Below are 57,671 nucleotides of genomic sequence, written 5' to 3'. Positions count from 1 at the left end.
ACATTGCGTATTTACAGAGGATTAAGATATTCCCTTCTTTTAATCTGCATTCAAATATTATTTTTCCAGACATCTATCCTTGCCCAAAAAGTGAAAACAGGCATAGATGTACTACAAAAAACCAATTACTCTTTTCTTACCGGAAAAAAGATTGGAATCATCACCAACCCTACTGGGGTAAATCAAAATTTAGAATCGACTATCGATCTGCTTCATGCTTGCAATGATGTAGATGTTAAAGTTCTATTCAGCCCTGAACATGGAATACGGGGAGATCATGCTGCCGGTGAGAAAGTAGCAACCTACACCGACAAAAAAACAGGTATTCAAGTCTATTCGCTGTATGGCAGACAACAAAAACCAAATGCTAAAATGCTAAAAGGTTTGGATGCTATTGTATACGACATTCAGGATATTGGCGTCCGTTCCTATACATACATCAGCAGTATGGGATTATTAATGGAGGCTTGTGCCGAAAACAATGTTGAATTTATCGTATTGGATCGCCCAAATCCTTTTGGAGGAAATAAGATAGAAGGTTGCTTGGTTGAACCTAAACAAATATCTTTTGTGAGTCAGTTCCCCATACCCTATGTGTACGGACTAACTTGCGGCGAACTGGCTAGTTATTTGAATGAAGAAGGCTTGCTGAAGGATGGTAAAAAATGTAAACTACATGTTGTGAAAATGGAAGGATGGAAACGAAACATGACTTTTCAGGAAACCGGCTTGCCTTGGGTTCCAACATCTCCTCATATCCCGAACTCAGCAAGTGCAGTTTACTATGCAGCTTCGGGCATACTTGGAGAATTGTATACCATTTCGATTGGTGTCGGTTATACTCAGCCATTTGAATTATTTGCTGCCGAATGGATCAATGCTGACGATTTAGCTGAAAGTTTAAATAATCTGCAAATCTCAGGTGTTCTTTTTCGCCCAGTACACTATAAACCATACTATTCAGTCGGAAAAGGCCTTATGCTTCATGGGGTTCAATTGCATTTTACAGACACTCAGAAAGCACCAATCTCCCTCATTCAATTTTATGTGATGCAGGAATGTCACAAATTGTATCCCAATAAAAATCCTTTTGAAATGTGCGAAGCATCACGCTTAAGTATGTTCGACAAAGTATGCGGAAGTAAGGAAATAAGAATGAGATTTACCGAAAACTTTCTGGTAAGTGACATCAAAGAACTTTGGTTTGCGCCCAGAGAATCATTTTTGGAAAAATCAAAAAAATACTGGCTCTATAATTGATCGCAATAAAATGAAAATTAGAATCATAATTTATCATTGTATCAGAATGTGAAATTGTAAAAATGATTACTTTTGCCTGATATATTCTTTATTTTAGAGAAAATAAAATCTACTTTGAAACAAAACCTTTCAGCTAAACAACTTTGTACTACCACAACAAATTAAGACACAAGTTTTTGTTGCTAAACATACAACCACAGAGTAACGGATAGATCGGTTTACAAAAAACTCATTTGAAGTATTCAACAATCAGGTTAATATCATTTCAAAACAATAAAAAAATATGGTTTTATCCGAAAAAGAGAAGATTAACGAGCTGTGTAAAATTCTGCTTGAAGTAGGAGCCTTACTTATGGAAACCGGAGCAAATACATTTAGAATTCGGGTTACCGTAATGCGTATTGCTTCAGCCTTTGGATACCATGCAGAATTATTAATTACCCATCGCGCATTAATGTTAACCATAAACAACGAAGAGTCTGATCTGTTCTTTAGCCGGCTGATGCAAACATCGGCTCATCGTGTCAATTTCAAAATTGTTAGCGGACTCAGCAGAATGAGCTGGCACATTATAGAGGAAAAATGGGATTTGGAAATGGTTCGTCATGAAATAGACCGATTAAAGTCTGTACCTCATTATCCTAGGATCGTAACATTGCTGATGGTAGCTTTGGCAGGTGCCTCATTCTGCCGTATTTTTGGTGGTGAAGCCATCGAAATGCTAATTGCTTTTGTGGCAACTTTTGTTGGCTTATTTGTAAGACAGGAAGTCACAAAAAGAGAATTTAATCCTTATTTATGTATTTTCCTGGCCGCTTTTGTATCAGCTATGATTTCGGGAGCTGCAGTTAATCTGCACATTAGCAGCAATCCGGAATATGCTTTTGCAACCTCTGTTTTATATCTGATTCCTGGAATTCCATTAATTAATTCCCTGCTGGATCTTTTGGATGGAAATATTATAAACGGAGTGGTAAGAGGACTTAATGGATTAATTATCGCTTTTTCGATTGCTTTGGGTTTACTTGGAGCGATTCTTATTTATAACATTTAGAATATGGAGTGGATTGTATTTTTTGAGACATGGATTTGGCTGGGCTTTGCAGCTACAGGTTTTGCAATACTCTTTAATGTTCCTCCCCGTACATTATGGGTAATATTCATCATGGGTGCTTTGGGCGGAACAGTAAAACTGATCTGCCTAAAGCTGGGAATGAATATCATTCTCAGCTCGCTTATGGGCGCTTTACTAATTGGTTTTTTAAGCATCCGTGCTGCTCACTTAAGACATTCGCCACCCTTTGTGTTTGCTATTCCTGCAGTTATCCCAATGGTTCCGGGTGCATTTACTTACCGAATGATGCTGGGAATTATCCATTTAACAGGAGAAAATGATCATGCTGTTTTTCTGCAGTTGTTACAAGAAACTGTTGACAATGGATTGAAAGCCTTTTTTGTATTATCGGCACTTTCGCTGGGCGTTTCGGCCCCCATGTTACTCAGTCGAAACAAATCGATAAAAGAAACTAAACCAAACAAATTTCTAAATAAATTATTTGACTCAAAAAAAGCTTCGGATTAAATCCGAAGCTTTTCTTTTATATTTTAATAAATATCTTCCGTTTATAGAGAAACAGCACGATGAGCCAATAGACAACGATATGTGCCAGCGCAAAAAACAAAGATCCATTCATATCTCCTGCCCAGGATGCAAATACATTTTTACACAACCAGACATATCCGGTTGTTGAATTTCCTGCCTGATCTGAAAAATGAACCAAATAAATAATCACTCTTACCCAAACTCCTGAAAGAACATAAATAAATAATGGATTCATTCCGAAAACAAGAAAAGGATGAGCCCATTTCTTGTATTCCAAAATATCGATCAGGTAAATCATTACAGCTAAAACCAAAAGTGCTAAACCTGCGGTATAAACCACATAAGAACTAGACCATATTGGTTTATTAATAGGAAATCCTAAACTCCAAATTAAACCAGCAATCACGCCTAAAGAACCAAACATCAATAGCTTTGCAACCAACTTCTTTCGCTCGGTGGATTCAATTAAATATCCGGCAAGATATCCAAGAATCACTGTGGCAATTGCAGGAAGAGTGCTAAACAATCCTTCGGGATCGAAAGCAATACCAAAACCTTTGTACAGATGATCCGCTCCCAAAATCTTGCTATCGAAAGCCATTGTTGGATTTCCCTCTAAACTATATGGATGATTGCCACCAAGGAAAAAAACCAATCCCCAATATGCCAGTAGAATAGCCAATGAGACAATTACCAAACGAGCTTTACTCAGCCACAAACAAAGCAAACTTCCTATTCCATAAGCCAAGGCGATTCGCTGCAAAACTCCCATTATCCGAAAATTCTCCAACTCAACCTGAATAAATGGAAAGGCATTCAATAACAAACCTATGCCAAAAATGATTACAGTCCGCTTCAGAATCTTCCTGCCTGCTTCGGGACTTAATTTATGATCGAATTTCCCGAAAGCAAACCACATGGCAACACCAACAGCAAATAGAAAGAAAGGAAACACCAAATCGGTTGGCGTACAGCCATTCCACTTTGAATGAAGCAATGGAGCATAAACATGTCCCCAACTTCCTGGAGTATTCACCGTAATCATGGCAGCAATGGTTAATCCCCGAAAGGCATCCAAAGCCATTAAACGTTCTGTTTTTTTCATTATCTAGATTTTAGATGAGATTTTGAGATTGCAAACAATTCCGCCATACCCTATAACCGGCTTCATTCAAATGCAAACCATCATTGGTATAATCTTTAATCATTTGGGATTTATAGGTTGAAAAAGCGGTATACAAATCCACGAAAGTAATCTTCTCTTTCTCACACAAATCTCTCAAGTGAAAATTGACTTCCAGAATTTTCAACCCATCAAAATTATCACTCTTAAAAAGAGTCTCATTAGTAGGTAAAAGACTTTGAACGATCAATTCAATGTCCTTATGCTCCTTCATTATTGAAAATATTTTTTTATAATTCGTAAGAATCTTTTCAGAACTTAAACCTTCACCCAAATCGTTAATTCCCATCATCAAAAAAATCTTTTTAGGTTCCCAAAACAGAACCTCATCCAATCGAAAAAGGATTTCATCAGACCGCTCTCCGGATATTCCAAAATTAGAAATCTCATAAGCAGGAAAGTATTCTTCCCAGCATCCTCCCTCGGTTAAGCTATCCCCCAAAAAAGCAATTCTATTTTTCATCTTTTCCCGTTTTAATACCAAATTTCGGATCTATATCAATCAATTTTATCATTATAAAACTTGGGATGGTACAAATCATCACCCAAATAAAGAAGTGCTGATAGCCCAACAACTCCTGCAGCCAACCGGAAATCATTCCTGGCAACATCATGCCCAAAGCCATTAAGCCTGTACAAAATGCAAAGTGAGCCGTTTTGTGTTTTCCTTCGGATACATATATCTGATAAAGCATATATGCTGTAAAGCCAAAACCGTATCCAAATTGCTCTACGGCCACCGAGGCACAAATCAAAAAGAAAGATTCGGGCAATGCGTAAGAAAGGTAAACATACACAAGGTTTGGCAGGTTAATGGCAATTACCATTGGCCAAAACCAATATTTCAATCCATTTTTTGAAGCCAGATATCCTCCAAGCAAACCTCCCAGAGTTAAGAAAATGATTCCTATGGTTCCATAAACCAATCCAACATCGCCCGTAGATAAACCTAATCCGCCAACTTCTTTCGGATCGAGAAGAAAAGGAGATGCCATTTTCACCAATTGAGATTCGCCCAAACGATACACCAAGAGCAACCCTACGATTTTCAAAATATCCTTTTTCATGAAAAAAGAAACAAAGGTCTCAGCAAAATCCTCGAATACACTGGAAAAGCTTTTTACCTCCCGGTCTTCATCCTCCTTTGGATACGGAAGTGCAAACTTGTGATAAACGCAAAACAATAAAAATCCGGCAGCTAAAATATAAAAGGTTAGCGACCATGCCAATGGAATATTATTTTCGGTATTCCCAAACAGTTTTGTGGTTTCAAAATATCCTGCCAGAATAATTAAAAGTCCTTGACCGGTAATCATGGCTAAGCGATAAAAGGTGCTTCGTATTCCAATAAAGTAGGCCTGCTTATTGGAGTCCATTCCATACATGTAAAAACCATCAGCAGCAATATCGTGAGTTGCCGAACTAAAAGCCAACAGCCAGAAAAAGGCCAATGTTGACTGAAAAAAGAATGTGGTAGGAACCGTAAAAGCAACACCCGCCAAACCAGCACCAATCAACAACTGCATACTAACAATCCACCAACGCTTGCTTTTTACGATATCTACAATCGGACTCCAAAAAGGCTTAATCACCCAAGGCAAATACAACCAAGAGGTATACAAGGCAATATCGGTATTTGAAATACCCAGCTTTTTGTACATGATCACGGCAACAGTCATCACCACAACGTAAGGTATGCCTTCTGCAAAATAAAGAGATGGAATCCATGCCCATGGTGAGCGAGTTTTTGTTTTTGACATTCTTTTTTGTTTAGATTTGAGAACTGAGATATGAGAAGTGAGATTTGAGATAAGAGATTTGAGACTATTTACAGCTTCAAAAATCCTGATTCACGTATCTTATTTCAATACTTATATTTTTTTGATTAAGATTATAAATTTGAGTCGTGAGATTTGAGATTATTTACAGCTTTAGAAAAAAGCATACTCCATTTTTCTCATGCCTCATTTCTAACATCTCATCTCTATAATTAATACCTTTTTTCCAATTCCGCTCCACGGAAATAATGCAGCAAAATTTCATCGTATTTGTATCCCTTGGCACCCATTACTGCGGCTCCAATCTGGCAAAGACCAACCCCATGTCCCCAGCCGGCACCAATCAAAATAAATTTAGCTGGCACTCCGTTCTCTTCACCTACTCTATCAACAACAAATTCGGAACTGTACAAATGCGATTCGGAAAGCACTTTACGGATTTCCAATTCTTTTCCAATCACCAAACTTCGTTTCGAACCTACAATTTTCAATTTGATTAAGCGCCCAGACTCTCCTCTTTCAACAGGAATTAAATCCAGAATCTGTCCAAAATCTTTACCCGTTTTACGTGCTATTAATTCTGAAATTACATCTTGTTCGTATTCTACCTTCCAACGATAAAAATCCATGGTTTCCTGATCGTAATCATTCAAAACCTGCGACAAAATTTCTTTATCGGTGGTATTGCAAAATGCTTCAGGCGAAGTACTAATCCATTTCACTGCTGCTGTTTCATTTTTCAAATTCATATCGTATCCAGCAGGAACTTTCGGATTATCGATAACCGCCTGCAGGTATTTATGATTTTTAGGTTCCCATACATTTTCAAATGTCTCGGCAACGCCACCACAACATTTCGAGAAACGGGCATCGCAAACTTCACCCTCACTGGTAAGCACCAGTCCACGAGTTGCATCTATTGCATCGACTACCAGTTTGGTCGATTGTTTGGTAATGCCTTGATAACGCTGACAATGATCATCGGCACAAACATCAAAATTCACATGATCTTCGCGATCGTACCAACGAATATATTGCTCATCGGTTTCAACAATACTCTGATAATTGGTTTCTGATTTTTGCAATTCAGCCCCTTTTATTACCTGCGCGATTAACCATGAACGGGAAATAATTGCATGAGCTTTCAACAGTTCCATGCTGCTTGTTGCACTCATTTCAGATGAAATAACACTTACCAAATAATCCTCTAAAGAAAGAACATTGATGGCAGTTAATTTTTCATCTTCGCAAATAAAGTGCAAAGCACCTTTGAAGCGCTGATCTTCCTTTCGCTCCCAATGGAATTTTATTCCAATTGTCACATCAAAAAGATCGAAAGATGCTTCTTCGTAATATTTTGGATAGAAAACCAATTCTTCATCTACCAGGCCATCAAAGGCTATATTATCATCGACATAGCAGGCATCTTGCTTTCCTGTATATTCTTTTCCATTTTGCTGAAGTATGTAAATTCCATTTAATGTGAATGAAATTTTAGGCTCATACATGATGCCTACACGTAGTTGTGGTTCGTTCATTTTTTAATAGATTTTAGATATTAGATCCTAGACAATAGATTATTTACAGCTCCAAACTATCCGGAACTCAACTTTTATTATCTCATCTTTCCCATCTTAGTTCTTATCAATTTATTCAGTCAGTTTTTTCTCATATCGCCAAAATACTCTTTCGACCACAGCTCCTGCATGATGAGAATAAAAATCGATTGGTCCTACCCATGGAATTATTGCTGTTTTGAAGCCTGTATTTTTCAAATCTTCCAAGCAGCGATACAGCAACACTTTTCCCATGCCTTTCCCACGCAAATCGGGATGTGTTCCCATTGGACCAAACCATGACAAGCCTTTATTATTAGCGCTGTGTGCCGAGAATGCTTTTATTTTCCCATTCAACTTTGCAACATGAATGGCAATCGGATTCGATTTGCAGGCCATCTCCAATTCATACTGCCATAGCTTCCATTCTTCAGCAACAAAATCCATCAATTCATCCTTGTCTTCTGCTGTTGCACGACAAACTTCAATATCATCAGATTTTAAAGCCATTATTTTCTTTTCATCAGACCATTCCCGATCAGACAAATCGACTACAAGATTGGAAGTATCCATAAATCGATTGAATCCCATTCGCATGGCAAAACAAAGTGCCGGGGTGTATCTGGGATCAATTCCCGGCATGAAATAATTCATTGGCACATCACCCAAACGCATCACATCGACCTTTCGCGAACGCAACTCCTTTTCGAGCAATTCATACATGCTCCTGGCAATTCCCTTTCGCTGATGAGTTTCGCTTACCGCCATTAATTTTACGTAGCCATAATTCACTCCCCGAATATCCATTCGGCAGGTTCCCATTAAAAATCCTACAATAGTAGTTCCTTCCTCTGCAAGCCAAATTATTTCAGGATTGAAAAAAGGATCGTCGTAGATTTTTTCGTGAAGCAATTCTTTGGTAAAAGAATCGAACTTGTATGCGTTTTGACAAAGAGTGAAAACTTCATCAAAATCCTTATCCAGATATTGTCGTATCGTATGGGTCATGTTTCTTTTAATTACTTAGAGTTTAATTTGATGTAAGACTCTATACAATTGTATTGTTTCTACTTACTTTCTCATTCCCTTCAATTACATTTGCAGTTCCGCAACTTACATTTGCAGTCCCACAACTTACATTTTGATTCCCTTTTGTTACATTCACAGTCCCTCGACCTGCATTCATGCTCCCTTTTGTTACATTTTAAGTCCCAAGACCTACATTTGCATTACTTTCTCTTACAATCGCATTCCCTCAACGTACAATTCATTTCCCTTGTCTTAGAGTACAGTTCGTTTCCTTATGTAAATTTGGTATTCCGACTTAAAGTCGGATTCCCAATAGTTCCTAATTATTGGGAATCTCACTTAAAGTGAGAGCCCCAAATTAACTCTTAACTTCTTACAAAGTGATTGAAAAAACTCATCGTCAACACTTACTTGTTTGAAAATATCTACAATATCATCCGATGTGATTTTCTCAAAATCTTCTCTGCGTGGCGTTATAAATACACCGCCAAAATCGACTGATGCAGGGCTTATGAGCAATTGCTGATCGCCTTCGGCAAAATATTGCGATGGACGATGTAATTTTCGAGGAAACAAATGCATACTATATTTGCCATCGACAAAAGAGCAGATTGCATTGAGCATTGGCTCTTTTTCTTCTGGCTGCATGACAGAAAAAGTCTGATAAAAAACAGAAACAGCCTTCATCATTTCAATTTCACTTTCCGACTCGATGGAAATCATTTTCCTTAAATAATTCGAAAAAGCACGCATCTCAAATTGATTTGAATTACTCAAAAGTTCCGACTGCAAATTTTTTAAAACTGCATACTCTGTTTCCACTGGCATAAAATCTTTATTGCCTGCCTGAAAATGCATATGATCGGGAGCTGACGCTCCACACTTTGGTCCGTTATAAAACAAAGTATATCCTTGCATATTTTTAGCCAAAGACAACATTCCTGAAACATTCTCTTCAAAACTCTGATCGACATGATCGACTTTTGGAATGGTAAAATGCTGAGGAATAATTGGAAACGGATTCACCAGAATCACAAAATCATCGCCTTGAGCAATACCAGCTTGTTCTTTAGGAAGTTTATCGAGACACAAAAAACACGCACGATTCTCGATGCTCTTTTGATCTACTTTCGCAGCTGACGATCTGATTCTTTCCGGATTGAACTGAACTTTTATTGTATAGCCATCAAATTGAAATTCTTTTTCTTCCACTTTTTCCAATCCCTTGTAATTTCCTGTTGCCAAAGGCCAATTTATAAGCTGATCGTTCAAAAAATCACCTAATATTTGAGTGGAAGATTTCTCCTCCAATAAATTCTCTAATTTATTTATGCTGTTTACATTCATTGTTTTCCAATATCTTGACAAAGTATATTCTTTATAACACTATTTAAACGCTGACAGGTCTTCGACTCTGTCAGGTTATTTTAACCTAGCAACTATTATTCCCGATTGATATTTACTTTGCATGAGCATCTCTGCTAAAGGAATATCCGAAATCACTACTTTTTTAGCTTTGCTCGAGGCATGCATCAAGTGCAGTCGGTTATTCACATGAATCGCAATCCCAACATGAGATATGTCCAGACCTTCTATTTTAGTAGTAATGGCAATTAAATCGCCATTTTGAATTTTATTTTCCAAGTTTTTAATATTGTTTTCGGGAATAAAAAACAATTCTCTTTTATTGATTTCATTTTCGGTCTTCCGTATCTCTTCTACCAATGAAACATCCACTTTTAATGCAGGATAAGAATCGACATGCGTACTCATAAAATTGATTGTTTTATTGTACTTTTCACCACCAATTTCACACGTAATATTTTTTACGATTCCCTTTTTTTCATTTTCATATATCCAATCGGAAAAATAATGCAAGCGAGAGGCATAATCAGTTAATTTACCATTTCGGTAACGCAAATTTTCAAGCTCTTTCAAAAAATCATCAGTTGTAAGCGAATCGTTGGATAATACTTTTGACAAGGCCACAACATTCTCCAAATAAGTTGTGCAATCCAACTCCCGGAAATTAACGACCATCTGTTCTTTCTCATTCCCATCCAAAGTACCACCAACATAGTCTGTTTGCATAAACATTTTTGCCACTTCAATTACCCGATCATTCAATGGCAAGGAATCGATAGACATCGATCCTGCTATTTCCCGAATGGAATTAAAGATTTCCTGATCCGTAGAATCTGAAAGTTGAATTTCTTTCCTTACTTCTTGTTGGGATTGCTTTCCCTGGCAAGAGCTTAGAGAAATAAGCAACACCACTAAAATTTGAAAAAATTGCTTCATACTTCTTATGTTTTATCAGGTTTCTCACTAAAATAACACCTGTATTCCTTTTTTTCTCTGTGAACCTCTGTGCTCTCTGTGGTTAAACTTTTTTTTTACCACGGAGATCACTGTTTACACAGAGTCTTAACCGCAGGTATTTACAAAGGTTTAACAAACTATTGGCACGATCAAATTATACCAAATTAACATTTTACAAATCACACCTGCATTCCCTTTTTTTCTCTGTGAACCTCTGTGCTCTCTGTGGTTAAACTTTTTTTTACCACGGAGATCACTGTTTACACAGAGTAGCAATCGCAGGTATTTACAAACTATTGGCACGATTAAATTACACCGAATTAACATTTTACAAATCATACCTGCATTCCCTTTTTTTCTCTGTGAACCTCTGTGCTCTCTGTGATTAAACTTTTTTTTACCACGGAGATCACTGAGTTACACAGAGTCTTAACCGCAGGTATTTACAAACTGCTGGCACGATTAAATTACACCAAATTAACATTTTACAAATCACACCTGCATTCCTTTTTTTTCTCTGTGAACCTCTGTGCTCTCTGTGGTTAAACTTTTTTTACCCCTGAGATTACTGAGATTCACAGAGTAGCAATCGCAGGGATTTACAAACTATTGGCACGATTAAATTACACCGAATTAACATTTTACAAATCACACCTGCATTCCTTTTTTTTCTCTGTGAACCTCTGTGCTCTCTGTGGTTAAACTTTTTTTACCCCTGAGATTACTGAGATTCACAGAGTAGCAATCGCAGGGATTTACAAACTATTGGCACGATTAAATTACACCGAATTAACATTTTACAAATCATACCTGCATTCCCTTTTTTTCTCTGTGATTCTCAGTACTCCCTGTGGTTAAACTTTTTTTTACCACGGAGATTACTGAGATTCACAGAGTCTTAACCGCAGGTATTTACAAAGGTTTAACAAACTATTGGCACGATCAAATTACACCAAATTAACATTTTACGAATCACCCCTCTATTCCCTTTTTTTTCTCTGTGCAACTCTGTGCTCTCTGTGGTTAAACTTTTTTTTACCACGGAGATCACTGTTTACACAGAGTCTTAACCGCAGATATTTAGAAAGGTTTAACAAACTATTGGCACGATTAAATTACACCGAATTAACATTTTACAAATCACACCTGCATTCCTATTTATTTTCTCTGTGATTCTCAGTACTCCCTGTAGTTAAACTTTTTTTTTACCACGGAGAACACTGTTTACACAGAGTCTTAACCGCAGGTATTTACAAACTATTGGCACGATTAAATTACACCGAATTAACATTTTACAAATCACACCTGCATTCCCTTTTTTTCTCTGTGTAACTCTGTGCTCTCTGTGGTTAAACTTTTTTTTACCACGGAGAACACTGTTTACACAGAGTCTTAACCGCAGGTATTTACAAACTATTGGCACGATTAAATTACACCGAATTAACATTTTACAAATCACACCTGCATTCCCTTTTTTTCTCTGTGTAACTCTGTGCTCTCTGTGGTTAAACTTTTTTTTACCACGGAGAACACTGTTTACACAGAGTCTTAACCGCAGGTATTTACAAACTATTGGCACGATTAAATTACACCGAATTAACATTTTACAAATCACACCTGCATTCCCTTTTTTTCTCTGTGTAACTCTGTGCTCTCTGTGGTTAAACTTTTTTTTTACCACGGAGATCACTGTTTACACAGAGTCTTAACCGCAGATATTTAGAAAGGTTTAACAAATTATTGGCACGATTAAATTACACCAAATTAACATTTTACGAATCACCCCTGTATTCCCTTTTTTTTCTCTGTGCAACTCTGTGCTCTCTGTGGTTAAACTTTTTTTTTTACCACGGAGCACTGAGTTACACAGAGACTAAATCAAGTATTTTAATCTACATCTATTTTTGGCCCAACAGTTTTCTAGCTTTCAATTCGATGGTACGAATGCGATCTTTGTAAGTATTGTGAGCATTCATTTTTTCGATATCCAAAGAAGCATCAGAATTATCATCCCAGCGACGACACAAATAAATTGAATCGTAAATTCTACCAATCTGGTAATTACGCGAAATTGCCAATCCCAAAGCATAATCCTCACCATAATTTACATTTGGAATCGGATTCTTGCGCAATACAGGAGTATAGAATGCACGAGGCGCACCCAATCCGTTAATGCGAAGCGCATTGTTCCGTCCATTTTCAGGTGTCCACTCTTTGTGATCGATTATTCCAGGAGGAATTTCTTCCAAAGCAAAGTTCACCATCTGATAAGTTCCAACAACCATAGCACAATTTTGACTGTAAAATGCATCTACAACTTTCTGCACAGTGGTTTCATCGGCATATAAATCATCACTATCCAACTGAATTGCGAATTTACCACAAGACTCATGTGCTACAGCTTCATTCCAACAACCACCAATACCCAAATCTTTTCGTTCCGGAATAATGTGAATGATACGTTTGTCCAAGGCAGCATATTTCTGAATAATTTCAGTCGTTCCATCCGTAGAGTAGTTATCCACAATAATTAAATTGAAATCAACATTTGCTTTCTGAGCCAATACCGATTTAATCGCATCCTCGATGGTTTTTACACGATCCCGAACCGGAATCACAACAGAAGCTTCTATCTTAAAATCACCTTCATCAAAAGCAACATGATCAAATTTTGGTGCTAAAAAAGCTCCAATTCTTTTCAAATGCTCAGTGCAGGCAATCTCCATTTCAATTTGCACGGCACGATTCTTAGGATCAACGTAATCGAAAATTTTCTCTCCCGATTTTCTTGTATCCATTTCTTCTTCGGTGTACAACACTTCCGGAATTCTCATAAATTCAGAACGCGCCGCTACTGCCAAGCGCAATTCATACAATCCTGCATGACGAAAGGTAGTATCTACATCCTTTACTGCCTCTTTTAACACTTTCGCATCATAAAAAAGCACCGATCCAAAATTAAAATCATCTCTCAAACTTCCTTCCTGATAATCAATTACCGGGCAATTTTCAACCACTCCCTCTTTAATTGCACGATAATTTGAATACACCAAGCCACTATTTGTATCCTTGGCTACCTTCATAAACCGATCCAAAGCCAATTGTCCCAAAGTTAAGGCACTTGTTTTTGTGTAGATAAAAACATATTCAGAATCTGATTTTTCAGCAATTGCATGAATCGTTTTCCCGTGCGATAAGCTTTCCGATGTTAATACATTAACACCTTCAGCCTCCAGTTGAGCATCGCCACCAACAACATAAATCGCAGCTACTAAATCTGATTTTATCAGCTCATTGATTGTTATTTCGGTCTCTTCCTTTGTTCCAAAAGGAATAAAACATGTCACCTTTTCGTTCATAGTAATTATTGTGTTTTTATTATTTTCTTACTGATTAAAAAATTGAAGCATCTGTTTCATCAATTTATTTCGATGCTCTTTCGTTTCCAGTGTTTCAAATGGAAATCCTAAAATTACAGATTGATAGTTTCCATCATACACTACACCGGCACTTTTATTATTTCCTGAATAACGAAGAAGAACTTTTGCGCCATCCCCTTTAGGTTCAATTGCATCGGGTGCTTCTACCTTATATATATCGGCTGAATATTCCGTTTCAAATTGATATTCTCCCGTGAAATTATTTCTCACTTCGTTTGTATGCGATACTTTCCCCAATTTGCTCGCATGATTGGTTCTGAACTGATAATGCAAATCATTCTCAGCAAAAGATTTTGCCAGACTATCGCCGCACAACTCCAAATCAGTTCCCACATAAGCTCCCGTCAATATCAAATTTGCATTTTCGCAGCTTATGTATTTTCGAATCGCCTCTCTCATTTCGGGCGTGTAAATTGTAAAATCTTTATTTTCTTTTCCGTAGATTCTCTTTGTGGTTTTTTCCTCTCCAAAAATCAAATCCAACACAGAATAATCCTTCGCCTCCCAATTCAATTCTTCAAAGGCCTCATCACTCATCGATACAAATCCAAAGCCATTATCCCGAATCGCTTGTCCGTGCACAAAAGGATAATCGAAACTATTACCCGGAATTATTCGTTCTTCCTGATCGGCATATGAGCTTCCATGTCCAGAAGCATCATCGTCCAACCATTTCGATTTTCGATCGAAATCGTACTGATCACCCACACAGGCAATATTTCTTTTGTATGCGACACCCTCATCTTCCGAACTTATAAAACCGGCGAACTTCCCATCATCAAATCCCTGAGGAGCCGAAACACGATCAAATCCATTTACAATTAAAACAGGCTTTTTACCATTTTCTGATTTGCAACAGGCTAAAATTTCCGAATCAAAACTTTCACCGCCTTTGTTTAGTGCTGTCACCTTAAAACTATAAATCACACCAGGTTGGCAATTCGTAATTCTATATTCTGAATTGGGGACAACTATCCCGTTATCAAACCCACCATCTTCAATTCTTGTGTAAACCTTGTATGATTCAGAAACTGCCGTAGGCTCCAATTGATCTATTACTGGTTTCCATGAAAGAACAATTCCGTTTTCAGTTTCCCTGATTTGAAAATGATCAACCGGCAAAGGCTGCACCACATAATCCCGTCCATCCTGCGATGACAAAAACTTTAAAATGCCTTTGTAATAAGCTCTGCTGATATCGAATTTAAATTTAGGATCCATCCCCTGATACATATCTGCAAAATTATGGTGCGATAACAATTCAGACAACATAGTAGGAACTTTTGGACGGTACGCTTCTGAGTATTGCTTGTTCCACATCCCTCTGCGCGTCCATTTTGGTTCATACTTTTTTCGAATATCTTCCACTACCTGCGTTTGAACAATATCCGTTAAATCGCGGCTTGCCCATTTCGATTGTCCGTTTGGAAAATAATCCTCATCCCGGGTGGTCGAATAAATAGCCAAACTTCCAATAATGGAATCATTTGGTGTAAAACCGGCATCGGTATGAAAAGCCAGGGCCATATCAATAGGAATACCCAAACCTTTTGCGTCAACATTTTTAGTTGGTCCTGCAGGTGCTCCTAGTAAATAGTCCACCCACTCTCCACGACTCATATAATCATCCTTGTAGTCGGTTTTGCCAATTTCTCTTTTCTGAAACTTAGCTGCATCTTTTCCGCGATTGCTGTAATCTGCTTTGTAATCTTTATTGATGCTGTACACCAACGAATCGGGCATGCCTGCATACTGAAGATAGTAACGTGCTGCCTCCTGATATCTTGGCCGATTACTCGTATATTTTTGCCAAACACAGGAGTCCAATTTAAAACCAAGCTCTGCTCTTTGTTTCTTCAGCTCATCCAATTCTTCAGGATTTCCACGGGCAATGTTTCCCATTCCTCCGCCAAATCGTATTGCATCAGCCGAAATCCACTTTCCAGGCTCCTTACTTTCGTTAGTCAGTTCAACCATTCCCTTTTCGGGATTCTTCCCTTTATCAAAAAGAAAAGTCCCCAAATAAATCCAGGTTTTACCACCCATGCTCTGATTCACCAAAAATTCAGTTTTACCTCCTGCATGATTCACGGTATAGTGCGCATCATTCACATTATCCTCGTCATCAGAATAAGAAACAGATACTGCATATTCTCCTTTTTCAGGAAAACAAGGAATGTATTGTACTTTAGCAGATACGTCAGTACCTGCCTCAGTCTGATAGCTGCTTCCCAGTTCAAACGGATTTTCTCCTTCAATATAAAAGGGATATTTGTTTGCAAAACCCGCTTGAGAATTCAGTTCCCAAACAGAATCTGATACAAGATATTCCGATCCTTCCGATGACCAATCAGCATCTACTATCACCTCATTTCTCTGAACATCTCTTTCACGGGGAAACAACACATTAGCTCCAGCCTTTTCGAGCATGGGAGCAATATATGGAACAACAAATTCCATGGTCCACAAATCTTCCACCGTAGTGTAAACTCTTGCCCGCTGCCACTCCCATCTGTCCAGTGTATTTTCATAATACCAGCCATGAGAGTGCCAAAGAGCAATGTGTTTATTTTCCAATCCAAGTTTTGTATCGTTCCCTGTGTTTACTCTTCGCACCAACGGATGTGCGACTTCCGAGTTCTTGTTCAAACGATTTGAATCCAAAACAACACTTCCATTTCGATAGAAATTAGGAATTAAATCACTTATTTCCTGTCCCATACTTTCCATTCGGATGGAATAATTCCGAAATCTACGCCCCAATTCTTCCTTGAAATCTTTCTTATATCTCTGTACAGATTCCAGGCGAAACGGGATGTACGAAAACACCGGATTCATATACAATGTAATTTCTTTTTGCCCTGAATCTATTTGCAAACTATCGTACTTAAATGTGTAAACAAATTCCTTTGAAGCTTGCTCAACAAAACTCTGTGCTGCTTTGTCGGCTTTTCGAGTTAATCGGTCCGATTTCTTAGCTGCTATCAAATTAAAATTTGAGAACAACAATACAGAGATTACACAAAGCATTCTAAAAAAACGGATATTTAGAAAAAATCCAGACATGGAAAACATTGTTTTTACGTTAAAATGAAACAGTTAAAGAGAAGCCCGAATTCAAGCTGTCGAATTCGGAAATTCTCAGATAAATCTAAACAATAAACCTGACAAAAGCTTCAATTGCCTCGTATTCTGCCAAGCCCAATTTGTTAAATAAATCGGCTGTAGCCCTATTTCGTTCTTCTGATCTTTGCCAAAACAATCTCGAATCATTCCCCAAAAACGGAGCACTCTCCATTTGTGATTGATGACGCAGTATTGCATTTCGTTTGTGCTGCAATTCCTCAGGACTAACTGGTACTGCCATTTGGATTTCATCCAGATCCCACTCTTGCCATGCTCCACGATACAGCCACACATAACAATCCTTCATCCATTCCTCATCCTTCACAATTTTCAGTGCCTGGTAAATTCCTTCCCAACATACGCGATGCGTTCCATGAGGATCAGACCAATCACCCGCGGCAAAAATTTGATGAGGTTTTATCCTTCGAAGCAGGTTCACCAAAATACGAACATCCTCTTCTCCCAACGGATTTTTCTTAACCGTACCCGTCTCATAAAAAGGAAGATCCAAAAAATGAAGGTTCTTAGATCGAATACCTACAAAACGACAGGCAGCTTTTGCCTCTCCTCTCCTGATTAAGGCTTTCATATTGCGCACTTCAGCTGTATCCATTCCTCCCGGCTTTTTATTTTCCAAAAGAAATTTTTGAATGTCTTCAATTACACACTGAAGATTGCCCTCGTTTGTATCATGAGTTCTCGAAAAACTTTTTACAAAAGAAAGATATCTCACCGCCTCATCATCGGCAACAGCAATATTTCCTGAAGTTTGGTATGCAACATGAACTTCATGGTTTTGATCCACCAATCGCTTCAAAGTTCCTCCCATCGAAATTACATCATCATCAGGGTGCGGACTAAAAACCAAAACTCTTTTACTTGCCGGTTCTGCTCTCTCCGGACGATGAGAATCATCAGCATTTGGCTTTCCTCCAGGCCAACCGGTTATGGTGTGCTGCAAATCATTAAATACCTTAATATTTACCTCGTAAGCCGAACCATATAAAGCAAGTAACTCACTCAATCCATTATCATTATAATCACGATTAGTCAGTTTCAAAATTGGTTTTTGCAATTTATTACACAACCAAACAGCCGCTTTCCGAATCCAATAACGGTCCCACTCAATACTTCCAACCAGCCAAGGATTTTTTACTCTTGTCAATTCACTTGCTGCCGGCACATCCAAAACGAACTTCACATCGGTATGTCGTTGCAAATAACTGGCAGGAACAGCATCACACTGACTTTCTTCCAATGCTTTTTTTACAATCGCCGCTTTTCCTTCGCCCCAAGCCATTAAAATAACCCTTTTGGCTTTAAATATGGTACCAACACCCATTGTTACAGCTGCCTTAGGCACATTATTTAAGCCATTAAAATCTTTGGCAGCATCTCGTCTGGTCAAAGAATCGAGCATAATCAAACGGGTTATCGAATCCAATTGTGAACCTGGTTCATTAAACCCAATATGCCCTGTACGACCAATTCCAAGTATTTGCAAATCCAATCCCCCAAAAGAATCAATCAGTCTTTCATACTCATTGCAGTATCCGGTAATTGTGACCTTGCTTACCTCACCATTTGGTACATGAATTTGATTTTGAGGAATATCGATATGATTAAACAGAACATCATTCATGTAATGATTATAGCTTTGTGCGCTCAATTTCAACATCGGATAATACTCATCCAAATTAAAAGTAACCACATTCAGAAATGACAAGCCTTCTTCTTTGTGCAGACGAATCAGTTCGGAATACACTCCCAATGGCGTTGCTCCGGTAGCTAATCCTACAACACACATTTCGCCAAGCTTTTGTTTTTGCTTAATTTCATTTGCAATTTCACCTGCAACCCACTTGGCTGCCTTTTCAGCAGTTGAAAAAATATCTGCCGGCATTTTCTCATACCGGGTTTTCACTGTTCTGTCGAACTCATCTGAAGGTTGGTAATACAACTTGGCTTCATCAAGCTCTTCCCTAAATTGCAGTATCTGATTCTCCATTTTGCTATCTCCTGATTTAAATTACTTTCGGATCAAAAATAGAACAGAAAATCATATTTTCCAAAATTGGTCATACATGTTATATAATACTTTTTACAAATGTTTAATTTTTATATATTTGTAACGTGAAAATAAATTCACCCGTACAATAAGGATATTAAGCAATGTAGAAGGAATGAAAATGGAAAAATACAAATTCAATATTAATTTATTTATTTGTAAATTCATTTTAAATTAACATTCATCATACATGTTATAAAAATAAAATCATGATATTAATTGCAGAGAGCGGATCAACCAAAACCGACTGGGTTCTTCTCGGAAGTAAAGGCGTAACTAAACGCCAACAGACTTTGGGAATTAACCCATACCATCAAAATACGAGTTCGATAATTAAAATAATTAGCTCACTTGATGATTTTGGTTCAGTTACCCAGATCTTTTTTTACGGTGCCGGTTGTGCTGTTGATGATAAGAAGAAAATCATTAAAGACTCCTTACTACAAATTTTTCCAGATGCAAATTGCGAAATTAACAGCGACGTTTTAGCTGCAGCCCGATCGGTTTGCGGAAAAGAAAAAGGCATAGCGTGTATCATTGGAACAGGATCTAATTCCTGCTTATACGATGGGGAAAACATTGAACACAACGTTCCTCCCTTGGGCTACATATTGGGTGACGAAGGCAGCGGAGCTGTTATGGGTAAAAAATTGCTGGCTGATATTCTTAAAAATATTGCTCCTGCTGAAATAAAAAGTGCATTCTATCAGAAATACAATCTGGAATATGCAGATATTATAAACAAAGTATACAAAGAGGAAGCTCCCAGCCGTTTTCTTGCTCAATTTACAGTCTTTCTTTCTGAGAACATTCAATCACCATATATATCAGAGCTTGTAAAAAATAGCTTCGGTGAATTTTTCGAAAGAAATATTAAACAATACAATAATCACATCAACCTGCCCATTCACTTTATTGGAAGTATTGCATACTACTTTAAAAATGAGTTGGAAATGGTCGCAGCCAAGACCGGTTTACGTCTTGGAAAAATTGAGCAAAGCCCATTGGAAGGATTGATTCAGTACCATCTTGGTAAATAAAAACAAAATAATGAATAAAGCAGGTAACCAGAAAACTTCAAACAAAATAACAGAATCACCTTCTAACTTTTCCAATTTGGAAAAGATGTCGGTTAATGAACTACTTATTGGAATTAATCAGGAAGACGGACAAGTTCATTTAGCAGTAAATCGCGCGATTCCAGAAATCGGGAAATTTGTTTCCCTACTTGTTGACCGCGTTAAAGCCGGAGGCCGATTATTTTATATTGGAGCTGGAACAAGTGGCAGACTTGGCGTATTGGATGCTTCGGAATTACCGCCAACTTTTGGAGTTCCGGGAAATATTGTAATTGGATTGATTGCAGGAGGAGAAAAGGCCTTACGAAATGCCGTTGAATCGGCCGAAGATGATTGGAACAAAGCTTGGGAAGAGATACAGGAACATGGTTTTAATCAGAATGATACGGTATTGGGAATTGCTGCTTCGGGCACAACTCCTTATGTTATTGGCGGTGTAAAAAAAGCCCGCGAAAATGGTTTGCTTACTGCTTGTATTACATGCAATCCTGAAGCTCCCGTTTCGCAAGAATCAGAAATTGTAATTGAGGCAATTGTTGGTCCCGAATTTGTTACCGGAAGTACCAGACTAAAAGCCGGAACTGCTCAAAAAATGATTCTAAACATGATCACCACCAGCTTGATGATTAAGTTGGGAAGAGTTCAGGGCAACAGAATGGTTAACATGCAGCTAACCAACAAAAAGTTGATTGAACGAGGAACCAAAATGATTATGGAAGAATTAAAACTTGAAAAAGAAGTTGCTAAAAGCTTACTGTTAAAACATGGCTCAGTAAAAAAGGCCATTGAGGCTTACAAATAAATATTATTTTAAAACAATAAAAAAAAACGGAGATTGAATCATCAATCTCCGTTTTTTATTGAAAATACAGTTCTTATTTTTTCAAATACTGTGTGTAAATCTCAAGAGTTCTGTTTATCTGTCCAACCATTGCTTCAAAAGCTTTATCTGCATCCTTATCCCGAATAGCTTCATAAATGGTACGATGAGCTTTAATTGTAAAATCTTTCTCTCCATCCACATTGGCATAAATCAAATTTCGCATGCGCGGCAAAAGAGAATAGATTGGCTCCATAGTAATAATCACAATCGGATTGCATGAGGCCTTAGCAACATTCAAATGAAATTTATTGATGATATCTGCTTCCATTTGGGTATTATCCGGATCACAATCTTCCAAATCCGAAATATTCTTAAGCAATAAGTCCAAATCCTTATCCCTTCGGTTATTTGCTGCCATCCGGGCAATTTCCGGTTCAAAAACGCGCCTCACTTCAATAATTTGAGGAATCAGGTTACTATCAAAACTTAAATCATAATACAAATTCAAAGAATCAATGGCATCTTTGATCTTCAATTCACTAACATACATGCCACTACCCTTTTTGATCTCAATTAAGCCCCGGGCACTAAGTCTACGCAAAGCTTCGCGTAATGCAGTCCGACTAACTGCAAACATCTCGCATAATTCCCGCTCCGAAGGAAGTTTAGCTCCCACCAGCAATTTCTTCTGGCGAATAGCCTCTTCTATTCGGCGCTCAATCTTCTGACTAAGAGTTTGAGCTGATCCTATTTTTCCAAAAATTTCATCCATGAACTGCAAATTTACTTCAACTTGTATGATCTGTTACGAAATATACAGCAATTAGTCTGTATTCCGTCAAAAAACCATGCAATTAAACCCAAATACAAACATAACCAGAAAAATACCGATTTTCAAGGTTTAAGCTTTATTTTAAACGATTCCGAAGTGTCAATGAAATAAAATAATAATTATCCTCCCGAAAAATCAGGAAGTAAGACAAATCCCAATCAATCTTTAAACTGATCATACCAAAACATATATTTGCCTAAAAAAGGGTACTCTGCACTAGAATACCCTTTCCAACTTATATTTGAATTACGAATTATTACTTTTTCAATTCGGCAAAATACTTATAAAACAATGGAATTGTGTTGATTCCATTGAAGAATTGTTCCAAAGGGAAATTCTCATTTGGTGAGTGAATCGCATCACTTTCCAATCCAAATCCCATGAGTACAGATTTAATTCCTAAAATCTCTTCGAAAGAAGAAATAATTGGAATACTTCCACCACTGCGAACAGGCACGGGACGTTTTCCATAAACTTCGGTATACGCTTTATCTGCCGCAATGTACGCCGGGAAATCAATCGGACAAACATATCCTTGTCCACCATGCAACGGAGTAACAACTACTTTTACACAATCCGGAGCAATTGCTTCGAAATGCTCTTTAAATAGAACTGAAATTTTTTCCCAGTTTTGATTCGGAACCAAACGGGTTGAAATTTTTGCAGTTGCTTTTGAAGGAAGAACTGTTTTAGCACCTTCGCCAATATATCCACCCCAAATACCACAAACATCAAACGAAGGGCGAATTCCTGTATGTTCAGAAGGAGTATAACCTTTCTCGCCAGCTAACTCTTTTACGTCGATTGCTTTTTTGTACTCCTCAACATCGAAAGGAGCTTCAGCCATCATTACTCTTTCTTCCTTAGTAACTTCAATTACATCATCGTAAAATCCAGGAATGGTAATATGACCGTTATCATCTACCATCTGAGTAATCATTTTAGCCAATACATTAATTGGATTTGCTACAGCACCACCAAACAATCCCGAATGAAGATCGCGATTAGGACCGGTCACTTCAACCTCCCAATACATCAATCCACGTAATCCCGTTGTAATAGATGGTATATCCGGAGCAATCATTCCGGTATCAGAAACTAAAATCACATCTGCCTGCAACATTTCTTTGTGCTCTTCACAAAATTTAGGCAGATTAGGTGATCCCACTTCTTCTTCCCCTTCAATCATGAACTTCACGTTACAAGGAAGACAATTATTTTTCACCATATATTCGAAAGCCTTTGCGTGCATAAATGCCTGACCTTTATCATCATCAGCACCACGGGCCCAAATTTTACCATCTTTAATTACCGGCTCAAAAGGATCAGTATTCCACAAATTAATTGGATCAACCGGCATTACATCCATATGTCCGTAAACCATAACTGTCGGCAATTTTGGATCGATAATTTTCTCGCCATAAGTAACAGGATTTCCTTCTGTCTCCATTACCACCGCCTTATCAGCACCTGCATTCAACATCAACTGCTTCCAGTATTCGGCAGCTTTATACATCTCTGGTTTATTTGCTTCAATCGAACTAATCGATGGAATTCGAATCAGTCCAAACAATTCCTCTAAAAATCTCTCTTTGTTCTCTTCAATATATGCTTTAATATTATCCATAATAGTGTGTTTATTGGATTTAAGTAATTTGAAACGTAAATATAGTAATTTGAAATTAGCTTTCAGTCTTCATCAAATAGAGATTTACAACCTCTAAATATCAACACCCATCAAATCACAAACCAAATAAACAGACGGAAGAGCATAAAAAAACAGCAACCAAACGGTTACTGTTTACAATATAATTTCGTGATACTCTTACCCTTACATTTGATACTTTGTCATCTACATTTTTTTCATGATTTCATCAATGTGTTCAGCTGCATACTGAAGCTCTTTATACCATTCTTCACCATATTTTCTGATTAATGGTTCTTTTAAAAAAACATAAACCGGAGTTCCGTTTTTAAATCCTAATTCTCTGGCAGGTTTGCAAATATCCCATTTGTTATAATTCACCGCATCAAACTCTTCATACTTCTGAATTCGAATCGGGTATAGCTGACAGGAAATTGGTTTGCGAAAGTTTATTTTTCCATCGAAAAAAGCTTTTTCGATACCACATTGTGCCGATCCATTTTCAAAAACAGTATAAACACATTCTTTATTGTTGATGATAGGAGTTACCAGGTCACCATCCGAATCAATTACAGTTTTCCCTTGTTTTTCTATTTCTTCAATGCCTTTTTCGGTAAGATATTCTTCTATCACAGGATAAATCTCCTCAATAATCTGCTTTTCTTCTTCCTCTAACGGAGCACCCGAATCTCCCTCTACACAACAAGCCCCGCAACATTTTGAAATATCACAAATGAATTTCTTTTCGATCACGTCTAAACTTACTATGGCTTTTCCTATCTGTAACACAATGCTATTCTTTTACAATTTCTACTTTCGTGGATTTAAGAAAAAAAAATCCGTATTATCGGCAAAGATAATACGGAAACTTATATTTTCAGTTACAATCTTCTATTTTATCAAAGATTTACCGGTCATATCCGCAGGCTTCTCAATCCCCATGATATCCAATAAAGTTGGAGCAACATCGGCAAGAATACCATTCTCAATTCCTTTGGAATTTTCAGTCACCCAAATGCAAGGAACAGGATTTAAGGAGTGAGCAGTATTTGGAGAACCATCAGCATTTACAGCAAAATCCGCATTTCCATGATCTGCAATAATAATTACATCATATCCATTTGCTTTAGCAGCCTCAACCACCTGCTCAACACATTTATCAACAGCCTGAACTGCTTTCGAGATTGCTTCATAAACTCCTGTGTGTCCAACCATATCGCCATTGGCGAAGTTCAAACAAACAAAATCAGCCGATTGAGCATTCAATTCAGCAGTAATCATATCAGCAACAGCCGGCGCAGACATTTCTGGTTGCAAGTCGTAAGTTGCCACTTTTGGAGATGGAACCATTAATCTTCTTTCGCCTTCGAATTCAGCTTCTCTACCACCTGAGAAAAAGAAAGTTACGTGAGCATACTTTTCTGTTTCAGCAATACGAATCTGTTTTTTTCCAGCTTTAGATACAACCTCACCCATTGTATTTTGAACGTTATCTTTATCGTAGATCACATTCACTCCCTTAAAGTTAGAGTTGTAACAAGTCATGGTATACCATTCTACATCCATGGTATGCATTCCGAACTCCTTCTTGTCTTCCTGAGTAAACACAGTTGTCATTTGACGCAAACGATCAGTACGGAAGTTAAAACAAATAACTACATCACCTTCTTCAATCATAGCAATAGGGGCTCCTGACTCATCAACCATTACAATTGGCTTGATAAATTCATCTGTTACGCCTTCTGCATACGATTTTTCCATTGCAGTAACAACGTTTGAAGCCGGTACACCTTCACCTTTTGTGTATAAATTGTAAGCAAGCTTTACTCGTTCCCAGTTGCTGTCTCTATCCATTCCGTAGTAACGGCCAATAAGAGATGCAAATTTTGCTGATCCTGTAGTTTCAATTGCTTCAACAAATTCTTTTACGAATCCTAATCCTGATTTAGGATCAGTATCACGTCCATCCGTTAATCCATGAACAAATACATCTTTTAATCCAAAAGCCTGAGCCGCATCGCAAAGAGCAATTGCATGAGAACTTAATGAGTGAACGCCGCCATTGCCAATCAAACCAATCAAGTGAACTTTCTTACCATTCGTTTTGGCATGAGTAAAAGCTTTCACAACCTGCTCATTTTCTTTAAGGGTGTCCTGCTCTACCGCCATGTTTATTTTTACCAAATCCTGATAAACAACACGACCGGCACCAATATTTAAATGACCCACTTCTGAGTTTCCCATTTGTCCGTCAGGCAGACCAACAAATCTACCTGCGGCCTGCAACTGAGAATTAGGGTATTTTGCCAACAGACTATCCATGTATGGAGTAGCTACTGAAGAAATTACATCTGATTTTGATTTATCACCAATCCCCCATCCGTCAAGGATCATCAATAAAGCTTTTTTACTATTTGTCATTTTGAAGTATTTTATATCTTAAATTCTTTATTACTTGGTCTAAGTGTTACAAAAATATCGTATTAATTCAAATAAAAAAATTAGTTAGAGACTTGAATTTCTTTATTTTAGATCGAAAACGTTTGTTTTTTGTAATTTATTCAAACTTTAACATTCCGAATGGATTTCTACATTCAAAAGCATAAAAAAAGCCGATCATATGATCGGCTTTTTTGTGGTACCACCTGGAATCGAACCAGGGACACATGGATTTTCAGTCCATTGCTCTACCAACTGAGCTATGGTACCCTTTATTTTGGTGTTACAAATGTAAAGAAAATTTGTACTTCGCAAAACAAAGCAGACCACATCGAGTATAAATAGCAGATATAAAATGTCAATATGATTAAGTATCAATTTTTTCACAATGTTATTTAGATTGATTCTATAGATTGTTTTGCTAAAAATTAAACAATAGATGACGATTTTGCCCGTTAAAGAAACCTTAGGTATGGTTTTTGTTAGGCTTAAACTGTCTTGTTTTTTCAATAAATTACAATATCGAGCTGATTAATTGTCAAGATAAATTGACACACAGGGATAATTATTCCAGCTTGGTAATCCCGAAAACTTTCGGAACCATATGCAAAAATTTAAAATTATAATCGCATGAAATTCTCAATTCTCAATAAATATTCACTTGTAGTAATTCTGGCATCCTTATTTCTATCGTGCAGCGATGATAATAATATATTGCCACGATCGGGTACTAATAAAACAGCCTATGAAGTTATTGATAAAACGATGCAGGAGTGGTATTTGTGGAATGAAGATTTACCGGATATTAGTTCAGCCAATTACTCATCGGCAAACGACTATTTTGAAGCACTACTTGCCGATCAAGATCGATGGAGCTATATTGCCAACCTTGATGAATTATTGGCTTATTTTGAGAATGGCACCTACACAGGTTATGGTTTATCTTTCAAATTTGACAGCAATAATGATTTAAGAGTAAAACTTATATTTGATGAATCACCTTTGGCTGCAGAAGGAATTACCCGTGGATGGAAACTGGTAAACATTAACCAATTGGCAATTTCAAACTTAAGCGAAGAACAAATATTAAATGAACTTGATAAATCAAGCGGAATTTTCATTTTTGAAAACAATGCCGGTGAGCAAAAAGAAATCACCGCTTCTCAAAAGGTACTGAATCAAAACACAGTATTAAAAAGAGAAGTTATTCCCTACGAAGGAACTCAAGTCGCCTATCTGGCATTTGACAGCTTTTTGGGCAAATCGGAAGATGAATTGAACGAAGCCTTTACCTATTTTAAAGAACAAAATGCAAAAGAACTTGTATTGGATTTAAGATACAACGGAGGTGGCAGCACATACATATCCAACCAATTGGCAGATTTAATAACCGGCAATGCATACGTTGGTGAAGTTTACTCAAAAGTATCACATAACAATTCAAAGACAAGTGAAAATTTCACCGAAGCATTTGAATCACAAGCCTCAGCCTATGGTTTCGAAAGAGTCTTCGTAATTACTACGTCCGGAACTGCTTCGGCAAGCGAGATGGTTATTAATGGATTAAAACCATACTTGGGTGAAGATAATGTAATTTTAATAGGCAGTAAAACCCACGGGAAGCCAGTTGGCATGTACGTGTTTGAGGAGAAAGCTTTGAATTTGGCCATCGTGCCAATCAGTTTTTCAATTACCAATGCACTTAATGAAGGTGGGTATTTTGATGGTATTCCGGTTAACTATGAAATATCTGACGATTTAAGTCATGACTTTGGGGATATTGATGAATCAAATCTTAAAGCTGCTCTGGAATATATTAAGAATAAAAAATTCCCAGTTATAACTGCAGCAAAAGCTTTATCAACAAACGAACGGGAATTTAAGAAGAAAGGATTGGAAGAGCTGATTGATGCTTTCTAAAATTAGTGATTTTCACAAAACAAAAAAGAGAGAAAAACATTGCGTTTTTCTCTCTTTTTGTGGTACCACCTGGAATCGAACCAGGGACACATGGATTTTCAGTCCATTGCTCTACCAACTGAGCTATGGTACCCTATTGGTGTACTCAAAGAAAAAGGATGTGGTACCACCTGGAATCGAACCAGGGACACATGGATTTTCAGTCCATTGCTCTACCAACTGAGCTATGGTACCCTCTTTACTTGAGCGATGCAAAAGTACGCAAAAAAATAAAATCACCAAATAAAATCAATAAAATTAGAGAGGAATTTTAAAGGAATCTAAACTTCTTATTACCTTTGCGACCTAATAAAAAAATATATGGTATTCGAAACTCACACATTATCAAATGGTATACGACTAATTCACCATGCTGTGAACGCAAATGTTGCACACTGCGGAATTATTTTAAATACCGGTTCCCGTGATGAAAAAGAGGAGGAATGGGGAATTGCTCACTACATAGAGCATGTTGTGTTTAAAGGTACAACTAAACGGAAGGCATACCATATTCTGAGTAGAATGGAAGATGTAGGCGGAGAATTAAACGCATACACAACCAAGGAGGAAACCTGTATTTACGCTACTTTTCTGGACAAAGACTACAAGAGAGCTTTAGAACTAATCAGCGATATCACTTTCAATTCTGTTTTCCCTGAAAAGGAATTAGAGAAAGAAAAGGAAGTTATTCTGGATGAAATCAATTCGTATAAGGATTCTCCTTCGGAATTAATCTTTGATGATTTTGAGGAACTAATTTTCAAAGATGATCCCATTGGACGGAATATTTTGGGAACTCCAAAACATGTAAAAAAGTTCAAACGTGATGATATATTGAATTTCATTAAGAACAATTACCACACAGACCAAATGGTAATTAGTTCGGTTGGGAACATTAAATTCAGCAAATTGGTAAAAATGGTAGAGAAGTACTTTGGGCATATCCCTGAGAATATTCGCACAACCAAGAGAAAAAAGCCAAATTCGTATGAAGCCCGCACACAAACCATGATAAAGAAAACTTATCAGAGGCATTGTGTGATGGGGAATATAGCCTATGACTTAAATGATGAAAAACGAATTCCCTTATCATTACTCACCAATATTTTGGGTGGTCCGGGCATGAATTCCCGTTTGAATTTAACTCTTCGGGAACGACACGGATTGGCCTATAATATTGAAGCAAATTACACGCCTTATGCTGATACTGGTGTTTTTAGCATCTACTTTGGTACCGACAAAGGCAATTTGGATAAGTGTCTTAGTTTGATCAATAAAGAAATGAACTTACTCTGCACTCATAAGCTTGGCTCCGGACAATTAAAACGAGCTAAAAATCAGATGATTGGTCAGATTGCCATTTCTTCGGAAAACAATGAAAACCTGATGCTCAGCATTGGTAAAAGCTTTTTGCTGTACAATCGTATTGACTCATTAGAGGAATTGTACCAAAAGGTGGAGAGTATTACAGCTGACGAATTGCTCGAAGTTGCCAACGAAATTCTAAATAAAGATCTGTTAACCACTTTGATGTACAAATAAGCATGATAGAAGTTAATAAAGAACTTGAAGATTATATACTGAAGCACACCGAAACAGAAGATTTGGTATTGAAAGATCTTACCCGTGAAACTCACGTGAAGATGCTGCGCCCAAGAATGTTGTCGGGGCATCTTCAGGGGAAATTCCTAAAGATGACTTGTCAGATGATACGCCCGTTGCGCATTTTAGAGATTGGAACCTATACAGGATATTCCGCCATAAGTATGGCAATGGGAACCAATGAGGATTGTATCATTCACACCATTGACTGCAACGACGAACTGGAACAATTTACCCGTAAATACATTAAGCGATCGGGATTTGAAAATCGTATTCAATTTCACATTGGAGATGCTCTGAAAATTATTCCTCAACTTGAAGAATGTTTCGATTTGGTTTTTATCGATGCTGATAAGCGCCAATACATAGAATATTTTGAGGCTGTGTTTCCGAAGCTAAATAAAGGCGGTTTTGTTTTGGCCGACGATGTTTTGTGGGATGGAAAAGTTGTAGAAGAAATCGAAAACAACGACAAACAAACTCAGGGGATAATAAATTTCAATCATTTTATTCAGGAAGATTCCAGAGTCGAGAACCTGATTCTTCCCATACGTCACGGATTAATGATGATCAGGAAAAAGTAAGCAAAAGGGAAAAAGTAAAAAGGTGAAAGTTAAATTGCATTACTAACTCTGAAATTAAAGATCCACAATCTTAACAAGGATAGTAGCACCTAAGTTTAGGTGGCTCTTCTTTTGAATCAGTTGCCATCCTTTCTTCTGCAATTCTTTGGCAATTGTACCATTCAGCATACCATGGGCAACTAAAACGGCGGTTTCCTCATCGTAAGCAACTTTAATTAAATTTTCAGATGCTTGTCTGGCTCGAAGTCTTGCTTCTTTACGGCTCTCGATGCCCCGATGATTAAAACCCAGCATCCAACTGCCCCGGCTGAAGACCTGCCAAATTCCCAATGGCATTTTTAAAAGGCTACTCGCAGATATCATTCGAATTTCAAACTCACGAAAAACAGAATCAGAAACAATGGTGTAATTATCTCCAAAAATTTTTAATGCCGTTTCCTGCGCACGAGGTAAACTGGAGCAATAAATAATATGATTAGGTCGTAAATTGACTGCCACAAGCGAAGAATCGAAAGGGATAATTGGCACCGAATTGTAATCAAGTACATACTGTTTAGCCTCATCAGCAGAATAAAACCAGTTCTTTTTCACATTGGGCTTTGCATGACGAATTAAATAGATTTGAAGCATCCTTTTTCCTTGCCTCTTCAGATCTGCCTGAAGTGTCGAATCAACCTCCGAAATGCAGGTAAACGTCTCACATTTAGTTTTAGCAATCTGTTCAAGCGGCATTTTCTCCTTCTGCAAATTACTTTGAGCAGAACATCCCAAAAGGAAAAATACCAGAACGACTATTATAAGTGTTTTTATGATCTTTTTAAACGCTACCAAGTTTCTGATTTTAAAATGATGTAAAACCAAAATTAACAATTATTAGTTGATATAAGAAGGTGCCCTTTTAAAATTAACCACAGTGAACACAAAGTGGCACTAAGAATAAAAAACAACAAGAAAGTTCTGTGAACCTCAGTGTACTCGGTGGTTAGATTTTTTTACTTTCCACTCACGAATACCTCATCGAAACACGAATACAGCATTTCAAAAGAATACCACAGAGAACACAAAGTGACACAGAGAAAAAAACAAAAAACTCAGTGAACCTCAGGGACCTCTTTGGTCTAGATTTAATTTCAAACTCTTTACTGATAGATACAGAAGCTGAAAACAGGTCTGAAATTCCTGACGAATCAAAATTCCAATTTTAACAATAAAGCAAGCCCATTACAAGGCCGGAAGCAGAAAAAGTAATATCTTTGCACCGTTTTAATAGATTCAAAAACAATATGGAAACAAAAAAATTAACCCAATTTAGTCCTGGAGCAGGCTGTGGGTGCAAAATATCTCCTAAAGACTTGGAATGCATTTTAAAAAGCAGCAGTCCGCTTATTCCAAATCCAAAAATGCTGGTAGGTAACGATACAAAGGATGATGCTGCAGTTTACGATTTGGGAAATGGACAAGCTTTAATCAGCACCACCGATTTTTTTACTCCTATTGTTGATGATCCTTACGATTTTGGTCGAATTGCGGCAACCAATGCCATCAGTGATATTTATGCCATGGGCGGTAAACCAATTATGGCTTTGGCAATTTTAGCCTGGCCTTTGGAAAAATTATCTACTGATATTGCTCAAAAAGTGGTGGAAGGCGCACGGGATGTTTGTGCTGATGCAGGAATTCAATTGGCCGGCGGTCATTCCATCGATATTAGTGATCCTGTTTTTGGACTTTCGGTGAACGGACTTGTTGCTGCCGATCGGGTAAAGAAAAACAACACTGCAACTCCAAACTGCACGCTTTTCCTTACAAAACCACTGGGTATTGGTGTACTAACCACTGCCGAAAAAAAGAAATTAATAGCACACGAAAACAATAAAATTGTTGTTGATTTAATGTGCACTCTAAATAAGGCTGGAATTGTTTTTGGTGAGCAAGCCTATATCAAATCGATGACTGATGTTACCGGTTTTGGTTTATTGGGTCATTTGGGTGAAATCTGCGAAGGCAGTAATGTAAATGCTGAAATTGATTATGCAGCCGTTCCTAAAATTGAGGGTGTGGAAGAATTAATTAAACAAGGATGCACACCTGGCGGAACCAGAAGAAACTGGGCTTCGTACGGACATTTAATTGGAGCGATTAACGAAGATCAGAAATCACTGCTTTGTGATCCGCAAACAAGCGGCGGCCTTTTGGTAGCAGTAGACGATAATCACATCGACGAGTTCATTGCTCTGTCCAAAAGTGAAGGTTTTGATCTAAATCCGATTGGAAAAATGGTAGAGCGTACAGATTCAGATGCTCCTTACATCAGCATTAAATAAAAACATATGCAAAGAAATACATTAATTCAGGTTACTCAGAATGGAATGGGAACCGGTAGCGAAGAATTGGGTTTGAAATTAATTACCAATTACTTTAAACTTCTGGATGCTGATGGGCGAACACCTAAAATCATTGTTTTTTACAACGCAGGAGTAAAATTAATTTGTGAAAACTCTCCTGCTTTGGAATCTTTACAAAATCTAAGCAAAAAAGGAGTACAGCTTCTTGCCTGCAAAACCTGTTTGGATTATTTTAATTTATCTGATCAAATAAAAGTAGGAACCGTTGGAAGTATGCCTGATATTATCACCCTTCAGGCTGATGCCGATAAAGTGATCAACTTATAATTCATTCCCATAATATAAAGCAAGAGGATGTCCAAAAAGTATTGTTCTATTGTCATTCTGAGCTTGTCGAAGAATCTTTCACTTTGAAAAACAGATGTTTCGACTTCGCTCAACATGACAATCGAGTACAAAATATTCCTTTTTGGACACCCTCTTTTATTTTCAGCTTCCAGAACTCTCCCGTAAGATATCTTTTTGCTTGGACATATTATTACTTCTTCTCTGATTTTCTATCCACAACAACAACATATTACATAAAGCTTTGTATATTTAATACACAATTGTCTTTATTTATGTTCCTGAATAGAATCTTTGCATACCTACTCCTTTTAACTTTCTCATTTCAAAGTTTTGAAGTGGTATTAATCACGGTGAACTTTAAAATAAATCAGGATTTTTTTGCGTCAATCTGCACCAATAAAGACAAACCTGAAATGAAGTGCAATGGAAAGTGTCACTTAAAAAAACAAATACAGCAACACGAAAAGGAAGAGTCTTCGAAGGACAAACAAATCACCGAAAAAGAAGACCAATTATTCATTCAGGGTATAAATATCCTAAAAAATGAGCCTCCAATTCTTATTTCAGATAAACGATTAGCTTACACGGAACCATTGCATCCTGTACAACATTATTTTGATATTTTTCATCCGCCAAAAATCAAATTCTGATCAATTACTTATTATCAATCCCCAATTGATAATTCACTGTATATCATACTTTATTGGGAGGCTTGCATTGGTTTTACACGATCAATGCAGACTACTCATATCTAGTAATTACATAAAATACTCAGGAATGAAAAATATTCTAATCGTTTGTTTCCTGTTCATTGGGATACAAGCACATTCGCAACAAGCTATAATACTGAAAGATACTGAAACCGGCGATCCAATCCAGTATGCCCATTACCTATATCAGAATCAGAAAGGGACAAGCACTCCCGAAGGAGAAATATCAATCAAATTTATCGCTGCAGAAAAACTTCAAATTTCGCATGTAAACTATGGCAAACTTGAAATATCAAGCGGCAGACTGCAGGAAGCAATAAAAATTGGAGTATTAAGCCTCACCCAATCATACATTTCTTTACTGCCAACAACTGTAATTGCAAGAGCAAACAGCTCTGCTAAAAGTGATATCATGAAAGTCCGCATCAGTGATAAACTATCGCACGATGCAGGTGATTTTTTGAGTCAGAGTGCCATGATTGGAGGCATCCGAAAAAGCGGAAGTTATGGTTTCGATCCTGTTCTTCGTGGCTTTAAATACGATCAGTTAAACCTCATTATGGACAATGGAATGAGCGCAACGGCAGCTTGTCCAAACCGAATGGATCCTCCCGCAAGTCAAATTCCGATGAGTATGGTCGATCGGGTAGAAATTGTAAAAGGTCCGCATTCACTGCGATTTGGAAATGCTTTTGGTGGCAGTATCCATTTTAAGTCGGCACCTGCAAGTTTTAGCCAAACCGCAAAAGCATTTGGCAGGGCAAGCGGCAGTTACGAAAGCAATGGAAATATTTTCCGCACAGAAGCCATGGCCGGAGCAAAAGGGAAGTTCTATAACTTTGGCATTTACGGAGCCTACAGCGAAGGTGACAATTACGAAGATGGAAACGGCAACAAAACACCTTCTGGATTTAACCGGCGCAACATCGGAATGAGCAGCGTCTTTAAATTATCTGATTATCAGAGCATCAAGCTGTCGGCAAATAACAACTTTGCCAAGGATGTCGATTTTCCTGCTCTAAATATGGATTTGCGGGAAGATGATACCTGGCTGTTTAATCTGACTCACAAAATCAACTTTAAGAGCACAAGCATTAGTTCCCTATCCACTTCATTTTACGGCTCTTTTGTTGATCACAGCATGGACAACCTGACAAAAGATTTGAATCCGAGAACGGTGAATGCAATCACTTTAGCCAAAACCAAAAACTATGGTGGAAGATCGGAGGCAAGTTTTCAATTTAAGAACAGTTCTCTTTTTGCGGGAATCGACTACAAAGCAGAAGAAGCAGAAGGAACACGTTCCCGCAAAATGCTGATGGGTCCGAAAACCGGGACTACCTTTTTCGATGACCTTTGGCAGGACAGTAAAATTTCAAAAGCTGCATTGTTTGGAGAATATCATTTTGCACTGCAAGAGGTCTATTTTGTTGCCTCTACCCGCTTGGAACACAACAGTGCCAAGAGTAGAGAACTAACCACTGAATTTATAAATGCCAACCCTGAAAGTCCATCTGACAAACTAAATGTTTCGGCAAGTTTTGGAGCCACCCACGATTTCTCGAAACAGATTAGAATGGGATTGTGGCTGGGAAGAGCCGAACGCAGCGGAAGCTTAACCGAACGCTTCATCAACTATTTGGCAGTTGATGTTGACCCGTACGAAAGAATTGGAAACGCAAAACTGAAATCGGAGGTAAACTATCAGTTAGACTATAATTTTATCTGGAAAACTGATCAATCTGAATTGAACATCACCCTTTTTGCATCCATGCTAAGAGATTACATCAGTGCTGAAATCAGACCTGATTTATCGCCGAGACTAGCCACTGCTCCCGGTGTAAAACAATATTACAACATCGATAAAGCAGTTATGCGTGGCTTTGAATTTTCCTGGTATCAGAAAATCACATCTTCCATTTATCACAAAGTAAATATTGCCTATACTTATGGAAAGAATATAGATTTCAATCAGCCCTTGCCTGAAGTTCCTCCTCTTGATATCAGATATGCATTGGGAGCTTCCTTTTTCAGGAATAAGTTTCATCCGGAAATAATGATCCGACATGCTTTAAAGCAAAATAGAATATCAAATAATTATGGAGAAAGCAAAACACCTGCTTTTACTATTGCTGATATTAAAGCATCTTACGATTTTTCCGATAAAATCAGATTAATTGGTGGCGTAAGAAATCTTTTTGACGAAGCGTACTACGAGCATTTAAACAGGTCGGTAAAAGGCAGCAACAAGGCAATTTATGCTCCCGGGCGTAGTTTTTATCTAACTCTGGCAATTAGCTTGATGTAATTAATCAAATGTGCCGATTGAATGACATATGTGATTCAATCGGTATATTTTCACTCTCCCAATAGCACAATCCGTCCTTCCAAAACCGGCTTTACAAGTTTTAATTTTTTACAGTATGCTTTCAGCACTTCAAAATCCTCAATTGCCTTGGGATTCAATTCATCAACCAAAACTTCAAACTCTCCGGTTAATTTCCCCAAACAATAGTTGTTCAATGAAACCGTCAATAATTCCTCATCGTCCAACTCTTTCCCGTCCCTCTCAACAAATATACTATTGTCGACAAAAGAATATTTGTAACTAATCCCTGAAACCTGAAGCAACTGACCATTTTTATCTGCAGCATTCTCTTTTAAAAACTGTTTCAACACCTTCCCTTTAATCAGAATTTGACAAATTCTATTTCCAAAAGGCAGCAGTGAGCGAACAGATTTTAAAGTAAAATCTCCAACAGACACATCAGCTCTTATTCCACCACCATTAATAATTCCCACATTGGAACTGTGCCATTCTTTAAAAGCATCAGCAATTAAATTTCCGGCAAGACTTTCGCCGGTAATCCCATCTTTAAAACGAAGAGGAACTTCCAACCGACCAATCTTTTCGGACAACTGCAATTCCATATCCTTTTTATAATACAGCTCCATATCTCTCATATACTTCTCGGAAGTCACATCACTTGTTAAAGGAATAATTTCAACGAGCGGTTTTTTATTCTTTTCCAGGCTCAATTTAGCAACTGAACTCATGTTTCCGGCAGTAGCAACAATCGGAACACTGCCTTTGTAAAAAATATTGCTTTCGTGCTCGAACTGCTCCTCAGTTAAAATCAAATCAATTTCAGGAAACTGCTCCAACAATTTCCGATTGGTTTCCAAATCTGTTTGGGTTATAAGTACCAAAAAATCAACATTCCCCATTTCAGGCTGAAGCTTAGAAACAGAAACAAATAAATCTTCCTGAACCACCAAATCATCATGAATACTTGTGTTCATAGCGTCGGTCAGGCCGATAAATCCAATTCGCAAACCTCCAATTTTTTTCACTAGAAAAGCAGGCAAATTCCCAAACACACCACCATCTCTGTTTTTAAGATTGGAACTAAACCACTGCGATTTGGATTTAGATAAAAGCTGAATGGTATGTTGTGCCCCAAAATCAAATTCATGCTGTCCGAAATTGCAGATATCCACAGGAATATCATTGAAGGCTTCAATCATAGGCTCTCCTTTGTACATGCCGCCAAACAGAACACCACCACACAAATCACCTCCATGAATTACCAATGTGTTTGGATTAACCTTTCGCACCTCATCTGCAATAGTTTTTAATCGGGCAACACCACCTCGTCCTCCATCAACATCGTCTACCGGAAAAATCTGATGTGCATCTGTGAAGTACAATAAATCTACCTTTTGCGCATTCACACTTAGATTAACAACAAAAAAAATAAGGAATGATATATTTCGGAACATCGGGAAAAATTTTTATTCAACCGAAAAGTAATAATAAATGCCTGTCTATTCAAATACAAACTAGATATCAATCACTAAAATGATGTTAATTTCATTGTTAATCTTATCTCTAAAATGCTTTCAATACGATAGCTCTTTCCTTCTTTTCATTTGAAAGTCATCATAAAAAGTATTAAAAAAATTTAAAAAACTGAACATGGAATTCTTATATTGCATAACGTTTGCCATGAATAATAAAGATTTAAAACACATGAAGTCTGATAAAGAGAAAGATATAACAACCAAAACCTTGAGCGTTTTAGAGGTTTTAAACAAACATTTAGAGGACTATCTGAACCTATTGGAACAAAGCCTGACAACAGAAGGCCTTTCTCAGCTTGTTCTAAAAGAATTTACAGAAGTAAGCGATTTCTTTATTTCTATTGGTGATCAGGAATACAACAAAGCACAAACCGATAAAAATCCGGATTTTACAACAATATATATTCTGAATTATCTTTTGCCGGAGTCGTTTAAGAATACGATGCTGATACACCGCGATGTATTGTTACAGCTTCAAATTTCAAAAAATAAAAAACAAGAATCTCTGGTCGATGATCAGACTGTTCAGCATCATCTAAAAGAATCCAAAGCAATTTTAGAAAAAGCAACCAACTCCTTTGCTCAGAAAATTAGCGCAGAACTAAATCCGGTTCAGCAAACCAATAAAAAAAGAAAGAAACATATTTCCAAAACCAAACACCAGCAAAATCCTTGGGAAGTTTACAAAAATCAATTTCTTACGGTGCAAAATCAAGTCAAGGAAATTGAAAAATCAACTCAAACTTTATCCAATATCATTCTTGTTTTTAAGGATATTAAAAATCATACCCAAAACATTTGCGCAACACTTATCAGTGAACTTGAAAATGCGAAACAAACCATAAGCAAAGTGTTGGATTCTGTTCAGAATTTGGATGAAATTGTTAAAACTGCAGACACCATTTCATTAATTGAAGATATTCTGGATGATTTAGAGGTAACAAATACAAAACAAGAAACCTATGCCTTTGATATTGAATTAAAAATTGCTTCGCTCGAAGAAAGCAGCATTCCTGTTGCAAGTGAAGATGGTTTATTACTCATAAAAAAAATAGACTTTAACAAATCGGCTAAAAAGTGGCTGAATTATATGTTGCTCCCCGATATGATCGAGCTGTGGCAAAACAGGACAAATCTGCTTGCTTTTTATAAACACAGTTTACTAAATTTAAAGAGCAGTTTAACTTTACTAAAAAACAACAACACACTTGAAACACTGCCTTCTCAGGTTCAAAGCATACAAAACTTACTGCGCTCAGCCAATACAAATGAAAATTTGCAGAGGAAGATAATTGGTCTGGTACAAGAAAAATTTAGTACCGAATTCTTAGTCTCAAATATTTATCACTCAGAAGATTTTCTGAAAGTTTCTTTGCAATCATCAATAACTCAACTCACATCTTCAAAAAACAAATTCTTACTTGAAGTAGAAAAAAAATTTAAAAACACCCTTTCCTTTTTTAGCAGGACATATGAAATCAGTACCGCTGATAATCCGTTTATGAAATTAGAGGCATCATCAAAATGCATTGAATACAGAACATTTAAAGCATCTAACGTTCATTACGATACTCTTTTTTTAAATAAGAATTTTATTGGAGACTTATTCTTCGTTCCGCGCGAAACCGAAAAACAAAAACTACAGGAAACCTTAAATCTGTGGAAAAAAGGACACAACAAAGCGGTTCTTGTTGTAGGAAATAGTTTAAGCGGGAAATCTACTTTTATTGAAAGTGCTGCGAAAGATCATTTTGACAAACAAAGTATTTTTCTCGAACCTGACAGTACTATTTCCGTTGAAGGAAGAAAATTTACAAGCACAAAAAACCTTGCAGAGGCTCTTCAGCATATTAAGAAACACACCTATAATTTCCGTCCGTTATTGGTAATTGATAATCTGGAACTCTGGAGAGACAAAAATCACAGTTTATTAGATAATGTAAGAGCCGCCATAGAATTCGTGGAATCGGAATCCGATCAGGTTTTCGTTATCATGACTACTTCAAATGCCATGCAGTCTCATTTGGATAAAAGACTTCCTTTTTCCAATTCGTTCAGCTCTGTTATTGATGTTAACAAAGCAAAAACTGACGAAATACACAAAGCCATACTATTGCGGCATGGTGCCTCGCACCGAAGTTTGGTGACAGAAAAAGGACTTCCCCTGCTCAATAAACAACTGGAGCTTTACGTACAAAAGTTGTGTAAAAATTACGGCAATAATATGGGCGAAGTATTGCAGGCATGGACCTATGCAATTACTACTTCTGATGATCATAAAGTAGTGTTTGAAGAAAAGGAGTATGATTTTGAAGACTTTTTCACTCCCGAAGAAGTTATTATTCTTAAATATGTATTATTATACAAGCACATTAACGAAATTGTATTGAAAACCCTTTTGGGCAATCGATACAACATCTCCTATAAATCAGGATTAAAACGTTTAACAAACACCAAAGTATTTCTGCGAAACACAGAGGGAAATCTTGTTTTAAACCAAGTATTGTACCACAATATTCGTGAAATTCTAAAATACAGAGGAACACTCAACTAAATGGAAAATATCGAAACATTATACACCTGGAGCGGTTTACTAGGCCTGCTTGTACTGCTGGCAGTCTGTTATTGGATACTAAAGCTGCTAACATACATTGGAGAGCGATTTGCTAAAAAAAACGTAACCAACAAAAAAATAATAAGCTTTTTAAAAAAAGGCATGTTGTTTTACAAACCTGTTGCAATATCCTTTTTACTACTCGATTTTATATCTATCAATTACATTACACACAGTATTCTTTTGGTTTTTATAAGTCTTTTTGGTTTCTACTATATCAAAAACTTCGTGAGCGGAATTTTTTTCAGGGCAAACCCCTTGGTAAGCAAAGACGCATTTATCACAATTGGGGATTTTAAGGGAGAAGTTAAGAGTCTGCAATCCTTCGGATTAATCATTAATGCCGAATATGGAGAACGGTTTATTAATTATACCGAAATTGAAAATTTAGGATTTGCGATCAACTCAAATGTAAATACCAAATTAAGACAAACACTTTACCTGCGTACACAATTAACAAAAGAACAGGTTTTAAATCTGATTTTTGACAATCCAATTTTAGATTTCGGACAAAAACCTACCATAAAGAACAGTGAAATTCCTCAGGTATTTAAATTTCAGTACACACTCGAAAATGGTGCTGCCACTGAAGATTTAACTGCCTTTTTACATGAAATACAGATTGAAACAAGTGTAACAAACAATTTTAAGTAACAACCATGGAAATCATTTCATCCTATAATTTGATTATTGAAGTATCCATAATCATCATTTTATCTTTTTTATTCAATGGATTGTCCAGAAAAACAAATATCCCAGCAGTACTGATGCTTATCGTACTGGGGGTTGGCTGCCAATACATACTTAAATATTTCAATGCAGAAACATTAAATTTCTTTCCTATTCTTGAAGTTTTGGGAATTGTCGGATTAATTATGATTGTGCTGGAGGCGGCTCTTGAACTGGAACTGAAAAGAGAGAAATTAGTCCCCATCCTAAAATCATTTACTGTTGCCTTAACCGGCCTTATTTTATCAACTTGGGCTGTTGTATTGATTCTCTACAATTTCATTCCCGGAATGACCATGGAATCGGCCTGGCTTTACGCAACTCCATTGTCCATACTATCCAGTGCCATTATCATACCAAGCGTATCAGGTTTAAATGCCGGCAAAAAAGAATTTCATATCTACGAAAGTACTTTTTCGGATATCATGGGCATTATGATGTTCTATTTTTTAACCGGAAAATTAAATCCTGCCGAAGACAGCGGCGTAACAGGTTTTGCAGGAAACATTCTGCTCACCATCATTATCTCCCTGATAGCCAGCTATGCAATTATTTTAATTTTTCAACGCATAAAAAGCAAGGTAAAACTCTTTTTACTGATAGCCATACTGTTACTGCTATATGCACTGGGCAAAAAAATGCACCTTTCTTCGCTTATTATTATCCTGATATTTGGATTAGTAATTGCGAACATGAAACTTTTTTTCAAAGGAAAGCTCTCAAAATTAATTGATTTCGAAAAAGCACATCATATCTATAATGAGTTGCATACAATCACAGCAGAAACAGCCTTTGTTGTCCGAACCTTTTTCTTTGTAATTTTCGGTCTTTCGATTGCCATTTCTTCCTTACTGAGTTTAAACGTAACAATAGTAAGCTTTCTGATTTTGATTTCGATTTATACAATACGATACATTATACTGCGAATTTTTGCAGGAAAGGATATACTGCCACAATTATTTGTTGCTCCTCGTGGCTTAATCACCGTACTTTTATTTTACAGCATACCTTCCGAAGCACAAATTGAAGATTTTGAGCCGGGAATATTACTTTGTGTAATTATTGGAACCAGTTTAATTATGACTTGTGCAATGATTTACGACAAGTACCGAAACACTATGGCCATAAATATAGCCTTAGACAGAAAAGTTGAAAGCGTAAAATGGAAAGCGCCAAGCATTGAAGATGTGAAATAAGCAAATATCTCTCGAGCAGAAAAAATAGAAATGAATCTCATGGTGTTTATTTAAGAATTGGGCGCAATTAAAAATAAAAAGCATCGCATAGATTTCTACAGACTAGTTCAAAACTCCACCATATAAAAATTATTTTACGTTAACATGCCTATTTTACAGCAATGAAAATCAGCTTGATAAATAAGAATTTATTTATAAATTAGAATATGGCAATGATTTTTAACTCCCTTAAGAAGATCTTATCTAAACCGTTGGGTGAGATCTTTTCCATATCCCGAATTCTAAAAAACAGAACCTGGGAAAATAATCGTCTCTATTTGGATTTGGTAAAAAACTCTTTGGTGGGTTTGTATCAAACAACACCAGAAGGGCAAATCATCTATGCAAATCATCTATGCAAATCAAGCAATTTTAAAAATGCTGAAGTATGATTCGTTGGAAGACTTAGCTAAAAAAAAACTGTCAAAGGGATGTTATGCAGACAATAATAAGAGAGAAAATTTCAAGAAGATACTGGAAGAAAAAGGTGAAGTAATTAATTTTCAATCTGAATGGTACACAAAAGAGGGTGATGTTATTTATGTAAAAGAAGGTGCTCGTGCAGTACGGAATGTTACCGGCAGAATCGTTAGATACGATGGTTATGTTGATAACATTACAGATTTTAAACTGACCCAAATGAAGTTAATTAAGGCTGCACAGGAAGCGGAAGAGGCCAGCAAGTTAAAATCAGCTTTTTTAACAAATATGAATCATGAAATCCGAACGCCAATGAATAGTATTCTTGGGTTTGCAGAATTGCTTGAAGACTCCGTTTTATCAAAAGAAGATCATCTGAAATATATTGGTGCTATTCAGCAAAGTTCTATCAGAATGTTAAATACAATAGATGAGCTTATTCAAATGTCAAAGTTAGATGCTGATTGTCTGGACATCTATATTGAAGACGTGAATGTTGAGGATGTAATTGAGGACATGTATGTTCTGTATAAATCTGAAGCTGATGCTAAAGGCATTGAATTTTCTTATGAAAATAATCATAAGGCGAAAGAAATAATTATTTTCTCGGACAAAGAAAAGATAGAAATAATACTTAGTAAGTTGATTTCAAATGCTATTAAATATACAAACAAAGGAAGTGTAAAATTTGGTTTTGATTTTAAAACCAAAACAAACGAGATTCAATTTTATATTAAAGACACAGGCGTTGGTATTTCTGCGGAAGACCAAGAACTTATTTTTGAGCATTTTTACCGTATTGATAATGGAAGAGAAATAATTTATGAAGGAGCTGGCTTAGGCTTAACGATTGTTAAAGAATACGTCAAAATACTTGGAGGTAGAATAAGGGTCGAATCAGTAAAAGGAAAAGGATCTCAGTTTTACTTTGTTTTACCCATCCACTAATTATTTTCGACTTGATCCAGATTTTAATAACCCTGCGTTCCCCCATTCGTTCCCAAAAAAAACAAAACCCTCCTAAACATTGCTGTTTAAGAGGGTTATTGTACCCGGGGCGGGACTTGAACCCGCACGGCCGTGAAGCCACTGGATTTTAAGTCCAGCGTGTCTACCAATTCCACCACCTGGGCATCCTTTCGGATTTTGAGCGAGAAACGAGACTCGAACTCGCGACCCCAACCTTGGCAAGGTTGTGCTCTACCAACTGAGCTATTCTCGCATTGTGCTTTTAAAAGAGAACCGTTGTTCTCTCAATTGCGATGCAAATATATGCGTATTTTTTGATTCTGCAAAGGAAAAAAACCTTTTGACTCATTTTTTTTCAATCATCATAAAAGACATTACTAGGATCCTGAATCTGACTCCCTGAAATTCAGGCACTACACATCAAAAGCCTTTGTATATGGGACACTCACATTTTTTATCTTTTTTTACAATCCGGATATCTTTTTAATCTCATTCAACTTATTTAGAGCCTCAATTGGTGTCAGATTATTAATATCCAGATCTGAAATTTCATTTCTGATTTGCAGAAGTACCGGATCGTCGAGTTGAAAAAAGCTCATTTGATACCCTTCGCGTTGTTGCGCTATCTCACCAACTGGTTTGGCCAGCGATTCTCCATTTTGTTTTCCTTCCAACTGAAGTAATATTTCATCCGCTCGTTTCACAACAGATTTGGGCATTCCGGCCATACGTGCCACATGAATACCAAAGCTGTGATTGGATCCTCCGGGAACTAACTTTCTCAGGAAAATAACCTTATTGTTGACTTCTTTTACCGAAACATTAAAATTCTTCACTCTGGAGAATGATTTCTCCATTTCGTTTAACTCATGATAGTGAGTTGCAAATAATGTTTTAGCTCTGCTGTTACTGTTCTCGTGAATGTATTCAACAATCGACCAAGCAATGGAAATTCCATCATAAGTACTGGTTCCCCGTCCCAATTCATCAAACAAAATCAAACTCCTTGATGAAAGGTTGTTAAGAATACTTGCTGCTTCATTCATTTCCACCATAAAAGTAGATTCTCCCAATGAAATGTTATCCGAAGCACCCACACGGGTGAAAATCTTATCGACACAACCAATATTTGCCTCCTTAGCCGGCACAAAACTTCCAATTTGCGCCATTAAAACAATTAGTGCAGTTTGTCGGAGAAGAGCCGACTTACCCGCCATATTTGGCCCTGTAATAATGATTACCTGCTGCGATTCATTGTCCAGATAAACATCATTTGCAATGTATTTTTCGTCGATTGGCAATTGCTTTTCAATAACCGGATGTCTTCCCTGTTTAATATCGATAATTTCAGAATCATTGATACCTGGACAATTGTAGTGGTTCTCTCTCGCCAGTTTCGCAAAAGACAGCAAACAATCCAGTCGCGCTATCATGGCCGCGTTTAACTGAATGGTAGAAATATAATCAGCAATACCAAGAACCAATTCGTTATACAAACGGGTTTCCAAAGCCAGTATTTTTTCTTCGGCTCCCAATATTTTCTCTTCGTAATCTTTTAATTCCTGCGTAATGTAGCGCTCAGCACTAACTAAAGTTTGTTTTCTGATCCATTCTTCAGGAACCTTGTCCTTATGGGTGTTTCTTACCTCAATATAGTATCCAAACACATTATTAAACGCAATTTTAAGAGAAGTTATACCTGTTCTTTCAATCTCACGCATCTGCATTTGCAGTAAATAATCTTTACCCGAGAACGATATCTTCCTTAAATCATCCAACTCTTCGCAAACCCCATCAGCAATTACACCACCTTTGCTAACCATGTTTGGCGGATCAGCATGAATTTCCTTTTCAATCTTTTCCCGAACCGAAACACAAGGATTCAGTTGATCTCCTATTTTTAGCAAACCTTCATTTCCACTACTCAAACAATAGTTTCGGATAGGTTCGATGGCAATCAGGGCATTTTTTAGCTGAACAACTTCCCGAGGACTGACTCTGCCCACAGCAACCTTGGAAATAATCCGCTCCAAATCTCCAATCTGCTGAATTTCATCCCCTATGGAATGAGAAACCTTTTCATTCCCGTAAAAATGATTCACAACACGCAGGCGATCATTGATACTCGCCGAATCCTTTAAGGGAAGAGCAATCCACCTTTTTAAAAGGCGCGCTCCCATTGGCGATAAGGTTTTATCCATTACACCCGAAAGTGTACTTGCGCCATCGTTTAAGGCTCCAAACAGCTCTAAATTCCGAACTGTAAATTTATCCAGCCACACGTATTTGTCTTCCTCTATCCGCGAAAGCTGAGTTACATGAGCTGCCTGACTGTGTTTTGTGATATCCAGATAATGCAAAACGGCACCCGAAGCAATGATTCCATTGCGTAAAGTCTGAACTCCAAATCCTTTCAACGAACTTGTCTCAAAATGACGAAGCAACCTGTCCTTAGCCGCACTTTCGGTAAAAACCCAGTCATCCATAGTGAAAGTGTAAAACTTGCCACCAAATAATTCATGGAAGATTTTCTCCTTACCTCTCTGATACAAAACCTCTTTTGGCTGAAAATTGCCCAGTAATTTATCGATATACTCAAAACTTCCTTCGGCAGTTAAAAACTCACCCGTTGAGGCATCTAAAAATGCAATTCCGGCTGAATTTTTCTCCATATGAATACAGGCAAGAAAATTATTCTCCCGATGCTCCAAAACGTTGTCATTATAGGATACCCCTGGAGTTACCAATTCTACAATGCCACGTTTAACCAAGGTTTTGGTTTTCTTCGGATCTTCCAATTGCTCACATATGGCCACACGCATGCCTGCCCGCACCAATTTAGGTAGATAAGTATCTATAGAATGATGTGGAAATCCCGCCAACTCAACATGGGATGCCGATCCGTTTGCACGCTTAGTCAGTGTAATGCCTAAAATTTCAGAAGTACGAATGGCATCATCAGAAAATGTTTCGTAAAAGTCACCAACCCTAAACAGCAAAATAGCATCAGGATGTTTATCCTTCATCTGATAATACTGCTTCATTAATGGGGTTTCAACGGCTTTTCTAGCTTGTACCAAGGAGTTAATATATTTAGAGGTTACGCAATTTTTTATCTTTCCCGAACAAATATAATCATTCCGTTTTAGAGATCAGAAAATAAAAATCATAACAAATCTCATAATTTTTGTAGATGACATTTTCTTAATTCACATATAGAAAGAGTCTATACCTTTAAACCAAGCGTCTAAAAGCAACAATCCATTTAGCATCTTTAATTTAGGATTCACATTCCAAAAATTCCTTCATAAAAAACAATCAACTATTTATCGTTTTTTAGCCACTTTATTATAAATTTATGAGACGCAGAACACACTAACTAACGACACTCAAATGAAAAATATTCTAATTATTGGCGCAGGTCTTTCATCAACCAGCTTAATACAATATTTATTAAAGCATTCGGAAAAAAACAATTGGAAAATTACAGTTGGCGATATGTCGTTAGAATCTGCTCAAAAGAAAATCAACAACCATCCCAACGGAATAGCACTTCGGTTTAATTTAAAAGATCTGGAACAAAGAGCTGAAGAAATTTCGGCGGCAGATATCGTTGTAAGTATGGTTCCGGCCTCTATGCACATAATTGTTGCGAAAGAGTGTTTGCGCCATAGAAAACACCTGCTAACGCCATCATATGTTTCTTCTGAAATGATGGAATTGGATGAAGAAGCCAAAGAAAAAGGGCTGTGTTTCCTGAATGAACTCGGTGTTGATCCTGGATTGGATCACATGTCGGCCATGAAAATTATTGATCAGATAAAGGAACGTGGTGGAAAAATTAAAACATTTAAATCGTTTTGCGGTGGCCTGGTAGCTCCCGGCTGCGACAACAATCCCTGGAATTATAAATTTTCTTGGAATCCAAGAAATGTAGTTGTTGCGGGACAAGGAACAGCACAGTTTAAAGAAAATAACCATTACAAATACATTCCCTATCACAAATTGTTCTCAACTCTTACCAAAACTCAAATTACAGGTTATGGCGATTTTGAAGTGTATCCAAACAGGGATTCGCTGCAATATTGTGAATTATACGGACTGAATAACATTCCAACTATTATGCGGGGAACCATGCGAAGACCTGGTTATTCGGAGGCCTGGAATGTTCTGGTTCAATTGGGCTGCACCGATGACACGTATATAATGAAGGACTCTCACAAGTTAACTTATCTCGATTATTTATTGAGTTTTCTGCCCGATAGTGAAAAATCCACAGAGGAAAACTTAGCCGATTTTACACACATCGATGTCAACTCTGTAATAATGACAAAACTGAAATGGCTTGGCTTGTTTTCTGATGAAGCTGTTGGTTTAAGAAATGCTACTCCAGCCATGATTCTTCAGAAAATTCTGGAACAAAAATGGGCTCTGGAGCCTACCGACAGAGATTTACTGGTTATGCAGCATTTGTTTGATTTTGAAATCAACGGAGAAAGGAAAAGAATTACTTCTTCGATGACTTATGAAGGAACCGACCGCGAACACACAGCAATGTCGTATACAGTTGGAACTCCTTTAGCGATAGCAACAAAACTATTGGCCAAAGATAAGATCCATTTGAAAGGAGTTCATATCCCAACCTTGCCTGAACTTTACAAACCAATTCTTACTGAACTTGACAATTTGGGCATAAAATTTATTGAAGAAGAAATTGTTTTGTAAGCACTTCAGCATAATTAATTGCGTTTTTCGCCTAAGATCATTCTCTTTTTTATATTTTTGATCTGCATTAATTATACGAAAATACATGTCCCGAATAATTCAATTTGCTTTTTTAATAAGTCTTTTCACTCTTAATTCGTGTTCAGTAAAAAATCAAATATCAACCTATTGGCAGAATGAGAGAGATTTCAGTTCCGAAATATATTCAACAACAGAGGCCAACTATTACAATGCCGAAGATCAAATAAGTGTTAAGGTTTTCAACAACGATAAATTTATCGATATTATTCTTGAGACAAATTCTACAAATACATTAAGGAAAATATACAATCTTGGACTTAGTGTCTGGATCGATCCAGAAGCAAAATTTAAAAACAGTTTTGCCATTAACTTTCCAATGCCTGCTAAATTTCCTTTTACTGCAGAAAAATTTGAAAATTATTTATCCCGTTTTTCACTAACAGAATTAAATGAAGAATTTTTGGATCGTTTTCAGATTTTCGAGGTTGTTAACGTGAAAAAAAATGAAAGTCTTTCTATTAGTACTCTGCAGGAAGACGATACCTATCAGGTAAAGATAAGTTCGAAAAATGAAGTTCTGTTTAGTTATCATCTTCGAATACCAATGAGTGAATTTTACTCCAAAAACCTGTCGGGCAATGAAATAATAAGCATTGGAGTTGCAAGTATCAATGAAGCAAATGAGGAATATCACTCAGCTTTAAGCAGTAAAGAATACATTAACAAACGCATGGAAAGATTAAAAGCCGGCTACAATCAAACTCCATTTGAACTTACTGAATGGTGGGCAAATTTTAAAATATCTACAGAGTAGAAACAGCAGCTTAAAATTTTAAATAAAAGTCTTTTGTCAGATTTATATATTCAGGAGAATAGACATGTCTCTGTCCATTTTCCACTATTAATTCAGCGAATTGAGCCTCGCATTTCTGCAAACAAAATTCAAACAAATAACGCTTGGCAGGCTTCCCGGGATTAGGCAGAACTGAAATCTTTCTTTTCAAATAAAAGCCTGTTAATCCAGCCAATCTCTGAAAATATTCTCCTTCATCAACAGGCAGAACAACAGATAAAACTCCTGATTCTGTTAATAAATTCATGGCTCCGTTCAACAAATCCTCAAAAGGCAAATAATCTGCATGGCGAGCCTGTGTCCGTGTTTCGCATTTCGCTTTTAAACCATTTAGAAAATAAGGCGGATTGCTTACAATCAAATCATATCTAACCGTTGTAATCTGGCAAAATTCCTGAAAAGAAAGATGAAATGCATTCAGTTTTGAAGTCCACGGGCAATTTGCGAAGTTATTAACAGCTTGTTGATAAGAAGACAATTCAATCTCAACGGCATCAATTTTCACATCGGAATTGGTTCTCTGTCCCATCATCATGGCAATCAATCCGGTTCCGGTTCCAATATCCAATATCCGATTGGCTTTGGAAATATCCACCCAAGCCCCCAATAGAACACCATCGGTTCCAACCTTCATTGCAGAGCCATTCTGATCGACCCTAAATTGCTTGAACTCAAAATAATTATTTGCCATTCTTCTTAAAATTTCTCAAAAGCACCCAAACCAAATAAGGCATAGTCATATTTCACAGGATCTTTGGGATCTAATTTCCTAAGGTTTTCGGTAATTTCTTCAACAGCCTGCCAATCATTCTGTTTTCTGGTTAGCAAACCCAGTTTACGACCAACATTTCCAGTATGAACATCCAAAGGCAAATACAAGTCTGCCGATGAAAGTTGATTCCACAAGCCAAAATCTACTCCCCGGTCATCTTTCCGCACCATCCATCGCAAATACATATTCAATCGCTTTGCCGTAGATTTTTTCAATACATTCGAGATGTGTTTCTGACTTCTGTCCAAATGCTCAGTCTTGAAAAACACTTCCCTAAAATAGGCCAATGCACCTTTTACAGTACCTGAATCATTTGCTCCCTTCGCGAAAACATCTTCCAACCCGCCATGATTCCGATAAATATTCTGCAGTGATTTTAAAAAAAAGATACAATCATCACCATTAAACGTGCGATGTTTAAATTGCTTAAAAACTTCCAAATCAAGATTGGATGCGTTCAGAATAAACTCATGAGGTTCTTGATCCATTCTTTCGACCAGCCATTTCGCGTTTCGAATAATTGTAGGTCTTTGCCCCCAGGCAATACTTGCACTTAAGAAACCGGCTATTTCAACATCTTCTTTTTTCGAAAAAGATCGTGGTATTTGTATCGGATCAGTGGTAATGAAAGATTCACGATTGTATAAATCGTATTTTTCATCCAAAAATTCCTTTAAACCGGCAAATGAAAAATTAGTCATGCCCATCGATCAGTCCATCTGAAATACTAATCTTCCGATCCGACATATCCGCCAATTCCATATCGTGAGTTACGATCACAAATGTTTGATTGAAACGGTCGCGTAAAGTAAAAAATAATTCGTGAAGCTCCTGACGCGTTTTAGAATCTAAATTACCGGAAGGTTCATCAGCCAAAATTACAATTGGATCATTAATCAGAGCCCTTGCTACTGCAACCCGTTGCTTCTCACCACCCGAAAGTTCGGAAGGTTTATGATCCATTCTATGACCCAAATTCAGCATTTCGAGCAATTCCTTTGCCTTCGCAATGGCTTCCGATCTCGATTTTTTTGCAATATATGCTGGAATGCAAACATTCTCTAAAGCTGTAAATTCAGGAAGCAAATGATGAAACTGGAATACAAAACCAATATTCGAATTTCGAAATGCAGATAATTCTTTCTCATTGTATGAAGTGATGTCAACACCATCAAAAAACACTTTTCCTGAATCGGGTCGGTCCAATGTCCCAAGTATTTGCAGAAGTGTAGTTTTGCCTGCACCACTGGCGCCAACAACAGAAACAATTTCTCCTTTTGTAATATTCAGGTCGATTCCTTTAAGAACATTAACCGTTCCAAAACTTTTTTTGATTTGATCAGCAGTTATCATACAGGTGAATTACTTTGTGAAAACCAAATATACATAAATCAGATAAACTGCAAACAGTAAAAATCCCTTCCATCGGTGAAGTTTCCCATTATTCAAAGGCAAAATCAATAAAAACAGAAGAAAAGACACCCCCAGCATAATAAGTATATCAAAAGATATGATTGGCTGACTAATGAAAATATTTTTGATAATTGATGTAACTCCCAACACTCCTAAAATATTGAATATATTAGAGCCAATAATATTTCCAATAGAGATATCCATCTCCTTCTTATAAGCTGCTACAGCAGAAGTAGCTAATTCGGGTACTGATGTGCCGAAAGCCACCAAAGTCAATCCGACTACACGCTCACTTACTCCAAAGTCGAGAGCGATATTTTTTGCACTGCCAACCAAAATATCAGCTCCAAAATACAAGCCAACCGAGGCAGCAAGAATTAGTAGTACTGCAACAAACATTGAATGCTCGGCTGTTTTAAATCCTATTATTACATCTCTGTTTTCCTTTCTTGATTTCCAAACCGTCCACACCATAAATACGATCAAAAGAATTACAAAAACAATTCCTTCATAGTACTCTAATTTCTGATTTAAAATAAACACATAAAACAGTAAGGATGCGCCCATCATAAAAGGCCAATCGAACTTTATGGAATTACTGCGAACAGGCAAAGGCATCAATATAGCTGTAAAACCAAGAACGAGGGCAATATTTGCAATATTAGAGCCAATAACATTGCCGATAGCAATATCAGGGCTGCCATGAAGAGCTGCTCCCAGACTCACAAAAAGCTCTGGTGCCGATGTTCCAAAAGCAACTACAGTAACTCCAACCACAAGTGTAGAAACCTTAAAATGAGAAGATAAGGCCACTCCTCCTTTTACCAACAAATTTCCGCTATATAAAAGAATAACGAAACCAACAAAGAGATACAAATAGTCCATTGAATGTAAAAAAAAATTCCACACTGTATATTGGTGGAATGATTAAACCTAGAATATGGGATTACAGCTTCTTAGTAAGGTCATCCTTAAATTCCTTGATATGATCAAGAACTTCTGTTTCCTTTCTGATCTCGGATTTAATATCTTCCGTCGCCCGTTTGAATTCTTTCATTCCTTTCCCCAAGCCTTGAGCCAATTCAGGAATCTTTTTCGATCCGAACAACAGCAGAATAACAACTAGTACGACAACAATTTCACCGCCACTAATAAATAAAAGAATATTATCCATTTGATTCAAATTTTAAACAAATATACCGAAGAAATTTTAAATCATGAAGGTAGATTGCATTCGATTTGAACCTGAGCAAAAAAAATCCCCCGAACCATACGATCCGGGGGACAATTTTATAATTAATTTCTAATTATTTCTTTTTCGCAATCACTTTAGATACACGTAAACTTGTGTCATAAGAAATTGGAGTTGCAATAAATAGTGAAGAATAGGTTCCGACAATTACCCCTACCAACAATGCAAATGTAAATCCTTGGATTGAAGTTCCCCCGAAAAGGAAGATGGCTAACAAAACAACCATAGTAGATAATGAAGTACTAAAAGTACGACGTAATGTACTATTCAAAGCACTATCCACAACCTCAACACGATCACGTTTTGGATGCAATCCAATATACTCACGGATACGGTCAAATACAACCACAGTATCATTAATAGAATAACCCACCACAGTAAGTATTGCTGCAATAAATGCCTGATCCACCTCAAGTGAGAATGGCAGCCATCCGTAACACAATGAGAAGATACCCAATACAATGATTGAATCGTGAGCCAAAGCAACAATCGCACCTAAACCATACTGCCAGTTCGAGAAACGAACCATAATGTAAAGGAAAATCACGATAAGAGCAAACAAGATTGACCAAACAGCAGACTGACGAATATCATCAGCAATAGTAGGTCCCACTTTTTGCGACATCTTTCTATTGTTCTCAAGGAAATCAGTTTTAGAAGCTCCATTTAAATATGGTTGTAACCCTGTGTAAAGTAAACCTTCTACTTCATCATCAACTTCGTTTCCTGATTCATCAATTTTATATTTTGTAGTAATTTTCACCTGAGAATCACCACCAAAAGTTTTCACTTCAGGAGCATGTCCGTAAACAGTTTCCAACGACTTAGCAATAGCTTCAACCGAAACATCCTGATCAAAAGCAACAACATATGTCCTACCCCCGGTAAAATCGATACCTTGATTTAGACCTCTTGTTGCAAGAGAACCAATACTAACAAGAACCGCAATACCTGAAATCACATAAAACACTTTTCTTTTCTCAAGAAATTTAATGTGTGCATTACGTAACCAGTTATCCGTAAACTTAGTTGTAAAAGTAATGTTGCGGTTACGTTTAAGCGAACCTTCAATAATTATTCGAGTGATAAAAATTGCAGCAAATAAAGATGAGAAAATACCGACAACTAAAGTAGTTGCAAAACCTTTAATTGGACCTTCACCAAAAAGATAAAGAATAATACCAGTTAAAAGAGTTGTGATGTTACCATCAATAATCGCAGAATAGGCATTCTTGTATCCATCAGAAATGGCAAGACTCAATCCTTTTCCACCTTTCAGCTCTTCCTGAATACGCTCATAAATCAGTACGTTCGCATCCACCGACATACCGATTGTTAACACAATACCGGCAATACCAGGTAGAGTCAACACAGCACCCAATGAAGCCAGCACTCCAAAAATAAAGAACAAGTTGGCAACCAAAGCAATATTTGCAGTAAGACCTGCACCTTTACTATAGAAGAAAAACATATAAATCAACACCAACACAAAAGCAATGATGAATGACCACATCCCTTTTTGAATAGATTCCTGTCCCAAAGATGGCCCAACAACTTCATCAGCAATAATATGAGCAGGAGCAGGCAATTTACCTGACTTTAATATGTTTGCAAGATCTTTCGCCTCAGCAATGGTGAAATTACCACTGATACTGGACTGTCCGCCTTTTATTTCACTAATTACATTTGGAGCAGAATAAACATATCCGTCCAAAACAATTGCAATTGCGCGGTCAATGTTATCTTTAGTTAAACGAGCCCAAACTTTTGCTCCTTCACCACTCATACTCATCGAAACTTCAGCTTGTGCTTTGTTTTGATCAATTTGCTCGCGTGCAGAAGTAACAGCATCACCATCTAAAGGAGCTTTTCCATCACGGCTGGTTACTTTAATAGCAAACAATTCGAATACATTACCACCTTTATCAATTGGTTTAACCCCCCAAAAGAATTTCAAATTACGCGGCATTACTGATTGAACAGCCGGCATTGCCAAAATTTGATTTACTCTGGCAGTATCTTTAATATGAGACATACCAACAACTGCTTTCGAAGAACCTCTTTGTGTAGGATTCAAAACAGAAAACAATGGGTATTTTTTTGCAATTTCTTTTGCATTAAGGTCAGTAGTCGAATCTTTAGCTGTTTCTTCAATTTTGTCTAAAAGAGCAACATCTTCATCTTTTGCCTCTTCCTTCACCTCTTCTTTAGTAGCTTCTTTAGCTGCTTCGGCAGGCTCAGCCATTGTATTGATAGCTGCTAATTTTTCGTTCGCAGCATTTAAATATTGAGTTACTTCGTTAGCACTATAAGTTTCCCAGAATTCAAGACTTGCTGTTCCTTGCAGTAACTTACGTACACGAGCGGCATCTTTAATACCTGGAAGTTCAATAATGATACGTCCCGAAACATCAGCTTTTTGAATATTTGGCTGTGCAACACCAAAACGGTCAATACGGGAACGAAGGATGTTAAAGGTATTATCAATCGCTGCATCAGCTTCTTTTTTAATCACTTTTAACACCTCAGCATTAGAAGCACCAAAAGGAATTTTATCTTTCATCTCTAAAGTTCCGAAGATATCAGGAGAAGATAACTGAGCATTTGGATTGATTGATTCGAACGCTTCACCAAAAAGAACCACAAATTCTTTTTGACTATTCTTTTGCATCGCTTTGGCTTTTTCTATGGCAGCTACAAAAGTTTCATCCTTGCTATTATTGGCCATAGCCTTAATAATATCAATTACAGAAACCTCCATGGTAACGTTCATACCTCCCTTAAGGTCAAGACCAAGGTTCATCTCCAATTCCTTACACTCTTTGTAAGTGTAATCTTTAATCCAAAGAAAATTGTAAACTCCTTCACCCCTGATAGAGTCAAGATAAGCTTGTTCCTTCTTAATATCGCCGGCTCCGAACTCTTGAGCTTCCTTTTCAACTGATTTGGTAACGTAAGTAAATGTCAATTGATACAAACTCACTAACGCAAAGAGTATAGCGAGTAGACGAATCGCTCCTTTATTTCGCATGTGTTTAGGTTTATTTAATTCTTATTTATGTGGTATATAATATTCTTAACCGCAATTAACGCACAAATATATTAATTTTTTTCAAATTCCTTTGTTCAATAATCTCAGGTATTTAACCGACTTTACGTCTTTGGTGAAAGACATGGGATTTAAAGAATTCTCAATTCCAGAATTTTTCTTCCATAATCGATAATTGCTCCGTGTTTTAAAAGAAAGTCACTCCCAAGTAATCCGCAAATTTCCCGCTGACAGTGCTCCATGTACATCTCGTTTATTCCTGCCAAATCAATAATTGCACAATGAAAATCATTTACAAGAAGATCTCCTAATTGGAATGAATCTATCTTAACCATTTCGGTATTTAAACTTCCTTCCCCCAAACCCCGCGACTTTATTTCCGAGGTTTGATACTCAGACAAGGTGTAAGCAGGTACAAAATTCCGGTCTAAAACCGTTTTTGAAGCGCCGGTATCAATCACAAGATCTCCTTCGTGACTACTGTTTACTTTACATCTGATTAAAAGATGGAAACTTTCGGTTTCAAGTTCGATTATCTCTATTGGGATTTCAATTTTCATGGGCTTTCTGAACAAAGGACAGCAAATATACCAAAAGAACAGAATTTTGTGCCATAAATTACATAAAACCCTTAAAACATTAACAAAATAATAATCTATCTAAAAATTTTATAAATACTGATTTACAGATGACATTGTTCAGAATTTAAGGTGGAATTTATTTCTGTTTGATTTTACAAAACAAAAAAGGTTGTCTCTCATGGAGACAACCTCAATATTTTAGTAAATGAAATCTTCTAACCTAAGATAGAATATTCATTTCATCCAACACTTTCATTACAGATTTAACAGCCTCTGCTGATCCTTTCAACAATTCCATTTCCTCTGTGTTTAATTTCACTTCAATTACTTTCTCGATACCATTTTTACCTAAAACAACAGGTACTCCCAAGAAAATATCTTTCATTCCGTATTCTCCGTTCAACAGAGCACATACCGGGAAAATTCTTTTTTGATCACGAACAATAGCTTCTACCATTTGAGCTGCCGCAGCACCTGGAGCGTACCAAGCTGAAGTTCCCATCAGGTTTACCAATTCACCACCACCAAATTTAGTTCTTTCAATAATAGCATTCAATTTATCTTCTTCGATCAAATCGGTTACAGGAATACCTGCTACAGTGGTATAACGAGGAAGTGGAACCATAGTATCACCGTGTCCACCCATCAATAATGCCTGAATATCCTTAGGAGAAACATTTAATTCTTCAGCAAGAAAAGCACGGTAACGAGCTGTATCCAATACACCAGCCATACCAAATACTTTGTTAGATGCTTTTTTAGCTGTTAAGAAAGCAGCATAAGTCATAACGTCTAAAGGATTTGACACGATAATGATGATTGCATCAGGAGAATGTGCAATTACATTTTCAGTAACCGATTTTACAATACCTGCATTGGTAGCGATTAAGTCATCACGACTCATTCCCGGTTTACGCGGAAGACCTGATGTAATAACAACAACCTCTGATCCTGCAGTAGCAGCATAATCATTAGTTACTCCCTTAACTCTTGTATCGTAATAATTAATCGGAGCAGTTTGCCACATATCCAGAGCTTTTCCCTCTGACAATCCATCTTTAATGTCAACAATAATTACTTCGTTTGCTAATTCCTTTTGGGCTATGCAATTTGCACAAGTTGCGCCAACATTTCCTGCACCTACAACGGTAATTTTCATAAGGCTTTAATCTTTGATTATATCTATTTGTATTCGTATCAATGGAGAATTTTTTCTTTATTGGCTAGCAAATATATACACAATGCCAGAAAATAATTCAGAAAAAGACCTGCTTTTCAACAGTCTCACTTAAATATATAAAAATTAGATTACAATTATCTAACTTCTGACATATTTAACTATTTCTAAACTGGGTATAAACACCCATACAGGCTCTTCTATTCAATAACGACAAACAGATCTGTTTATCAGAAGTCACATTTAGCAAGGAGAATAGGAATTCT

At 37.1% G+C, this 57,671-nt stretch carries 43 protein-coding genes and 5 tRNA genes (1 of these 48 only partly in view); 17 read left to right on the top strand and 31 right to left on the bottom strand.

What is annotated here, in order from left to right:
• From BZG01_RS09910 to BZG01_RS09900, 3 genes are all read left to right on the top strand, one after another.
• Window positions 1-1,260: the 3' portion of an exo-beta-N-acetylmuramidase NamZ family protein gene (locus BZG01_RS09910; RefSeq protein ID WP_101309678.1), read on the top strand. It extends 15 nt beyond the left edge of the window; the window shows 1,260 of its 1,275 coding nt (coding positions 16-1,275); its start codon lies beyond the left edge, outside the window; the stop codon is at window positions 1,258-1,260.
• A gap of 283 nt (window positions 1,261-1,543) precedes the next feature.
• Window positions 1,544-2,314, top strand: a complete 771-nt coding sequence (locus BZG01_RS09905) for a threonine/serine exporter family protein (RefSeq protein WP_101309677.1) — start codon at window positions 1,544-1,546, stop codon at window positions 2,312-2,314.
• Window positions 2,315-2,317: 3 nt separating this feature from the next.
• On the top strand, window positions 2,318-2,842 hold the full coding sequence (locus BZG01_RS09900) for a threonine/serine exporter family protein (protein ID WP_101309676.1): 525 nt from the start codon (window positions 2,318-2,320) through the stop codon (window positions 2,840-2,842).
• A 16-nt stretch (window positions 2,843-2,858) separates the two neighbouring features.
• Here BZG01_RS09900 and BZG01_RS09895 read toward each other — a convergent pair whose 3' ends face one another.
• The 11 genes from BZG01_RS09895 to nagB all read right to left on the bottom strand — a co-directional run bounded on the left by BZG01_RS09895 (window position 2,859) and on the right by nagB (window position 19,305).
• Window positions 2,859-3,968 carry an acyltransferase family protein gene (locus tag BZG01_RS09895; RefSeq protein ID WP_101309675.1) on the bottom strand — a complete coding sequence of 370 codons (1,110 nt, stop codon included), beginning with the start codon at window positions 3,966-3,968 and terminating at the stop codon, window positions 2,859-2,861.
• Between the two features lie 10 nt (window positions 3,969-3,978).
• The gene (locus BZG01_RS09890) at window positions 3,979-4,509 is read right to left on the bottom strand and encodes a GDSL-type esterase/lipase family protein (RefSeq protein ID WP_101309674.1); all 531 of its coding nucleotides are present in this window, start codon (window positions 4,507-4,509) and stop codon (window positions 3,979-3,981) included.
• On the bottom strand, window positions 4,499-5,806 hold the full coding sequence (locus BZG01_RS09885; protein ID WP_101309673.1) for an MFS transporter: 1,308 nt from the start codon (window positions 5,804-5,806) through the stop codon (window positions 4,499-4,501). The genes BZG01_RS09890 and BZG01_RS09885 overlap by 11 nt, the downstream gene beginning before the upstream one ends.
• A gap of 230 nt (window positions 5,807-6,036) precedes the next feature.
• Window positions 6,037-7,362 carry a SpoIID/LytB domain-containing protein gene (locus BZG01_RS09880; protein ID WP_101309672.1) on the bottom strand — a complete coding sequence of 442 codons (1,326 nt, stop codon included), beginning with the start codon at window positions 7,360-7,362 and terminating at the stop codon, window positions 6,037-6,039.
• Between the two features lie 111 nt (window positions 7,363-7,473).
• A complete protein-coding gene (locus BZG01_RS09875) occupies window positions 7,474-8,388 on the bottom strand; it encodes a GNAT family N-acetyltransferase (protein ID WP_101309671.1) in 915 nt (304 codons plus the stop codon).
• 40 nt (window positions 8,389-8,428) lie between these two features.
• The gene (locus BZG01_RS21550; RefSeq protein WP_180327275.1) at window positions 8,429-8,566 is read right to left on the bottom strand and encodes a hypothetical protein; all 138 of its coding nucleotides are present in this window, start codon (window positions 8,564-8,566) and stop codon (window positions 8,429-8,431) included.
• 182 nt (window positions 8,567-8,748) lie between these two features.
• The gene (locus BZG01_RS09870; protein ID WP_245870331.1) at window positions 8,749-9,777 is read right to left on the bottom strand and encodes a DUF4922 domain-containing protein; all 1,029 of its coding nucleotides are present in this window, start codon (window positions 9,775-9,777) and stop codon (window positions 8,749-8,751) included.
• 54 nt (window positions 9,778-9,831) lie between these two features.
• Window positions 9,832-10,710 (bottom strand): N-acetylmuramoyl-L-alanine amidase-like domain-containing protein, encoded by an 879-nt coding sequence (locus tag BZG01_RS09865; RefSeq protein WP_101309669.1) that lies wholly within the window; start codon window positions 10,708-10,710, stop codon window positions 9,832-9,834.
• Between the two features lie 1,919 nt (window positions 10,711-12,629).
• Window positions 12,630-14,090 (bottom strand): glycosyltransferase family 2 protein, encoded by a 1,461-nt coding sequence (locus BZG01_RS09860; RefSeq protein WP_101309668.1) that lies wholly within the window; start codon window positions 14,088-14,090, stop codon window positions 12,630-12,632.
• Between the two features lie 27 nt (window positions 14,091-14,117).
• Complete coding sequence (locus tag BZG01_RS09855; protein WP_180327274.1) at window positions 14,118-17,237, bottom strand: golvesin C-terminal-like domain-containing protein; 3,120 nt, start codon at window positions 17,235-17,237, stop codon at window positions 14,118-14,120.
• Window positions 17,238-17,322: 85 nt separating this feature from the next.
• Window positions 17,323-19,305, bottom strand: a complete 1,983-nt coding sequence (nagB, locus tag BZG01_RS09850; protein WP_101309666.1) for a glucosamine-6-phosphate deaminase — start codon at window positions 19,303-19,305, stop codon at window positions 17,323-17,325.
• Window positions 19,306-19,574: 269 nt separating this feature from the next.
• Between nagB and BZG01_RS09845 the strand changes: the two genes are divergently transcribed.
• Window positions 19,575-20,405: an ATPase gene (locus tag BZG01_RS09845; RefSeq protein ID WP_101309665.1), complete on the top strand. Its 831-nt coding sequence runs from the start codon at window positions 19,575-19,577 to the stop codon at window positions 20,403-20,405.
• 10 nt (window positions 20,406-20,415) lie between these two features.
• Window positions 20,416-21,246, top strand: coding sequence for an N-acetylmuramic acid 6-phosphate etherase (murQ, locus tag BZG01_RS09840; protein WP_101309664.1), 831 nt, complete (start codon window positions 20,416-20,418; stop codon window positions 21,244-21,246).
• A gap of 73 nt (window positions 21,247-21,319) precedes the next feature.
• Here murQ and BZG01_RS09835 read toward each other — a convergent pair whose 3' ends face one another.
• The 5 genes from BZG01_RS09835 to BZG01_RS09815 form a co-directional block, all read right to left on the bottom strand.
• Entirely contained in the window at window positions 21,320-22,039 is a 720-nt protein-coding gene (locus tag BZG01_RS09835) for a FadR/GntR family transcriptional regulator (protein ID WP_101309663.1), read from the bottom strand.
• Window positions 22,040-22,355: 316 nt separating this feature from the next.
• Window positions 22,356-23,726, bottom strand: a complete 1,371-nt coding sequence (locus BZG01_RS09830; protein WP_101309662.1) for a dipeptidase — start codon at window positions 23,724-23,726, stop codon at window positions 22,356-22,358.
• Between the two features lie 225 nt (window positions 23,727-23,951).
• A complete protein-coding gene (locus BZG01_RS09825; RefSeq protein WP_101309661.1) occupies window positions 23,952-24,533 on the bottom strand; it encodes a DUF3109 family protein in 582 nt (193 codons plus the stop codon).
• 102 nt (window positions 24,534-24,635) lie between these two features.
• Complete coding sequence (gene gpmI / locus BZG01_RS09820; RefSeq protein ID WP_101309660.1) at window positions 24,636-26,165, bottom strand: 2,3-bisphosphoglycerate-independent phosphoglycerate mutase; 1,530 nt, start codon at window positions 26,163-26,165, stop codon at window positions 24,636-24,638.
• A gap of 215 nt (window positions 26,166-26,380) precedes the next feature.
• Window positions 26,381-26,453: transfer RNA gene (locus BZG01_RS09815), tRNA-Phe, on the bottom strand.
• 360 nt (window positions 26,454-26,813) lie between these two features.
• Here BZG01_RS09815 and BZG01_RS09810 point away from each other — a divergent pair.
• Window positions 26,814-28,103 (top strand): S41 family peptidase, encoded by a 1,290-nt coding sequence (locus tag BZG01_RS09810; protein ID WP_101309659.1) that lies wholly within the window; start codon window positions 26,814-26,816, stop codon window positions 28,101-28,103.
• Window positions 28,104-28,163: 60 nt separating this feature from the next.
• Here BZG01_RS09810 and BZG01_RS09805 read toward each other — a convergent pair.
• Window positions 28,164-28,236 (bottom strand) — tRNA-Phe (locus BZG01_RS09805).
• 28 nt (window positions 28,237-28,264) lie between these two features.
• Window positions 28,265-28,337: transfer RNA gene (locus BZG01_RS09800), tRNA-Phe, on the bottom strand.
• Window positions 28,338-28,463: 126 nt separating this feature from the next.
• On the opposite strand from BZG01_RS09800, the gene BZG01_RS09795 reads away from it, so the two are divergent.
• Together BZG01_RS09795 and BZG01_RS09790 are read left to right on the top strand one after the other, a co-directional pair.
• Window positions 28,464-29,684: a M16 family metallopeptidase gene (locus BZG01_RS09795; protein ID WP_101309658.1), complete on the top strand. Its 1,221-nt coding sequence runs from the start codon at window positions 28,464-28,466 to the stop codon at window positions 29,682-29,684.
• Window positions 29,685-29,686: 2 nt separating this feature from the next.
• Entirely contained in the window at window positions 29,687-30,328 is a 642-nt protein-coding gene (locus tag BZG01_RS09790; RefSeq protein ID WP_101309657.1) for an O-methyltransferase, read from the top strand.
• Between the two features lie 54 nt (window positions 30,329-30,382).
• On the opposite strand, the gene BZG01_RS09785 is transcribed toward BZG01_RS09790, so the two are convergent.
• A complete protein-coding gene (locus BZG01_RS09785; protein WP_143470874.1) occupies window positions 30,383-31,159 on the bottom strand; it encodes a histidine phosphatase family protein in 777 nt (258 codons plus the stop codon).
• 452 nt (window positions 31,160-31,611) lie between these two features.
• Between BZG01_RS09785 and selD the strand changes: the two genes are divergently transcribed.
• The 3 genes from selD (at window position 31,612) to BZG01_RS09765 (ending at window position 36,039) form a co-directional block, all read left to right on the top strand.
• Window positions 31,612-32,652: a selenide, water dikinase SelD gene (gene selD / locus BZG01_RS09780; RefSeq protein WP_101309655.1), complete on the top strand. Its 1,041-nt coding sequence runs from the start codon at window positions 31,612-31,614 to the stop codon at window positions 32,650-32,652.
• Between the two features lie 6 nt (window positions 32,653-32,658).
• Complete coding sequence (yedF, locus tag BZG01_RS09775; RefSeq protein ID WP_101309654.1) at window positions 32,659-33,000, top strand: sulfurtransferase-like selenium metabolism protein YedF; 342 nt, start codon at window positions 32,659-32,661, stop codon at window positions 32,998-33,000.
• 798 nt (window positions 33,001-33,798) lie between these two features.
• A complete protein-coding gene (locus BZG01_RS09765; RefSeq protein WP_101309652.1) occupies window positions 33,799-36,039 on the top strand; it encodes a TonB-dependent receptor domain-containing protein in 2,241 nt (746 codons plus the stop codon).
• A 50-nt stretch (window positions 36,040-36,089) separates the two neighbouring features.
• On the opposite strand, the gene BZG01_RS09760 is transcribed toward BZG01_RS09765, so the two are convergent.
• Window positions 36,090-37,514, bottom strand: a complete 1,425-nt coding sequence (locus tag BZG01_RS09760) for a bifunctional metallophosphatase/5'-nucleotidase (RefSeq protein WP_101309651.1) — start codon at window positions 37,512-37,514, stop codon at window positions 36,090-36,092.
• 196 nt (window positions 37,515-37,710) lie between these two features.
• On the opposite strand from BZG01_RS09760, the gene BZG01_RS09755 reads away from it, so the two are divergent.
• The 4 genes from BZG01_RS09755 to BZG01_RS09740 all read left to right on the top strand — a co-directional run bounded on the left by BZG01_RS09755 (window position 37,711) and on the right by BZG01_RS09740 (window position 43,541).
• Window positions 37,711-40,149, top strand: a complete 2,439-nt coding sequence (locus BZG01_RS09755; protein ID WP_143470873.1) for a P-loop NTPase family protein — start codon at window positions 37,711-37,713, stop codon at window positions 40,147-40,149.
• Window positions 40,150-40,863, top strand: a complete 714-nt coding sequence (locus tag BZG01_RS09750) for a hypothetical protein (protein WP_101309649.1) — start codon at window positions 40,150-40,152, stop codon at window positions 40,861-40,863. It begins immediately after the preceding gene.
• A 5-nt stretch (window positions 40,864-40,868) separates the two neighbouring features.
• Entirely contained in the window at window positions 40,869-42,134 is a 1,266-nt protein-coding gene (locus BZG01_RS09745) for a cation:proton antiporter domain-containing protein (RefSeq protein ID WP_101309648.1), read from the top strand.
• 381 nt (window positions 42,135-42,515) lie between these two features.
• Entirely contained in the window at window positions 42,516-43,541 is a 1,026-nt protein-coding gene (locus BZG01_RS09740; protein ID WP_101309647.1) for a PAS domain-containing sensor histidine kinase, read from the top strand.
• Between the two features lie 101 nt (window positions 43,542-43,642).
• Here BZG01_RS09740 and BZG01_RS09735 read toward each other — a convergent pair.
• The 3 genes from BZG01_RS09735 to mutS all read right to left on the bottom strand — a co-directional run bounded on the left by BZG01_RS09735 (window position 43,643) and on the right by mutS (window position 46,606).
• Window positions 43,643-43,726 (bottom strand) — tRNA-Leu (locus BZG01_RS09735).
• A gap of 16 nt (window positions 43,727-43,742) precedes the next feature.
• Window positions 43,743-43,815: transfer RNA gene (locus BZG01_RS09730), tRNA-Gly, on the bottom strand.
• Between the two features lie 211 nt (window positions 43,816-44,026).
• Window positions 44,027-46,606 (bottom strand): DNA mismatch repair protein MutS, encoded by a 2,580-nt coding sequence (gene mutS, locus BZG01_RS09725; protein WP_101309646.1) that lies wholly within the window; start codon window positions 46,604-46,606, stop codon window positions 44,027-44,029.
• A gap of 310 nt (window positions 46,607-46,916) precedes the next feature.
• Between mutS and BZG01_RS09720 the strand changes: the two genes are divergently transcribed.
• Complete coding sequence (locus tag BZG01_RS09720; protein ID WP_281256425.1) at window positions 46,917-48,287, top strand: saccharopine dehydrogenase C-terminal domain-containing protein; 1,371 nt, start codon at window positions 46,917-46,919, stop codon at window positions 48,285-48,287.
• 85 nt (window positions 48,288-48,372) lie between these two features.
• Window positions 48,373-49,122, top strand: coding sequence for a hypothetical protein (locus tag BZG01_RS09715; protein WP_101309644.1), 750 nt, complete (start codon window positions 48,373-48,375; stop codon window positions 49,120-49,122).
• 10 nt (window positions 49,123-49,132) lie between these two features.
• Here BZG01_RS09715 and BZG01_RS09710 read toward each other — a convergent pair whose 3' ends face one another.
• From BZG01_RS09710 to mdh, 8 genes are all read right to left on the bottom strand, one after another.
• Window positions 49,133-49,852: a tRNA1(Val) (adenine(37)-N6)-methyltransferase gene (locus tag BZG01_RS09710; protein ID WP_101309643.1), complete on the bottom strand. Its 720-nt coding sequence runs from the start codon at window positions 49,850-49,852 to the stop codon at window positions 49,133-49,135.
• A 5-nt stretch (window positions 49,853-49,857) separates the two neighbouring features.
• A complete protein-coding gene (locus BZG01_RS09705) occupies window positions 49,858-50,634 on the bottom strand; it encodes a TIGR02757 family protein (RefSeq protein WP_101309642.1) in 777 nt (258 codons plus the stop codon).
• Window positions 50,627-51,286: an ABC transporter ATP-binding protein gene (locus BZG01_RS09700; RefSeq protein ID WP_101309641.1), complete on the bottom strand. Its 660-nt coding sequence runs from the start codon at window positions 51,284-51,286 to the stop codon at window positions 50,627-50,629. The genes BZG01_RS09705 and BZG01_RS09700 overlap by 8 nt, the downstream gene beginning before the upstream one ends.
• Window positions 51,287-51,295: 9 nt before the next feature.
• A complete protein-coding gene (locus BZG01_RS09695; protein ID WP_101309640.1) occupies window positions 51,296-52,231 on the bottom strand; it encodes a calcium/sodium antiporter in 936 nt (311 codons plus the stop codon).
• Between the two features lie 61 nt (window positions 52,232-52,292).
• Window positions 52,293-52,520 carry a twin-arginine translocase TatA/TatE family subunit gene (tatA, locus tag BZG01_RS09690; protein WP_101309639.1) on the bottom strand — a complete coding sequence of 76 codons (228 nt, stop codon included), beginning with the start codon at window positions 52,518-52,520 and terminating at the stop codon, window positions 52,293-52,295.
• 133 nt (window positions 52,521-52,653) lie between these two features.
• Window positions 52,654-55,629 (bottom strand): protein translocase subunit SecDF, encoded by a 2,976-nt coding sequence (secDF, locus tag BZG01_RS09685; RefSeq protein WP_101309638.1) that lies wholly within the window; start codon window positions 55,627-55,629, stop codon window positions 52,654-52,656.
• A 149-nt stretch (window positions 55,630-55,778) separates the two neighbouring features.
• A complete protein-coding gene (locus tag BZG01_RS09680) occupies window positions 55,779-56,207 on the bottom strand; it encodes a retropepsin-like aspartic protease (RefSeq protein ID WP_101309637.1) in 429 nt (142 codons plus the stop codon).
• Between the two features lie 241 nt (window positions 56,208-56,448).
• Window positions 56,449-57,387: a malate dehydrogenase gene (gene mdh / locus BZG01_RS09675; protein WP_101309636.1), complete on the bottom strand. Its 939-nt coding sequence runs from the start codon at window positions 57,385-57,387 to the stop codon at window positions 56,449-56,451.
• Window positions 57,388-57,671: the final 284 nt, after the last annotated feature.

The sequence above is a fragment of the Labilibaculum manganireducens genome (assembly GCF_002843385.1).
Lineage (GTDB): Bacteria > Bacteroidota > Bacteroidia > Bacteroidales > Marinifilaceae > Labilibaculum > Labilibaculum manganireducens.
Note: the sequence above shows the minus strand (reverse complement) of the source record. Positions and strands in the feature narration are given on the sequence as shown.

What these genes read in the sequence shown, in the direction of transcription:
- nagB (WP_101309666.1), bottom strand. Translation starts at nt 19,305, where the DNA reads ATGGAGAATCAGATACTGCAATTTAGGGAAGAGCTTGATGAAGCCAAG.
- BZG01_RS09845 (WP_101309665.1), top strand. Translation starts at nt 19,575, where the DNA reads ATGATATTAATTGCAGAGAGCGGATCAACCAAAACCGACTGGGTTCTT.
- BZG01_RS09705 (WP_101309642.1), bottom strand. Translation starts at nt 50,634, where the DNA reads ATGACTAATTTTTCATTTGCCGGTTTAAAGGAATTTTTGGATGAAAAA.
- BZG01_RS09745 (WP_101309648.1), top strand. Translation starts at nt 40,869, where the DNA reads ATGGAAATCATTTCATCCTATAATTTGATTATTGAAGTATCCATAATC.
- secDF (WP_101309638.1), bottom strand. Translation starts at nt 55,629, where the DNA reads ATGCGAAATAAAGGAGCGATTCGTCTACTCGCTATACTCTTTGCGTTA.
- BZG01_RS09740 (WP_101309647.1), top strand. Translation starts at nt 42,516, where the DNA reads ATGCAAATCATCTATGCAAATCAAGCAATTTTAAAAATGCTGAAGTAT.
- murQ (WP_101309664.1), top strand. Translation starts at nt 20,416, where the DNA reads ATGAATAAAGCAGGTAACCAGAAAACTTCAAACAAAATAACAGAATCA.
- BZG01_RS09680 (WP_101309637.1), bottom strand. Translation starts at nt 56,207, where the DNA reads ATGAAAATTGAAATCCCAATAGAGATAATCGAACTTGAAACCGAAAGT.
- BZG01_RS09905 (WP_101309677.1), top strand. Translation starts at nt 1,544, where the DNA reads ATGGTTTTATCCGAAAAAGAGAAGATTAACGAGCTGTGTAAAATTCTG.
- mutS (WP_101309646.1), bottom strand. Translation starts at nt 46,606, where the DNA reads ATGAAGCAGTATTATCAGATGAAGGATAAACATCCTGATGCTATTTTG.
- BZG01_RS09885 (WP_101309673.1), bottom strand. Translation starts at nt 5,806, where the DNA reads ATGTCAAAAACAAAAACTCGCTCACCATGGGCATGGATTCCATCTCTT.
- BZG01_RS09760 (WP_101309651.1), bottom strand. Translation starts at nt 37,514, where the DNA reads ATGTTCCGAAATATATCATTCCTTATTTTTTTTGTTGTTAATCTAAGT.
- BZG01_RS09855 (WP_180327274.1), bottom strand. Translation starts at nt 17,237, where the DNA reads ATGTCTGGATTTTTTCTAAATATCCGTTTTTTTAGAATGCTTTGTGTA.
- yedF (WP_101309654.1), top strand. Translation starts at nt 32,659, where the DNA reads ATGCAAAGAAATACATTAATTCAGGTTACTCAGAATGGAATGGGAACC.
- BZG01_RS09860 (WP_101309668.1), bottom strand. Translation starts at nt 14,090, where the DNA reads ATGAACGAAAAGGTGACATGTTTTATTCCTTTTGGAACAAAGGAAGAG.
- BZG01_RS09695 (WP_101309640.1), bottom strand. Translation starts at nt 52,231, where the DNA reads ATGGACTATTTGTATCTCTTTGTTGGTTTCGTTATTCTTTTATATAGC.
- BZG01_RS09865 (WP_101309669.1), bottom strand. Translation starts at nt 10,710, where the DNA reads ATGAAGCAATTTTTTCAAATTTTAGTGGTGTTGCTTATTTCTCTAAGC.
- mdh (WP_101309636.1), bottom strand. Translation starts at nt 57,387, where the DNA reads ATGAAAATTACCGTTGTAGGTGCAGGAAATGTTGGCGCAACTTGTGCA.
- BZG01_RS09755 (WP_143470873.1), top strand. Translation starts at nt 37,711, where the DNA reads ATGGAATTCTTATATTGCATAACGTTTGCCATGAATAATAAAGATTTA.
- BZG01_RS09835 (WP_101309663.1), bottom strand. Translation starts at nt 22,039, where the DNA reads ATGGATGAAATTTTTGGAAAAATAGGATCAGCTCAAACTCTTAGTCAG.
- BZG01_RS09890 (WP_101309674.1), bottom strand. Translation starts at nt 4,509, where the DNA reads ATGAAAAATAGAATTGCTTTTTTGGGGGATAGCTTAACCGAGGGAGGA.
- BZG01_RS09830 (WP_101309662.1), bottom strand. Translation starts at nt 23,726, where the DNA reads ATGGATAATATTAAAGCATATATTGAAGAGAACAAAGAGAGATTTTTA.
- BZG01_RS09895 (WP_101309675.1), bottom strand. Translation starts at nt 3,968, where the DNA reads ATGAAAAAAACAGAACGTTTAATGGCTTTGGATGCCTTTCGGGGATTA.
- BZG01_RS09715 (WP_101309644.1), top strand. Translation starts at nt 48,373, where the DNA reads ATGTCCCGAATAATTCAATTTGCTTTTTTAATAAGTCTTTTCACTCTT.
- BZG01_RS09710 (WP_101309643.1), bottom strand. Translation starts at nt 49,852, where the DNA reads ATGGCAAATAATTATTTTGAGTTCAAGCAATTTAGGGTCGATCAGAAT.
- gpmI (WP_101309660.1), bottom strand. Translation starts at nt 26,165, where the DNA reads ATGACAAATAGTAAAAAAGCTTTATTGATGATCCTTGACGGATGGGGG.
- BZG01_RS09900 (WP_101309676.1), top strand. Translation starts at nt 2,318, where the DNA reads ATGGAGTGGATTGTATTTTTTGAGACATGGATTTGGCTGGGCTTTGCA.
- tatA (WP_101309639.1), bottom strand. Translation starts at nt 52,520, where the DNA reads ATGGATAATATTCTTTTATTTATTAGTGGCGGTGAAATTGTTGTCGTA.
- BZG01_RS09810 (WP_101309659.1), top strand. Translation starts at nt 26,814, where the DNA reads ATGAAATTCTCAATTCTCAATAAATATTCACTTGTAGTAATTCTGGCA.
- BZG01_RS09790 (WP_101309657.1), top strand. Translation starts at nt 29,687, where the DNA reads ATGATAGAAGTTAATAAAGAACTTGAAGATTATATACTGAAGCACACC.
- BZG01_RS09880 (WP_101309672.1), bottom strand. Translation starts at nt 7,362, where the DNA reads ATGAACGAACCACAACTACGTGTAGGCATCATGTATGAGCCTAAAATT.
- BZG01_RS09795 (WP_101309658.1), top strand. Translation starts at nt 28,464, where the DNA reads ATGGTATTCGAAACTCACACATTATCAAATGGTATACGACTAATTCAC.
- selD (WP_101309655.1), top strand. Translation starts at nt 31,612, where the DNA reads ATGGAAACAAAAAAATTAACCCAATTTAGTCCTGGAGCAGGCTGTGGG.
- BZG01_RS09875 (WP_101309671.1), bottom strand. Translation starts at nt 8,388, where the DNA reads ATGACCCATACGATACGACAATATCTGGATAAGGATTTTGATGAAGTT.
- BZG01_RS09700 (WP_101309641.1), bottom strand. Translation starts at nt 51,286, where the DNA reads ATGATAACTGCTGATCAAATCAAAAAAAGTTTTGGAACGGTTAATGTT.
- BZG01_RS09765 (WP_101309652.1), top strand. Translation starts at nt 33,799, where the DNA reads ATGAAAAATATTCTAATCGTTTGTTTCCTGTTCATTGGGATACAAGCA.
- BZG01_RS09750 (WP_101309649.1), top strand. Translation starts at nt 40,150, where the DNA reads ATGGAAAATATCGAAACATTATACACCTGGAGCGGTTTACTAGGCCTG.
- BZG01_RS21550 (WP_180327275.1), bottom strand. Translation starts at nt 8,566, where the DNA reads ATGAATGCAGGTCGAGGGACTGTGAATGTAACAAAAGGGAATCAAAAT.